General features: G+C 69.3%; 45 protein-coding genes and 1 pseudogene (2 of these 46 running past the window's edge). 25 read left to right on the top strand and 21 right to left on the bottom strand.

From position 1 onward, the window contains the following. Nucleotides 1-1,092 carry the 5' portion of an NtaA/DmoA family FMN-dependent monooxygenase gene (locus QFZ76_RS06705; RefSeq protein ID WP_307672834.1) on the bottom strand. It extends 228 nt beyond the left edge of the window, so the window shows 1,092 of its 1,320 coding nt (coding positions 1-1,092); its start codon is at nt 1,090-1,092; its stop codon lies off the left edge, out of view. A gap of 236 nt (nt 1,093-1,328) precedes the next feature. Here QFZ76_RS06705 and QFZ76_RS06700 point away from each other — a divergent pair, with 236 nt between their 5' ends. Continuing rightward, nucleotides 1,329-2,528, top strand: coding sequence for an MFS transporter (locus tag QFZ76_RS06700; RefSeq protein ID WP_307672833.1), 1,200 nt, complete (start codon nt 1,329-1,331; stop codon nt 2,526-2,528). Between the two features lie 875 nt (nt 2,529-3,403). Here the strand turns inward: QFZ76_RS06700 and QFZ76_RS06695 are convergent. Both QFZ76_RS06695 and QFZ76_RS06690 read right to left on the bottom strand, forming a co-directional pair. Then, a complete protein-coding gene (locus QFZ76_RS06695; RefSeq protein ID WP_307672832.1) occupies nt 3,404-3,904 on the bottom strand; it encodes a flavin reductase family protein in 501 nt (166 codons plus the stop codon). Continuing rightward, nucleotides 3,901-4,389 (bottom strand): NADPH-dependent FMN reductase, encoded by a 489-nt coding sequence (locus QFZ76_RS06690; RefSeq protein WP_307672831.1) that lies wholly within the window; start codon nt 4,387-4,389, stop codon nt 3,901-3,903. The genes QFZ76_RS06695 and QFZ76_RS06690 overlap by 4 nt, the downstream gene beginning before the upstream one ends. A 247-nt stretch (nt 4,390-4,636) precedes the next feature. Between QFZ76_RS06690 and QFZ76_RS06685 the strand changes: the two genes are divergently transcribed. The 13 genes from QFZ76_RS06685 (at nt 4,637) to QFZ76_RS06625 (ending at nt 25,332) form a co-directional block, all read left to right on the top strand. Next, entirely contained in the window at nt 4,637-5,962 is a 1,326-nt protein-coding gene (locus tag QFZ76_RS06685; RefSeq protein WP_307672830.1) for an NtaA/DmoA family FMN-dependent monooxygenase, read from the top strand. 1 nt (nt 5,963) lies between these two features. Then, nucleotides 5,964-7,238 carry an MFS transporter gene (locus QFZ76_RS06680; RefSeq protein ID WP_307672829.1) on the top strand — a complete coding sequence of 425 codons (1,275 nt, stop codon included), beginning with the start codon at nt 5,964-5,966 and terminating at the stop codon, nt 7,236-7,238. Continuing rightward, nucleotides 7,235-8,527, top strand: a complete 1,293-nt coding sequence (locus QFZ76_RS06675) for an MFS transporter (protein ID WP_307672828.1) — start codon at nt 7,235-7,237, stop codon at nt 8,525-8,527. Before QFZ76_RS06680 ends, QFZ76_RS06675 begins: the two co-directional genes overlap by 4 nt. Nucleotides 8,528-8,828: 301 nt before the next feature. Continuing rightward, nucleotides 8,829-10,457, top strand: coding sequence for an ABC transporter substrate-binding protein (locus tag QFZ76_RS06670; RefSeq protein WP_307672827.1), 1,629 nt, complete (start codon nt 8,829-8,831; stop codon nt 10,455-10,457). 12 nt (nt 10,458-10,469) lie between these two features. Then, nucleotides 10,470-12,599, top strand: coding sequence for an ABC transporter ATP-binding protein (locus QFZ76_RS06665; protein WP_307672826.1), 2,130 nt, complete (start codon nt 10,470-10,472; stop codon nt 12,597-12,599). 204 nt (nt 12,600-12,803) lie between these two features. Further along, the gene (locus tag QFZ76_RS06660; protein WP_307672825.1) at nt 12,804-14,111 is read left to right on the top strand and encodes an NtaA/DmoA family FMN-dependent monooxygenase; all 1,308 of its coding nucleotides are present in this window, start codon (nt 12,804-12,806) and stop codon (nt 14,109-14,111) included. Between the two features lie 13 nt (nt 14,112-14,124). Next, a complete protein-coding gene (locus QFZ76_RS06655) occupies nt 14,125-15,438 on the top strand; it encodes an NtaA/DmoA family FMN-dependent monooxygenase (protein ID WP_307672824.1) in 1,314 nt (437 codons plus the stop codon). A gap of 11 nt (nt 15,439-15,449) precedes the next feature. Continuing rightward, nucleotides 15,450-16,766: an NtaA/DmoA family FMN-dependent monooxygenase gene (locus QFZ76_RS06650; RefSeq protein WP_307672823.1), complete on the top strand. Its 1,317-nt coding sequence runs from the start codon at nt 15,450-15,452 to the stop codon at nt 16,764-16,766. 62 nt (nt 16,767-16,828) lie between these two features. After that, nucleotides 16,829-18,145, top strand: a complete 1,317-nt coding sequence (locus QFZ76_RS06645; protein ID WP_307672822.1) for an NtaA/DmoA family FMN-dependent monooxygenase — start codon at nt 16,829-16,831, stop codon at nt 18,143-18,145. Nucleotides 18,146-18,157: 12 nt separating this feature from the next. Next, the gene (locus QFZ76_RS06640; RefSeq protein ID WP_307672821.1) at nt 18,158-19,360 is read left to right on the top strand and encodes an MFS transporter; all 1,203 of its coding nucleotides are present in this window, start codon (nt 18,158-18,160) and stop codon (nt 19,358-19,360) included. A gap of 125 nt (nt 19,361-19,485) precedes the next feature. After that, nucleotides 19,486-20,364 carry an ABC transporter permease gene (locus QFZ76_RS06635; protein ID WP_307672820.1) on the top strand — a complete coding sequence of 293 codons (879 nt, stop codon included), beginning with the start codon at nt 19,486-19,488 and terminating at the stop codon, nt 20,362-20,364. Nucleotides 20,365-20,393: 29 nt separating this feature from the next. Then, nucleotides 20,394-21,389, top strand: a complete 996-nt coding sequence (locus QFZ76_RS06630; RefSeq protein WP_307672819.1) for an ABC transporter permease — start codon at nt 20,394-20,396, stop codon at nt 21,387-21,389. Nucleotides 21,390-21,489: 100 nt separating this feature from the next. Continuing rightward, complete coding sequence (locus QFZ76_RS06625) at nt 21,490-25,332, top strand: ABC transporter ATP-binding protein (RefSeq protein ID WP_307672818.1); 3,843 nt, start codon at nt 21,490-21,492, stop codon at nt 25,330-25,332. 91 nt (nt 25,333-25,423) lie between these two features. Here the strand turns inward: QFZ76_RS06625 and QFZ76_RS06620 are convergent, their stop codons facing one another. Both QFZ76_RS06620 and QFZ76_RS06615 read right to left on the bottom strand, forming a co-directional pair. Further along, a complete protein-coding gene (locus tag QFZ76_RS06620; RefSeq protein WP_307672817.1) occupies nt 25,424-26,197 on the bottom strand; it encodes a GntR family transcriptional regulator in 774 nt (257 codons plus the stop codon). 176 nt (nt 26,198-26,373) lie between these two features. Further along, on the bottom strand, nt 26,374-26,880 hold the full coding sequence (locus QFZ76_RS06615; RefSeq protein WP_307672816.1) for a riboflavin kinase: 507 nt from the start codon (nt 26,878-26,880) through the stop codon (nt 26,374-26,376). Nucleotides 26,881-27,150: 270 nt separating this feature from the next. Between QFZ76_RS06615 and QFZ76_RS06610 the strand changes: the two genes are divergently transcribed. The 4 genes from QFZ76_RS06610 to QFZ76_RS06595 all read left to right on the top strand — a co-directional run bounded on the left by QFZ76_RS06610 (nt 27,151) and on the right by QFZ76_RS06595 (nt 32,430). Beyond that, nucleotides 27,151-27,402 carry a hypothetical protein gene (locus QFZ76_RS06610; RefSeq protein ID WP_307672815.1) on the top strand — a complete coding sequence of 84 codons (252 nt, stop codon included), beginning with the start codon at nt 27,151-27,153 and terminating at the stop codon, nt 27,400-27,402. Between the two features lie 271 nt (nt 27,403-27,673). Beyond that, nucleotides 27,674-28,987, top strand: a complete 1,314-nt coding sequence (locus QFZ76_RS06605) for an NtaA/DmoA family FMN-dependent monooxygenase (RefSeq protein WP_307672814.1) — start codon at nt 27,674-27,676, stop codon at nt 28,985-28,987. A 200-nt stretch (nt 28,988-29,187) separates the two neighbouring features. Beyond that, nucleotides 29,188-30,753 carry an ABC transporter substrate-binding protein gene (locus QFZ76_RS06600; RefSeq protein WP_307672813.1) on the top strand — a complete coding sequence of 522 codons (1,566 nt, stop codon included), beginning with the start codon at nt 29,188-29,190 and terminating at the stop codon, nt 30,751-30,753. 414 nt (nt 30,754-31,167) lie between these two features. Continuing rightward, nucleotides 31,168-32,430, top strand: a complete 1,263-nt coding sequence (locus tag QFZ76_RS06595) for an MFS transporter (protein WP_307672812.1) — start codon at nt 31,168-31,170, stop codon at nt 32,428-32,430. A 320-nt stretch (nt 32,431-32,750) separates the two neighbouring features. On the opposite strand, the gene QFZ76_RS06590 is transcribed toward QFZ76_RS06595, so the two are convergent. From QFZ76_RS06590 to QFZ76_RS06575, 4 genes and pseudogenes are all read right to left on the bottom strand, one after another. Next, nucleotides 32,751-33,164, bottom strand: coding sequence for a VOC family protein (locus tag QFZ76_RS06590; protein WP_307672811.1), 414 nt, complete (start codon nt 33,162-33,164; stop codon nt 32,751-32,753). Between the two features lie 201 nt (nt 33,165-33,365). After that, complete coding sequence (locus tag QFZ76_RS06585) at nt 33,366-36,563, bottom strand: glycoside hydrolase (protein WP_307672810.1); 3,198 nt, start codon at nt 36,561-36,563, stop codon at nt 33,366-33,368. 241 nt (nt 36,564-36,804) lie between these two features. Then, nucleotides 36,805-37,124, bottom strand: a pseudogene (locus QFZ76_RS06580) (antibiotic biosynthesis monooxygenase). Between the two features lie 139 nt (nt 37,125-37,263). Continuing rightward, nucleotides 37,264-38,385, bottom strand: coding sequence for a glycosyl hydrolase 53 family protein (locus tag QFZ76_RS06575; protein WP_266445033.1), 1,122 nt, complete (start codon nt 38,383-38,385; stop codon nt 37,264-37,266). A gap of 311 nt (nt 38,386-38,696) precedes the next feature. Here QFZ76_RS06575 and QFZ76_RS06570 point away from each other — a divergent pair, with 311 nt between their 5' ends. The 5 genes from QFZ76_RS06570 to QFZ76_RS06550 all read left to right on the top strand — a co-directional run bounded on the left by QFZ76_RS06570 (nt 38,697) and on the right by QFZ76_RS06550 (nt 45,018). Beyond that, nucleotides 38,697-40,292 carry an alpha/beta hydrolase gene (locus QFZ76_RS06570; protein ID WP_307672809.1) on the top strand — a complete coding sequence of 532 codons (1,596 nt, stop codon included), beginning with the start codon at nt 38,697-38,699 and terminating at the stop codon, nt 40,290-40,292. Nucleotides 40,293-40,507: 215 nt separating this feature from the next. Next, nucleotides 40,508-42,181, top strand: a complete 1,674-nt coding sequence (locus QFZ76_RS06565; protein WP_307672808.1) for a cellulase family glycosylhydrolase — start codon at nt 40,508-40,510, stop codon at nt 42,179-42,181. A 213-nt stretch (nt 42,182-42,394) separates the two neighbouring features. Then, on the top strand, nt 42,395-43,906 hold the full coding sequence (locus QFZ76_RS06560) for a cytosine permease (protein WP_307672807.1): 1,512 nt from the start codon (nt 42,395-42,397) through the stop codon (nt 43,904-43,906). 11 nt (nt 43,907-43,917) lie between these two features. Continuing rightward, nucleotides 43,918-44,460, top strand: coding sequence for a cysteine hydrolase family protein (locus QFZ76_RS06555; RefSeq protein WP_307679947.1), 543 nt, complete (start codon nt 43,918-43,920; stop codon nt 44,458-44,460). A 156-nt stretch (nt 44,461-44,616) separates the two neighbouring features. Continuing rightward, a complete protein-coding gene (locus QFZ76_RS06550; RefSeq protein ID WP_307672806.1) occupies nt 44,617-45,018 on the top strand; it encodes an SseB family protein in 402 nt (133 codons plus the stop codon). 58 nt (nt 45,019-45,076) lie between these two features. On the opposite strand, the gene QFZ76_RS06545 is transcribed toward QFZ76_RS06550, so the two are convergent. From QFZ76_RS06545 to QFZ76_RS06505, 9 genes are all read right to left on the bottom strand, one after another. Continuing rightward, on the bottom strand, nt 45,077-46,453 hold the full coding sequence (locus tag QFZ76_RS06545) for an FAD-binding oxidoreductase (protein WP_307672805.1): 1,377 nt from the start codon (nt 46,451-46,453) through the stop codon (nt 45,077-45,079). 66 nt (nt 46,454-46,519) lie between these two features. Then, a complete protein-coding gene (locus QFZ76_RS06540) occupies nt 46,520-47,719 on the bottom strand; it encodes an acyl-CoA dehydrogenase family protein (protein ID WP_307672804.1) in 1,200 nt (399 codons plus the stop codon). After that, nucleotides 47,716-48,714: an ABC transporter substrate-binding protein gene (locus tag QFZ76_RS06535; protein ID WP_307672803.1), complete on the bottom strand. Its 999-nt coding sequence runs from the start codon at nt 48,712-48,714 to the stop codon at nt 47,716-47,718. Before QFZ76_RS06535 ends, QFZ76_RS06540 begins: the two co-directional genes overlap by 4 nt. Before the next feature lie 10 nt (nt 48,715-48,724). Beyond that, nucleotides 48,725-49,822: an LLM class flavin-dependent oxidoreductase gene (locus QFZ76_RS06530; protein ID WP_307672802.1), complete on the bottom strand. Its 1,098-nt coding sequence runs from the start codon at nt 49,820-49,822 to the stop codon at nt 48,725-48,727. 22 nt (nt 49,823-49,844) lie between these two features. After that, nucleotides 49,845-50,810: an ABC transporter substrate-binding protein gene (locus QFZ76_RS06525; RefSeq protein WP_307672801.1), complete on the bottom strand. Its 966-nt coding sequence runs from the start codon at nt 50,808-50,810 to the stop codon at nt 49,845-49,847. Next, nucleotides 50,807-51,523: an ABC transporter ATP-binding protein gene (locus QFZ76_RS06520; RefSeq protein WP_307672800.1), complete on the bottom strand. Its 717-nt coding sequence runs from the start codon at nt 51,521-51,523 to the stop codon at nt 50,807-50,809. The genes QFZ76_RS06525 and QFZ76_RS06520 overlap by 4 nt, the downstream gene beginning before the upstream one ends. Before the next feature lie 5 nt (nt 51,524-51,528). Beyond that, the gene (locus QFZ76_RS06515; RefSeq protein WP_307672799.1) at nt 51,529-52,410 is read right to left on the bottom strand and encodes an ABC transporter permease; all 882 of its coding nucleotides are present in this window, start codon (nt 52,408-52,410) and stop codon (nt 51,529-51,531) included. Beyond that, nucleotides 52,407-53,246 carry a sulfurtransferase gene (locus tag QFZ76_RS06510; RefSeq protein WP_307672798.1) on the bottom strand — a complete coding sequence of 280 codons (840 nt, stop codon included), beginning with the start codon at nt 53,244-53,246 and terminating at the stop codon, nt 52,407-52,409. Before QFZ76_RS06510 ends, QFZ76_RS06515 begins: the two co-directional genes overlap by 4 nt. After that, the gene (locus QFZ76_RS06505) at nt 53,243-53,977 is read right to left on the bottom strand and encodes an alpha/beta hydrolase (protein WP_307672797.1); all 735 of its coding nucleotides are present in this window, start codon (nt 53,975-53,977) and stop codon (nt 53,243-53,245) included. Before QFZ76_RS06505 ends, QFZ76_RS06510 begins: the two co-directional genes overlap by 4 nt. A 339-nt stretch (nt 53,978-54,316) precedes the next feature. Here QFZ76_RS06505 and QFZ76_RS06500 point away from each other — a divergent pair, with 339 nt between their 5' ends. Next, a complete protein-coding gene (locus QFZ76_RS06500; RefSeq protein WP_307672796.1) occupies nt 54,317-55,165 on the top strand; it encodes a LysR family transcriptional regulator in 849 nt (282 codons plus the stop codon). A 19-nt stretch (nt 55,166-55,184) separates the two neighbouring features. Here QFZ76_RS06500 and QFZ76_RS06495 read toward each other — a convergent pair whose 3' ends face one another. The 3 genes from QFZ76_RS06495 to QFZ76_RS06485 form a co-directional block, all read right to left on the bottom strand. Continuing rightward, entirely contained in the window at nt 55,185-55,571 is a 387-nt protein-coding gene (locus QFZ76_RS06495) for a MarR family winged helix-turn-helix transcriptional regulator (RefSeq protein WP_266445070.1), read from the bottom strand. A 49-nt stretch (nt 55,572-55,620) separates the two neighbouring features. Continuing rightward, entirely contained in the window at nt 55,621-55,965 is a 345-nt protein-coding gene (locus QFZ76_RS06490; protein WP_307672795.1) for a VOC family protein, read from the bottom strand. Nucleotides 55,966-56,121: 156 nt separating this feature from the next. Then, nucleotides 56,122-57,153, bottom strand: a complete 1,032-nt coding sequence (locus tag QFZ76_RS06485; RefSeq protein ID WP_307672794.1) for a LacI family DNA-binding transcriptional regulator — start codon at nt 57,151-57,153, stop codon at nt 56,122-56,124. Nucleotides 57,154-57,351: 198 nt separating this feature from the next. Here QFZ76_RS06485 and QFZ76_RS06480 point away from each other — a divergent pair, with 198 nt between their 5' ends. Beyond that, nucleotides 57,352-57,671: the start of a beta-galactosidase gene (locus QFZ76_RS06480; protein ID WP_307672793.1), read on the top strand. It continues 1,702 nt past the right edge of the window; 320 of the gene's 2,022 nt are visible here — the first part of the coding sequence; its start codon is at nt 57,352-57,354; its stop codon lies off the right edge, out of view.

The following is a 57,671-nucleotide window of genomic DNA, read 5'->3' as shown; positions in this document are numbered from 1 at the left end:
GGCCGCGACCTCACGCAACGTCGCCCGCTCGCCCTTGCCGAGTCGCAGCGCCAGAGAGCTCTGGTGGCCGTTGGTGCTGAACGAGGTCTCGAGCTGCCCGAGCGGCGTGTCGACGTCGTAGCCGGAGAAGTCGATGTCGGTGATGAACCCCATGCCGGCCAGCCCACGCTCCGGGTGCTGCCACGCCTCGTCGTCGTGCCGCGCCTTGCGGTCGCGTGCCTCGGCCGTGGTCTCGCCGAGGTAAGGGGTGATGAGGAACAGGACTTTGATCTCGTCCGGGTCGCGTCCGGCGGTCGCCGCGCGGGCCCGCACGTCGTCGCGGTACTCCTTCATCATTTCCGGCGAATTGGCCGAGGCGATGACGCTGTCGGCGTTGCGCGCGGCGAACTCGCGTCCGCGCGCCGACCCACCGGCCTGGATCAGGGCCGGCCGGCCCTGCGGGGAGGGGGCTGTGTTCAGTGGACCACGGGACTTGAAGTACGTGCCGCTGAAGTCGACCGGGTTGACCTTGGTGTGTTCGGCGAAGACCCCGGCGGTGATGTCGGCCGGGATCGAGTCCGGCTCCCACGACCCCCACAGCTGCTTCACCAGGTCCGTCATCTCCTGCGCCATGTCATAGCGCAGGTCGTGCGGCGGCTGGGCATCCTTGCCGTAGTTCTGGGCCGCCCGGTCGGAGCTGCCGGTAACGATGTTCCACCCCGCGCGACCGGCGGAGAGACCGTCCAGTGTGGCGACGAGGCGGGCGAGCAGGAACGGCGGGTATTCCGTCACGGTCAGCGTCGGGACGATGCCGATGCGCCGCGTCGCCAGCAGCATGACCGAGGCGAGCACCGCCGGATCGTGCTTGGGCACCGTCATCGCGTTGCTCAGGTAGATCTCCGACGACTGGCCGTAGGCGTCGCAGACGAAGCTGCTGTCCTCGATGATCAGGTAGTCGAAGCAGGCCCGCTCCAGGGAACGTGCGAAGTCCTGGTGGAAGTCGGGGCGCATCCAGTCATGCCCGCCCGTGCCGTGCCACGGACTGCGCCAGTCGCTGACCCCGAAGCCGTGCCCGAGGAACCATGCGAGATGGATGCGCTTGTCGCGGGTCATGACGTACCTCCTTGGTTTTACGCCATCGAAGCGGGAGATCGTTTTCGCCGCGTGTCGGGAGTCGGCGCTGGTGATTGCGCCGGTGTCCGGCTGACGCCTGTGCCGACGTGGCCGCGCAATGCATCCAGAACCGTAAGGAATCGCCGGGGTCATGTCGGCGGGGTCTCCTGGCGCAGGCGGATCTCTGGGGCGTCGAACCGTCGGTGCTCCCACTGCCCAGCGTCGGGAGGTGGCCGGTGGGACTGTCGATCGAGTACGCCGAACGTGGTGCGGTATGGACGCGTCGGGTGCGGTGGTTCCTGCCCTTGATGGCGGCGGCCGGAGTGACGATGAGCTTCACCGCTCCGCTGGAGGTGCTGTTCGGCCGTGAGCTCTCGCGAAGCAGCGTGTACATCGGCATCTTCATGCTGACCTCGGCAGTGGGCGTCATCCTCATCGACGTGTTCGGCACCAGGCTCGTCCCCGGCCTGGACGCCAGGGTCGCCCTCACCGTCGGGCTGTCCCTGTTCGGCGCTTCGTCCATCGGGATGGGACTGGCGCAAGACAACGTGCTGTTGATGGCGTCCCGGGTCGTGCAGGGATTCGGCGGCGGGATGATGCTCGGCGCCGGCCTGCAGGCGGCCGTGCGGGTGCGCCCGGCAGCCGGGGACACCGCCCGCGCCCTGGGGCGGTTCAACGCCGCCTTCCTCTTCGGCGGTGCGGTCGGGTCGCCCGGCGGGTTGCTGCTCGCCGGGGTGATCAGCGGCGAGGCGGGCTATCGGATCGCGCTCGTCGTCACCGGTGTCTGCGCGCTGGTGGTCGCCGCCGCGCTCGCCGCCGCGCTGCCGAACCTGGCGCCGCCGCCCGGCTTGTCGCGACCGCGGCTCGGCCTGCCTCGATTCGGCAAGTCGACCGGCGGCGGCGCCGCTCTCGTGCTGGCGATGTGCGGCGAATTCCTCCGCGGTGGCGTGCTGTTCACCGCTCTTCCGCTCGCGGGCGCGGCACGCCAGTACCCCACCGTCACGATCGCCCTCGCGATCGCCCTCATGTCCGCTTTCGAGATCGCCGTCCTCACCGTGGCGTACCGCCTCATCCGGCGCGTCGGAGTCGTCGCCGTGCTCCTCACCGCGTTCGCGCTGGGAACGGTATGCGCGACCGTCCTCGCCCTCACCTCCGACCTGACGGTCTACCTGGCGATGTCGGTGCTGTTCGGCGTCAGCCTCGCCGGGGCGACCGCGAGCCTCCCCGTGCTGGTGGTCGCGCAGGTCGGCGACTCCTCGGCCGGCCTGGCGAAATTCCGCATCTCCGCCGGCATCGGCGTCCTCGCCGGGACCGTCGGCTGCGCTGTGCTGGGCACGCAGATCGGGATGGCCGCGCTCTTCGGGCTCATCGCCATCGTCCTGCTGGGCAGCGTACAGCTCACTCACTTCGTCGGGCGTCGCATGGCAATCACGTAGCCGCCGGCCCGCGAGGGGCTGGTCACCCGCGGACCCGAGACCGGAATCCGCGCGGCGGGCGCGTGGCTGCTGTGCATCGACGAGCTCAGCCGGGTGGCCCGGTTCGGCGACGAGTCGTCCCGCCGGATCGAGGCGCGCGCCCGCTGGACAGTCCTTCGGATGCCCGCCGATGGTCCGCGACCGGCTGCGGCTGCCGCCCCGACCCTCGGTGCTGATGATCGAGGCTCTGCTGAGGCGGGACGACACCCCTGGCCAAGGCTCAACGTCAACTAGGCGGCGCCCAGTGACGAGCAGTCCGCCTGCTTCAACGTGCAGGGTGGACGGCGAGGGCCGGGGAGTCAGAGGCGCCCCGGCCCTCGCCGTCCACTGTTTCTCCGCCCGTGACGACCCCCGTCGGCAGGGTTTTCCAGGTCTCCGGCACCCTCGGCCGGGACCTCGCGGAATATCACTGGCCGTAACTCGCCCTGGCAGCAGTTGACTTGGCGCCGATGAGCACGAAGGCGATGGTCACCGGGCGGTCACCGCGATTGCGCCGGCCGTGGCGGGCCGGGGGACCGCTCGGTCTGTTCGGCGGCCGCACCAGCCGAACGGGTGCGTCGCTCTGCTCGACGAACGAGCCGAGCAGGTTCGCGAAGGAGCAGAGTTACCCGAACAGGTATGAGGCTCCGCCGACACCTGGCCTACGAGGTCGTCCAGCAGGCCGTCGCCGCGTTGAGGTGTTCGGTGAGCGCCCCTTTGGTGGCGACCACGCGCGGGTGATCGGCGGGAACCCGAGTGCCGGCGTTGCCGGGAGACTCAGGGGTGGCGAGCCATCCGGCGCGGACGTGAGCACGAGACCGACCGCCGACCCGAGAGTTCGAATCGGCGGCCCGCTCTCATGCGCTCGATGCGAGCTCGTGGAAGCCGCTGCGGTGGAAGACCATCGGGGGAACGTCGGGATAGATGTCGAGCGCCTCGATCTTCAGCAGCACGATCGCGTGATCGCCTGCCACGACGACCTCGTAGATGGAGCACTCGAGCCACAGCGTGGCGCCGTGCACGAGGACCGCCCCGGTCTCGGTGGCGACCCAGTCGACGCCGGCGAAGCGTTGACCGTTCTTCGACGCGAGCGAACGCGCCACCGAACCGTGCTCGCCGGCCAGCACACTCACCCCCAGGCGACTCGCCTCAGCCAGCCGCGGCCAGGTGGAGGACGTGTTCGCCACGCAGACGGACACCAGGGCCGGATCCAGCGAGACGGAGGTGAACGAGCTGGCGGCCATCCCCTCCGGGACGCCGTCCACCATCGCGCAGAAGGCGGTCACGCCACTGGGGAAGCAGCCGAACGCCTGCCGGAGCAGGCCGTCGTCGAACCGCATGTCGGATGCCCGGATCATGGCGTCACCACCGCCGGGACGTACTTCCTGGCCGACTCGAGCCAGATGGCCAGGTCCGGCGAGGTCTCGTACTCCGAGTCGATCAGGTACAGGCTCGGCGCGGGGCAGCTGGCTCCGATCTCGACCAGCACCGGACGCAGGGTCAGTTCGGGTGCGAGCGCGTGCTGGAGTCCGGCCCCGAGCATCACGGGGAACGTCGGGATCCCGCCCAGCTCGCCCTGTCCGAACTGGTCGAGAAACAGCTTGAGGAGACCTGTGTACGTGGCCTTGAACGTCGGTGACGCCACCACGAGCGAGCCGGCGCCCAGCACCGTGGCCTTTGCCTCAGCCACCTTCGGGTCACCCCAGCCGAGCAGGCCGGCCCCCAGATCCACCACGTCGACCACCGCGGACGGCGCGCTCCCGCTGAGTTCCCGAGCGATCAGCTCGGCGGCAGCCCGGGTACGCGACATCGGCTTGGGGTTACCAACGACAACGACCGTCATATGAGTCCTCCGTAGCAGCGGACGAATGCTGACCCCGTCAGTGAAGGAGCGGCGGATTTCCCGGTCAGGTGTGGGCAGTAAACCTTCCATTGCGCCGCTGCCACCTCGCCGGCCCAAGCGCCTGGTCGGCGCAATCGCCTCGGAACGGTTGTGGTCTGCCGGTGTCACGCCGCCTGGCTAGCTTCCAGCACGAAGGCCGGCGGCAGGACCGTACGCCGTCGTCGCAGGAAGAGAGCGGGAGGCCGGGTTGCAAGCCAAAAAGTTCCACCTGGGCTGGTTCATGAACGGCTACCGCGTGCACGGCTGGCGGGACCAGTGGATCGGCACGCACAAGTCCGAGGGGATGCTGCCGGACTTCTACGTCGACATGGCGCGTTCCCTGGAACGCGCGTGCTTCGACTACTTCATCCTCGAGGACTCGTCGTTCGTGCCCGACGCCTGGCAGGGCAAGCACGACTTCTACCTGGAGAACGCGTACGCGGTCCCCAAGTTCGACCCGTCGGTCCTGGCCTCGATCCTCACCCAGAACACCTCGCGCCTGGGGATCGTCGCGACGCTGGCGATCACGGAGTACCCCCCGTATCTGCTCGCACGGCTCGTCTCGACGATGGACCACGTCTCCCGGGGCCGGGCCGGGTGGAACATGGTCACCGCGAGCTCGGACCGAGCGGCACAGAACTACGGCCACGACGCCCAGCCGGATCACGACGTCCGCTACGACATGGCCGAGGAGTTCGCCGAGCTGGTCGTCAAGCTCTGGGAGTCCTGGGAGCCCGGTTCCATGGTGGTCGACCAGGACGGCATCTTCGCCGACCCGTCCAAGGTCCACCCGGTGGACTTCGAGGGGACGTTCTACAAGTCGCGGGGCCCCATCAACTCGGCCCGCTCCCCGCAGGGCAGGTCGGTCATCGTCCAGGCGGGCGGATCGCCCAAGGGCCGTGCCTTCGCCTCGAAGTACGCCGACTCGATCATCGCCTCGGCGACCACGGTCGAGCAGATGAAGGAGTACCGCGACGATGTCCGGGCCCGTGCCGAGGCGCACGGTCGCGACCCGGACTCCGTGAAGGTGCTGTTCCTGGTCTCACCGGTCCTGGGCGAGACCCATCAGGCGGCCGTGGACCGCCGGCAGCAGGCCCAACAGGAGGCGGCCGCCAACCCGGTGACCCGCCTCGCCGGGATGGGCTACGCCACGGACATCGACTTCTCCGTGTTCGACCTGGACACCCCGATCAAGGATCTGGCGTCCCAGCTGGTGACCAACGGCCACCAGAGCTCGCTGCAGCAGTTCGTCGCCCACAACGGGGACCGCACGCTGCGCGAGGTCGCCGCCCAGTCGTCCACCAGCGCCGGACAGCGCGTCGAGCTGCTGGGGACGCCGTCCGAAGTCGCCGACCAGATGGGTGACGTCATGGCCACGGTGGGCGGCGACGGGTTCCTGCTCACCCAGGACGTTCTGACGCGGCGCTCCATCAGCGAGGTCTGCGACGGGCTGGTGCCCGAGTTGCAGAAGCGCGGGCTGACACGGACCTCGTACTCCTATGAGATGTTCCGCGACAACCTGCTCGAGTTCTGACGTGGCTTCCCCGTCCTGGGGGATGTCCCGAACTCCGGTCGAGCGCGCGGAGATCCAACGCAGGAGCCTGCGCGTGCTCACCCTGGGCCAGGTGGTGGGCGCCGGTGCGCTCGGTGCGGCCGTCACGATCGGCGGCTTCGTGGTCGAGGACATCGTCGGCGTCGCCACACCGTGGGTGGGTCTGTCGACCGCTGCCGTCACCGCGGGCTCGGGAGTCATGGCGCAGGTGCTCGCCCGGGTCATGGCGCTACGCGGACGGCGGGTCGGCATGCAGCTGGGCTACGCACTCGCCGCCTCGGGAGGTCTTGTCGCGTGTGCCGGCGTGCAGATCTCGTCCCTCACGCTCTTCGTGTGCGGCCTCCTGCTGTACGGCGCCGGTTCCGCCACCAACCTCCTCGCCCGGTACGCGGCGACCGACTTGGCCGAGCCGGACCAGCGAAGCCGGGCGATGGGCCGGATCCTGTTCGCGGCCACCTTCGGAGCGATCTTCGGCCCGACTCTCGTCGGACCCGCCGAGGCGCTCGGCCAATCCGCGTTCGGGCTCGAGAAGTACGCCGGTCCCTGGCTCCTGAGCTCGTTCTTCTTCGTCTGCGCGATGGTCAACGTGGGCGTGCGACTACGCCCCGACCCCTTGGCGGTCTGGGCGGAGGGCAATGTCGCGACCGTCGCCGCCCGGTCGATCCGCGTCACCGGCTCACTGCGGGTGATCGCCACCACACCCGCGGCCCGGCTGGCTCTGCTCTCCATGGTTGTCGCCCAAGCCGTGATGGTCGGCGTGATGGCCATGTCACCGATCGAGATGAAGACGCACCACCACGAGGCGATCATCCCTTTCGTGGTCTCGGCCCACATGGCGGGCATGTTCGCCTTCAGCCCGCTCGTCGGTCGCTTCGCGGACCGCTTCGGGCGGCTCGTGACGATGCGGAACGGTGCGTTCGTGCTCGTTCTCGCCGGCTGCGCAGGGACGGTGGCGGACAACGTCACCATGATGTTCGTCTCGATGTTCACCGTGGGGCTCGGCTGGGCGCTCGTCTTCATCGGCGCCTCGACGCTTCTGGTGGACACCGTCACCTCCGGTGATCGAGTGCAGGTCCAGGGCGCGGCGGACTTCGTCACCGCTGTCTCCGGCGGAGTCGCCGGAATCCTGTGCGGGTTCCTGCTCAGCTGGATCGGGTTCTCCGCGCTCGCCCTGGGCTCCGCGTGCCTGAGCCTGCTGATCCTCCTCGGGGTGTCCGGTCTGCGGCGACGGGAGAAGGCAGCGGTGAACACCGGATGACCACCGACGAAGCACGATCCCCGGCACACCCGGCCGCCCCGGCGCCGTCGTACTCGTTGCGGGCGCTGTTCCAGGTCCCCGGCTACCGCTACCTCTGCGTGAGCTCCTTCGTCTGGCACACCACGCGGTGGGGCGGCCTGTTCACCACGAGCTACCTGCTGGCCCAGATGTCCGGGTCGCCCATCCTCAACCAGGTGGTCGGCGCGCTCGTCTTCCTCCCGATGCTCATCGGTGGCTTCGTGGCGGGGGTGATCAGCGACCGACTTGACCGCCGCAAGCTCGTCCGTCGCGTCCAGTTGGTGCTGATCCCCGTCCAGTTCGCGATGTTCGGACTCGTCCAGTCCGGACAGGTCGAGGTCTGGATGACCCTTCCCTTCATGTTCGCCCTGGGAATCGGGGGGCTGGTGAACATGACCGCGCAGCGCCCCCTCATCTACGAGACCGTCGGTCCGCGTTTCGCCGGGCAGGCGATGACGATCGAGGCCACCGCACAGGCGGGGTCGGCCATGTTCGGCACGCTCGCCGGTGGTGCGCTCATCGACCACGTGGGCATGGGAGCGGGATTCGCCGGGATGGGCGTGCTGCTGTGCGTTTCGGCGGCCTTGCTGCGGCTGGTCCCCAGTCCTCGCTACGCCACCCCGCGCGACCGCGGTGTGCGCGTGTCGATCGTCACGCAGGCCGCCGCCAGCATCAGGCTCGCCCGGCGCAGCAGGCGCCTGATGGCCACTTTGGGTGTGACCGTGGCGATGAACCTGTTCATGTTCGGCTACATTCCGCTGGTACCTCTCGTGGCCGCTGAGTTCTCCGCCGACGCCGTGCTCGCCGGTGCCCTGGGCGCCGCCGCGGGCGGCGGCCAGATCCTCTGCGGAATCGTCCTGAGCACCCGGCCCCTCCTGAGGCGCGGACTGGTCTTCGCGGTCGGCTCGATGGTCGCTCTGCTCGGCCTGTTCTGCTTCTCCATCGCCCCTGTGTTCCAACTCGCGTTCATCGCGTTGTTCGTGGCCGGGATGGGACAGGCCGCGTTCGGGTCCATGCAGAGTCTCCTCGCGATCGAGTCCGCACACGACACCGAACGCGGCGTCGCCCTGGGGGTGCTCAGTACGGCGATCGGCGCGATGCCGATAGGAATGGTGCTGATCGGAGCGGGTGCCGAACTGCTCGGCACCAGGAACGCCCTGATGCTGTCGTCCCTGGTCGGGATGGCCGCGGTACTGACGGTCGTCCTGCGCCTGCGCGACCTGCTGTTGGCCGCCCCGGAGACCGCTCTCCGCCCCGCTCCCGGGACCTGAGTACGCCTCCCTCCGCGCCGGCACAGAGGGCCTGCCAGAGCCCGCGTCGTGACGCGCGCCCCTGGCCCTTTGTGCCGCGCACCTCTGGCCTTCCGAGTGCCCCGCATGGCTTCGGCCGCTCCGTGACTAAAACACTGTCTGTTACGAACCAGGCGCAATAGGAAAGCCACGATGACGACGCTGCGGTGTCACACACCGCCGCTTTGATCTGGCGAACAGCGTGGAGACGAGCCGAACGCCTCGCCTCATCCCTCACCGCACTGTCCAAGTTGCTTCGTGAGTCCCGCCGTAGGAGGCGTCCGTGCCCACCAAGATCGAAGCCCAGCACAGACCGGAACCGCGCACCCAACTGAGCCGTCGCAGCCTGCTCAAGGCAGCCGGCATCACGCTCGGCAGCGTCAGCCTGATGAGCCTGCTCGAGGCCTGTGGCACCGATGGGGCCAGCGAGGACGGCGCGGGCAACCTCACCCTGCGCATGCCGTTCCTGCAGGACATGCAGGTCCCCGACCCGGACATCATGTACGAGGGCGAGGGCGTGCAGGTCATGCACGCGTGCTACGACGGCCTCGTCACCTACAAGTCCGGCACGTCCGAGATAATCCCGCAGCTGGCGGACTCCTGGACGGTCTCCGACGACCAGCTGACCTACACCTTCAAGCTGAAGCCGGACGTCACGTTCCACGACGGGACACCCGCCGACGCCGAGGCGTGGTTGAAGAGCTTCAAGCGTCGGGCCGGGGTCAAACAGGGACCTGCCTACATGGTGGAGGGGATCGAGAAGGCCACGGCGAAGGACGCGACCACCCTCGTCATCAAGCTCAAGGAGCCCAACAACGCCTTCCTCCACTATGCGGCCTGCCCGTGGAAGATGCTGGTGACCAGCCCGACGGCGGTCACCAAGAACGCGGTGGGCGGCGACCTGGCCCAGACGTGGCTCAAGACCCACGACGCGGGCACCGGCCCTTATGTCATGAAGGAGTTCGTGCCGGGGAGCCACTACGTCCTGGAGCGATTCGACGGCTACTGGGGCGCGCAGCCCTATTTCAAGACGATCCGGATCCAGATCACCCCCGAGATCGCTACCCAGAAGCTCCAGCTGGACCAGGGCGCGTTCAATCTGGTCAGCCACGGGTTCGCCATCGCCGACGTGCTCAGCTACCGGAAGAACAAGAAGTTCGCGGTCGCCACGAACCTCGGCGCGTCGATGATGTCGCTCTACATGAACCCTGGCGCGGGCATGTTCAAGGACAAGTCCCTGCGGCAGGCGATGATGACCGCCATCGACCGCGCCACTGCGGTCGAGACGTCCTTCAAGGGGCTCACCACGGTCCAGGAGAACTTCTGGCCGGAGAACATGTTCCCCAAGGGGCTCGCACCCTTCGACCCGAAGGTCGACCTCGCGCCGCTGACCAAGAAGATCGCCTCGCTGTCGAACAAGAAGATCGACTTCGCCTGGGTGTCGTCCAACGGCGCGCCGGCCCAGCAGATGGCCGAGCTGATCCAGACCCAGCTCGCCCCGACCGGGCTGGAGATCACCATCCGGGCGATGCCCTCGGCGGAGTGGTTCGACCTGTGCAACCAGCCGGCCGAGAAGCGGCCGGACCTGCTCCTGGGGTCGATGGGCGGTGACGCACTGCACCTGGACACCGCGCTGCGGATCTTCCTGCGCACCGGCGCGAAGCCGCTGAACGCGTTCCAGTACGGCAACCCCAAGGTGGACGCGCTCATGGACGAGGCGATCACCAAGGGCACCGAGGACAAGACCAACGACGTCTACCTGAAGATCACCGACATCATCGCGGACGAAGCACTCTGGGTCCCGTTGTGCCGTATCCCGCAGAACTTCGTCACCCACTCCGACCTCGCGGGGATCGAGCTCGATTCGTACCTCCCCTACGTCTTCAACCCGGCCAAGATCAAACGAGTGTGAGCCGGCGGCGGCGTGAGCGAGGTCCTGCCCGACGAAGCGCCGGATCCCGTTCCGCCCCGCCACCGGTACCTCACCTCGCGCACGTACCTGGAGGGGCTGGAGCAGAACTCCTACCTCACCGACATCGTCACCACCACCAGGCTGAGGAGGGCATCAACCATGACCAGCACCAGCACTCCCGGGAACAGCGCCGCGGCACTCGCCGAACCACCGACCGCGTCACGCGCTCGGGTGGAGGACCTCACGGTCACGTTCAGGCGTCGAGGAGTGCCCGTCCACTCCCTGCGCGGCGTCACCCTGGACATCGCCCCCGGCGAGATCCTCGCCGTCGTCGGTGAGTCCGGCTCGGGCAAGAGCGTGATGGCGCTGGCCCTCCTCGGGCTGCTCGCCGGGGACCCGATGCCCGTCGTCACCGGAAAGGCCGAGGTGTGCGGCGTCGACATGGTGTCCGCGTCGGACGAGGAGCGGCGCCGCATGCGAAAGCTGCACCTCGGCGCGGTGTTCCAGGACCCCATGACCTCGCTCAACCCCACGATGCGCATCGGTCGCCAGGTGGTGGAGGCGGCCGGGTCCGAGGAGGAGGCGCTGCGGCTTCTCGACCTCGTCGGCGTCCCGGACCCCAAGCGGCGGATGAAGGCGTTCCCCCACGAACTGTCGGGTGGGCTCAGGCAGCGCGTGATGATCGCCATGGCAGTCGCCGGCAAGCCCGACCTGGTGATCGCCGACGAGCCGACCACGGCACTCGACGTGACGGTGCAGGCACAGGTCCTCGCCCTCATCCGCGACCTCTGCGACAAGCTCGGCACCTCCTTCATCCTGGTCACGCACGACATCGGCGTGGCCTCGCAGGTGGCGGACCGGATCGCGGTCATGTACGGCGGTCGGGTGGCCGAGATCGGGAAGACGGAGGAGGTCCTGCGAGCACCGTCACATCCCTACACCGTGGGCCTGCTGAACGCCCGGCTGGATCTCGACCTGCCGACCGGCCGACCGATCCCCGCGCTCCCTGGTGAACCGCCGGACCCTCGGGCACATCCACAGGGCTGCGCCTTCGCGCCGAGGTGCTCGGCGGCGGTCCATGACTGCGCCGAGGTTCTGCCGGTGCCGACCCCCGCGGCCACGCACTCGGGGGTGGCGGCCTGCATCATCCCCGGAGTGACGAGCCAAGAGGCGATACTCGCCGCCGCACCGTCGTTCCGGCCCATGGCCGAGGTCGACGACACCGCTCCCGCACTGCGGATCAACGGCGTCGACAAGCACTTCACGGTCAGACGCGGGATGCTCAAGAAGGACGAGCTCCACGCGTTGCGCAACGTGATTCTCGAGATCGCTCCCGGCGAGTCGATGGCCGTCGTGGGCGAGTCCGGGTCGGGGAAGTCGACGCTGCTCCGCGTCGTCGCGGGGCTGATGGCGCCCGACGGCGGGGATGTCGAGCGACCCGGCGGCCGGCCTCAAATGGTGTTCCAGGACGCCGGTGCCTCGCTCACGCCCTGGCTGACCGTGGGCGAGATCGTGGGCGAGCGGCTGCTCAAGGAGAACAACAGGGCAGACCGCCGGGAGCTGGTCGACCGGGCACTGCGCCAGGTGGGGCTTCCCCCTGACGTGGCCGGCATCAAGGCGGGCCTGCTCTCGGGCGGTCAGCGCCAGCGGGTGGCGTTCGCCAGGGCCGTCATCGTCCCTCCGAAGCTGCTGCTGTGCGACGAGCCCACCTCCGCTCTGGACGCCTCCTTGGCCGCCTCCGTGCTCAACCTGCTTCAGGACCTGCGGCGCGAGCTCGGGATGGCCGTCATGTTCGTCACCCATGATCTGGCCGCCGCGCGCTTCATCTCCGACCGCACCGCGGTGATGTACCTCGGGCAGATCGTCGAGCTGGGGCCGACCGAGGAAGTCATCAGCTCCCCCAAACACCCCTACACCAAAGCCCTGCTGGCCGCGATCCCCACCCCTGGGGCCGCTCCCGTGCGACTGCCGGGCGAGCCGGCGAGCCCGCTCTCCGTGCCGTCGGGTTGCTCGTTCCACCCGCGCTGCCGCGAGCGGATCGACCGATGCTCCACCGAGGCGCCGTTCCTCTACTCCATTGACGGCGTCGGGGGCCGGGAGGCCTCGTGTCATCTCATCAGGGTTCCCGCGAACCAGGGATGACCAGGCGTGGTTCACCCCGTCCACCGAGAGGCGGACCACGGTCGCAGCGGCGCAATGCGAGTGCCATGACGGCGCATTCGTCGTGACACCGGCGCTGGATGTCATGGGTTCACCACGGACCAAGGCACGCAATGGAGCGGTGCCGACCTGCCCGGCGATCTCGTTCGAGGCAGCGGAGGCAGCAGGAGAGGCAGGACAAGGCACATGACGATGTTCCACCTGGGTTGGTTCATGAACTTCACGCCTCCGGACTGGCAGTCCGAGTGGGCTTCCCCGGACGTGAAGAACTGGGCCAACGGCAAGTTCCACGTCGACATGGCCCGGTCGATGGAGCGGGCCTGCTTCGACTTCATGATGATCGAGGACACCGTCATGGTCGCCGACGCGTACGGCGGCACCATGGAAGGCTCCCTCAAGAACGCCGTCTTCGCGCCCAAGCAGGACCCGATCCCGCTGGCCGTCATGGTCGCCGCCAACACCACCAAAATGGGCGTGGTGGCGACCATGTCCACCTCGTTCTACCCGCCGTATCTGCTGGCCCGTGCCTGTTCCACTGTCGACTCGATCGCCGAGGGCCGGTTCGGCTGGAACATCGTCTCGTCGGCCGAGGACCGTGCTGCCCAGAACTTCGGCCTTGAGGGTCTTCCCGAGCATGACGAGCGCTACAACGTCGCCGAGGAGTACTTCGACGTCGTCAACCAGTTGTGGGACTCCTGGGATGCCGACGCGGTTGTCATGGACCGTGAGACCAACACCTTCGCCGACTTCCGCAAGGTCCGCACCATCGACTTCGAAGGCAAGTACTTCAAGTCCCGCGGCCCGCTCAACACCGTGCCCTCGCCCCAGCACCGGCCCGCATTCTTCCAGGCCGGAGCCTCCCCCCGGGGCCGCGCCTTCGCCGCCGGCGCGGCCGACGCGATCATCGCGGTCGGCACCGGCACCGCAGGCATGAAGGAGTACCGCGACGACATCCGCGCCCGCGCCGAAGCAGCCGGCCGTGACCCCGACGAGATCAAGCTCCTCTTCGTCGTTTCCCCCACCATCGCCGCCACCGAATCCGAAGCGACCGCCGCTCATCAACGCTTCGGCCAGTCGGAGCTGTTCGTGGAGAAGGCGCTCGTGGGCATCTCGTCGAACACCGAGATCGACTTCAAGCAGTTCGACCTGGACGAACCGCTCCCCGAAGGCCTGACCACCAACGGCGAACGCGGATCCCTCGAACACTTCAAGCGCGGCGACGGCACCCCCGGCCCCAAGACCCTGCGCCAACTCGCGATCGCGGCAAGCTCGTTCGGCCTGGAGTTCATCGGCACTCCCGAACAGGTCGCCGACCAGATGCAGGAAGTGATGGAGCAGGTCGGCGGCGACGGCTTTCTCATCCACCGCAGGGGCCTGACACGCAAATACATCAACGACATCTGCGACGGCCTCGTCCCCGAACTCCAACGACGTGGGCTGACCCGCACCGAGTACACCGGGTCCACCTTGCGCGAGACCCTCGGCGAGTTCTGAAAGGCAGACGCACATGACGATGTTCCACCTGGGTTGGTTCATGAACTTCACGCCTCCGGACTGGCAGTCCGAGTGGGCTTCCCCGGACGTGAAGAACTGGGCCAACGGCAAGTTCCACGTCGACATGGCCCGATCGATGGAGCGGGCCTGCTTCGACTTCATGATGATCGAGGACACCGTGATGGTGGCCGACGCGTACGGCGGCACCATGGAGGGGTCGCTGAAGAACGCCGTCTTCGCGCCCAAGCAGGACCCGATCCCGCTGGCCGTCATGGTCGCCGCCAACACCACCAAAATGGGCGTGGTGGCGACCATGTCCACCTCGTTCTACCCGCCCTACCTCCTGGCCCGCGCCTGCTCCACTGTCGACTCGATCGCCGAGGGCCGGTTCGGCTGGAACATCGTCTCGTCGGCCGAGGACCGTGCCGCCCAGAACTTCGGCCTTGAGGGTCTTCCCGAGCATGACGAGCGCTACAACGTCGCCGAGGAGTACTTCGACGTCGTCAACCAGTTGTGGGACTCCTGGGATGCCGACGCGGTTGTCATGGACCGTGAGACCAACACCTTCGCCGACTTCCGCAAGGTCCGCACCATCGACTTCGAAGGCAAGTACTTCAAGTCCCGCGGCCCGCTCAACACCGTGCCCTCGCCCCAGCACCGGCCCGCATTCTTCCAGGCCGGAGCCTCCCCCCGGGGCCGCGCCTTCGCCGCCGGCGCGGCCGACGCGATCATCGCGGTCGGCACCGGCACCGCAGGCATGAAGGAGTACCGCGACGACATCCGCGCCCGCGCCGAAGCAGCCGGCCGCGACCCCGACGAGATCAAGCTCCTCTTCGTCGTTTCCCCCACCATCGCCGCCACCGAAGCCGAAGCCCGGGAGCAAGAGGCGCGGATCATCGCGACCGACTCCTTCATCGAGAAGGCACTCGTGGGCATCTCGTCGAACACCGAGATCGACTTCAAGCAGTTCGACCTGGACGAGCCGCTCCCCGAGGGTCTGACCACCAACGGCGAACGCGGATCCCTCGAGCACTTCATGCGGGGCGACGGCACCCCAGGCCCCAAGACCCTGCGTCAGATGGTCATGGCTCGCAACAAGCGGGGCCTGGAACTGGTGGGCACCGCGGAGCAGGTCGCCCAGCAGATGGGCGAGGCGATGGAGGAGATCGGCGGCGACGGCTTCCTGATCAACAAGGGCGGTCGCGACCTCTCCCGGCAGTACATCACCGACATCTGCGACGGCCTGGTCCCCGCGCTGCAGCGCCTGGGCCTCACCCGCACCGAGTACACCAAGTCCACCCTGCGCGACACACTCCGCGAGTTCTGAGGATCGACACGATGACGAAGAAGTTCCACCTGGGTTGGTTCATGAACTTCATCCCGCCGGAGTGGGACAGCGAGTGGGCTTCCCCGGACGTGAAGAACTGGACCAACGGCGACTTCTACGTCGACATGGCCCGGTCGATGGAGCGGGCCTGCTTCGACTTCATGATGATCGAGGACACCGTGATGGTGGCCGACGCGTACGGCGGCACCATGGAAGGCGCGTTGAAGAACTCCATCTTCGCGCCCAAGCACGACCCCGTGCCACTGGCGGTCAAGGTAGCCGCGAACACCGCCCACCTGGGTGTGGTGGCGACGATGTCGACGTCGTTCTACCCGCCGTACCTGCTGGCCCGCACTTGTTCCACTGTCGACTCGATCGCCGAGGGCCGGTTCGGCTGGAATATCGTCTCCTCCGCCGAGGACCGTGCTGCCCAGAACTTCGGCCTTGAGGGTCTTCCCGAGCATGACGAGCGCTACAACGTCGCCGAGGAGTACTTCGACGTCGTCAACCAGTTGTGGGACTCCTGGGATGCCGACGCGGTTGTCATGGACCGCGAGACCAACACCTTCGCCGACTTCCGCAAGGTCCGCACCATCGACTTCGAAGGCAAGTACTTCAAGTCCCGCGGCCCGCTCAACACCGTGCCGTCGCCCCAGCACCGCCCCACGTTCCTCCAGGCCGGAGCCTCTCCCCGTGGTCGCGCGTTCGCCGCAGGCGCCGCCGACGCCATTGTCGCGGTCGGTACCGGCACCGCGGGCATGAAGGAGTACCGCGACGACATCCGCGCCCGCGCCGAAGCGGCCGGCCGCGACCCCGACCACATCAAACTCCTCTTCTGCGTTTCCCCCACCATCGCCGCCACCGAAGCCGAAGCCCGCGCCGAGGTGGAACGGCTGACCTCGTCCGACGCCTACGTCGAGAAGACCCTGGTCAGCATCTCGGCCAACACCGAGATCGACTTCAAGCAGTTCGACCTGGACAAGCCACTCCCGGAGGGCCTGACCACCAACGGCGAACGCGGATCCCTCGAGCACTTCATGCGGGGCGACGGGACCCCCGGCCCCAAGACCCTGCGTCAACTCGCGATCGACTGGGCCAAGACAGGCGTCGAGTTCGTCGGGACCGCGGAGCAGGTCGCCCAGCAGATGGGCGAGGCGATGGAGGAGATCGGGGGCGACGGCTTCCTCATCATGAAGCCCGGCTGGGATCTGAACCGGAAGTACATCCATTCGATCACCGACGGCCTGGTCCCCGAGCTCCAGCGTCTGGGCCTCACCCGCACCGAGTACACCAAGTCCACCCTGCGCGAGACGCTCCGCGAGTTCTGAGCCCACCGCAGACATCCCCGCACTTTTCAAGAGAACCGCGTCGCGACCGAGTAGGAGACATCATGCCGAAGAAGTTCCATATGGGCTGGTTCATGAACTTCATCCCGCCGGAGTGGGACAGTGAGTGGGCTTCCCCGGACGTGAAGAACTGGGCCAACGGCAGGTTCTACGTCGACATGGCCCGGTCGATGGAGCGGGCCTGCTTCGACCTGATCATGATCGAGGACACCGTCATGGTGGCCGATGCCTACGGCGGCACCATGGAAGGCGCGCTGAAGCACTCGGCGTTCGCGCCCAAGCAGGACCCGATCCCGCTGGCCGTTCTGATCGCCGCCAACACGGCCAGGATGGGCGTGGTGGCGACGATGTCGACGTCGTTCTACCCGCCGTACCTGCTGGCCCGTGCCTGTTCCACTGTCGACTCGATCGCCGAGGGGCGGTTCGGCTGGAACATCGTCTCCTCGGCCGAGGACCGTGCTGCCCAGAACTTCGGCCTTGAGGGTCTTCCCGAGCATGACGAGCGCTACAACGTCGCCGAGGAGTACTTCGACGTCGTCAACCAGCTGTGGGACTCCTGGGAGCCCGACGCGGTCGTCATGGACCGCGACACCAACACCTTCGCCGACTATCGCAAGGTCCGCACCATCGACTTCGAGGGCAAGTACTTCAAGTCCCGCGGGCCGCTCAACACCGTGCCCTCGCCCCAGCACCGCCCCGCGTTTCTCCAGGCCGGGGCCTCCCCTCGGGGCCGCGCGTTCGCCGCCGGCGCGGCCGACGCGATCATCGCGGTCGGTACCGGCATCGAAGGCATGAAGGAGTACCGCGACGACATCCGGGCCCGCGCCGAAGCGGCCGGCCGTGACCCCGACGAGATCAAGCTGCTCTTCGTCGTCTCTCCCACCGTCGCCGCCACTGAAGCCGAAGCCCGCGCCGAGGTCGAGCGGCTTCACAACCACCCGTCGTACATCGAGAAGTCGCTGGTGAACATCTCCTCCAACACCGAGATCGACTTCAAGCAGTTCGACCTGGACGAGCCGCTCCCCGAGGACCTGACCACCAACGGCGAACGAGGATCCCTCGAGTACTTCATGCGGGGCGACGGGAGCCCCGGCCGCAAGACTCTGCGCGAGTTGGTGCTGCACCGCGCCAAGCGAGGACTTGAACTGGTGGGCACCGCGGAGCAGGTCGCCAAGAAGATGGGCGAGGCGATGGAGGAGGTCGGCGGCGACGGCTTCCTGATCAGCAAGCCCGGCTGGGACCTGTCCCGCAACTACATCAGCTCCATCTGCGACGGACTGATGCCCGCGCTCCAGCGCCAGGGCCTCACCCGCACCGAGTACACCAGGTCAACTCTGCGCGAGACGCTTCGTGAGTTCTGATCGTGTGCGGGCGTGACGGCACCGCACGCCTACCACGGCAGCCCGCTGGCCCGGTTCCGGCAGTCGGCCGGGCATCAGCTGACGATGGTCCTGGTCGGATTCGTGATGGCCATGACCGCCCCGATCGAGCTGCTCTACGCGATCAAGCTGGGACTCAGCCCGGTCCTCGTCACCGTCTTCATCGTGAGCTCCGCGGCCGGACTCATGCTGGTCGACGTCCTGGGTACGCGGGTCGTCACCCGGATCGACGCCCGCTCGACGACCGTCGTCGGGATGGCGCTCTTCGCGGCCAGCGAGGCCTGTTACGGGCTGGCCGATCGCGCGCCGGAGCTGATCGCCGCCCGGGTCCTCCAGGGGCTGGCCAGCGCGGTGGTCGCCGGCGCGGCGTTGCAGGTGACGGTGCGGATGCGCGCTCGCCCGCACCGCGCTCTCGGCTCGAACGCGAGCCTGCAGATGCTCGGCGGCTCCGTCGGAGCTCCGGTCGGCGGCCTCCTGGCCACTCAGTCCGCGGGGGTCGACGGCTACCGGCTCGCCTTCGCGGTCTGCTGCGGCGCGGGGCTGGTGGCGGGCGCGCTGGTGGTCCTGCTGCTACCGCGCCTTCCCGCCCCGTACGAACTCGGCCGCCCCCGGGTCGGTCTGCCCCGACTCGCGGTCGGCCGGGCCGTCCGCGTCGCGCTCGCGCTGGGGCTCATCGGCAACTACCTGCGCAGTGGGATCGAGAACACCGCTTTCCCGCTGATCGGGGACGCGGCGGGTCTCACTCCCGCGGGCATCGGAATCTCCCTGGGCGTGCTCTCCATGGTGGAGATCGTGGTCCTCGGCACCTCGGGCACGCTGTTCGAGAAGGTCCGTCCCGCTCGAGCGCTCGTGTGGGCGCTCGCGCTCGGTGTGGTCGCCTTGGCCGCCCTTCTGGCCGCACATTCGCTCAGTGGCTTCCTCACCGCGGCTGTGCTGTTCGGCCTCGTCGACGGAGTCGCTCTGGCGGCACCACCGGTGCTGGTCGTCGCCACCAGCCCGGACCCGTCGATCGCCGTGGCCAACTACCGGATCGCCTGCGGCGTGGGCTCGTTCAGCGGCTCGGGCAGCGTCAATCTGCTCTTCGGGGCGCTGGGAACCACGGGGTGCGTGGTCGGCGGGGGACTCGTCCTGCTGTCCGCGGCTGCGCTGGCCGGGTCGAGACCCCTGCGGGAAACGCGCGCCACCCGCGCGCAATGAACCAGCAACTTGAGTGAACTTTCAATGATACCACCGGGAGATGGACTTGCCTCCCGACGGATCCCATCAGAAGCCCGTGAACCGCAGGGTCGAGGACGAGCGGGCCGTTCAGTCACGGAGGAGCCATGGCCATTGCTGAGCCCTACGTCGCCAAGGATCTGGTCCCGGTCGGGACCAGATTCGGTCAAGGCCTCAGACAGTATTTCCAGGGCACGCCGGTAGCCGGCTGGGTCGCCTTCACCGCGCTGGCAGCGATGTTCCTCATCGCGGTCTTCGCCGAGGCCATCGCGCCCTACGACCCCCTGGTGCCGGCCGGGACACCGATGTCCGCGCCCGGATCCGGTTATCTCCTGGGGACCGACACGGTGGGACGTGACGTACTCAGTCGCGTTCTCGTCGGCATGGCCACCAGCTGGTGGGGCGCCCTGGCGGTCGTCGCCTCCGGTGTCTTCTTCGGCGGGCTGGTCGGTCTCGTCGCCGGGGCTGCCGGCGGCATCGTCGACAGCGTCCTGATGCGGATCACCGACGTGTTCCTGGCCCTGCCCGGACCGATCCTGGCGGTCGCGGTGGTGGCGGCCCTCGGCCCGTCCTACTTCCACACGCTCGTCGGCGTCTCGCTCGTGTGGTGGCCGTTGTACACGCGCATCATCCGCGCCGAAGTACGCAAGCTGCGGGCCTCTCCGCACATGGAGGCGGCCAAAATCTCGGGGGCCGGACCGGTGCGCCGGCTCACCAGGCACCTGCTGCCCGGAGCCGTCCCCACCACCATCATCACCGCGAGCCTGGACGTGTCGGCGCTGGTGCTGATGCTCTCGAGCCTGTCGTTCCTCGGTCTGGGGGCACCGCAGCCCGCGCCCGAGCTGGGAGCGATGAGCGCACAAGGCATGACCAACATCTTCAGCGCGTGGTGGATCCCCGTGTTCCCCGCCGCGGCCGTCGCACTGATCGCCATCGTGAGCAACTTCGCCGGCGACGCACTCAGGGACCGCATCCGTGACCGCTGACCGGTACAGACGAACGTGGAGGTGACATCATGCTGCTGATCTTGGGTCGTCGGCTCCTCGGAGCACTGCCTGTCCTGATCGCCCTGGTCCTGGTGGTCTTCGTCCTGCAACAGGTGGCGCCGGTCGACCCCGTCGTCGCCCTGGTCGGGGAGAAGGCACCGCCGGAGGTGTACGAGGCCGCCCGCCAACAACTGGGACTCGACAAGCCGTTGCCGGTGCAGTTCTTCCACTACCTGGCGAGTGCGGTCCAGGGTGACCTCGGGACCTCCTCGGTGACGCGCACGCTGGTCGCGTCGGACATCGTGAAGTTCCTGCCGGTCACGCTGGAGCTCGTGTTCATGTCTCTCGTGCTGATCGCCGTGATCGGGTTCTTCCTGGGGCTGGCCACGGCGCAGCGGTGGCCCGGATCGGGGGCGCTGCGGGTGGTGATGATCTCCGGCGCGTCGGTGCCCGTGTTCCTGGCCTGCCCGATCGCGATGCTGGTCTTCTACCGCTGGCTCGACATCCTGCCCGTCACCGGCCAGACATCGTCGTACGACGCACCATCGGGCCCGACCGGCTTCCTTCTGGTCGACAGCCTGGTGGCGGGCCGGCCGAGCCTGTTCTTCGACGACCTGAAACATCTCATCCTCCCGGCGTTGTGCATCGCGATCGGACCCGCGGTGGCCGTCGGCCGCGTTCTGAGAAGCAGCCTGGAGGGCACCCTCCGAGCGGAGTACGCCCGTACTGCCAGGGCCAAGGGCCTGAGCGGGACCGAGGTCCTCGTCAAGCACGCACTCCGCAACGCCCTCGGCCCCGTGCTCGCGCTGATGGGACTGCAACTCGCCGGAATGATCGGGAACAGCATCCTGGTCGAGGCGATCTTCGCCAGACCCGGGATCGGCCTGTACATCTCCCAGTCGATCAGCAAGGGAGACTTCAACACCATCGCCGGAATCACGCTGGTCGTCGGCCTTCTCTACGTCGTGGCCAACATCGTCGTCGACGTCCTCCAAGCCGCGGCCGATCCGCGGATCGCCGTCTAGAGGGGGCCAGGGGCGCAATCGGCCGGCAACGCATGGGAAGGGGCGCGGAAATCCGCGCCCCTTCTCCTGTGCCCATGACCACGATCACTCTCATACGCCCATGACCGCTCCACTCGACATGCGCGAAGCAGACTCGCCCGAGCCCGAGCCCGAGCCCGAGCCCGACGTTGAGGTGGAGGCGGAGGCGGAGGTGGAGAACCAGCGTCGTCCGGTGTACGCGCGCGGGACCCTCCAACTGCTGGCACCCGTGCTCGGCCGGCGGGTGCGCTTCCGCATATGGCTCGGTGTCGGATTCGCCGTCGCCGCGATGGGCCTGATGGGCCTCATACCGTTGATCCAGCAGGTCATCCTCGACGACACGATCCTCTCCGAGAAGCGTTCCCGAACCGTCTGGATCGTGCTCCTGCTCGTCACCGGACTCGTCAGCTTCGTGGCGAACTACCTGCGCCGCACGATCGGCGGCAGAGCCGCCGTGCACGTCCAGCGGGACCTCCAGATCAAGCTGCACCGGCACATGCAGTACCTGGACGCCTCGCGGCGCGACGAGATGCGTGCCGGGGACGTGATGTCCCGCGCGACATCGGACCTCACCCTGATCCAGATGTTTCTCCAGCAACTGGGCCTGGCCTACGGCAACGTCACCCTGCTCGTCGTGTCGCTGGCCGTGATGGTCGCCCTCTCCCCGCTGCTGGCAGCGGTGATGGTGGTGGCCGTACCCGTGTTCCTCGCCGTGGCCATGAGGTTCCGCAGCCGGTCGTTCCCCGCGAGCTGGATGGACCAGCGGTTCCAGGGCGGCGTGGCCGGGGTCGTGGAGGAGGCGGTCACCGGAGTCCGGGTCGTCAAGGCGTTCGGGCAGGAGGAGCAGGAGCAGGCATCGCTCAACGGCGAGGCGCGCAAGCTTTTCCAGTCCCGGCTCCGCACCGCGAGGATCACCGCGGTGTTCGGCGCCGGCATGGACGCCATCCCCGGTCTCACCCAGCTGGCCATCCTCGGCTTCGGGGGCTGGCTCGTCATGGAGGGCCAGGTCTCACTCGGCGTGTTCCTCGCCTTCTCCAGCTACGTCCTCCAGCTGGTCGCCCCGGTGCGCTTCCTGTCCGGTCTGATGGCCACCAGCCAGCAGGCGCGCGCCGGCGCTCAGCGGGTCGTCGAACTGCTGTCGACGCAGGCCCGCGTGCGGGAGCGTCCCCACGCCGTCCCGCTGGAGGACCCCGCAGGCCTGGTCGAGCTCCAGCATGTCGACTTCCATTACCCCGGCGGCGAACGCGTGTTGCACGACATCTCGCTGCGGGTGAACCCGGGAGAGCGGATCGCCATCGTGGGCGCCTCGGGTTCGGGGAAGTCCACTCTGGCCCACCTCATCGCCCGGTTCCACGACCCCACGTCGGGCGTGGTGCGCATCGACGGCCGCGACATCCGCGAGTACACCCTGACCTCGCTGCGCGCCGCGGTCGGGATCGTGTTCGAGGAGGGCTTTCTCTTCTCGACGACGATCCGCGACAACATCGCGTTCGGCAGACCGACGGCCACCATCGACGAGGTGGAGCACGCGGCGGTCGCGGCAGGCGCGCACGGCTTCGTCTCGGGACTCCCCGACGGCTACGACACCGCCGTGGGCGAACGCGGCTTCACCCTGTCCGGTGGGCAGCGGCAGCGACTCGCACTCGCCCGGGCGGCGCTGACCAACCCCCAGGTGCTGATTCTCGACGACGCCACGTCCGCCATCGACGCACGGACGGAACACGCCATCCACCGCTCGCTGGGGGAGGTCCTCGCCCGCCGGACGACCGTGCTGATCGCCCACCGGCACTCGACCCTGCGTCTGGCGGACCGGATCATCGTGCTCGACCGCGGCCGGATCGTCGACGTCGGAACCACCGAAGAGCTGCTCGCGAGTTCCCCGCTCTTCCGTGAGCTGCTGACCGGACCCGACGCGGACTTCGAGGCGGGCCCTGAGGAACCGGTCACCGAGCTGGACCCCACCACCTGGCCCGAGGGCGTGTCACGGCTGGGCGCGCCGAAGATCAGCAGTCACACCAGCGAGGCCGCCACGCGGGCGGCGTCCGGCTCGCACGGCCCCGGTATGAGTGGCGACACCTCGACCCTCGCCGGCCTGGCCACCGTGTCGCCCACGCTGCTCAAGGCCGTGGAACGCCTTCCCGAGCTGCGCGGCGAGCCCGACATCGACCTCGCGGAGGCAGTCGCGCCGCACGACCGGTTCACCATGGGGAGCGTCTTCCGGTCCTTCACCAAGCCGCTGTTGCTGGCCTCGGTCATGGTGGTCGTCGACGCCGTCTCGTGGATCTCGACGCCGGTGCTGATCAGGCTCGGCATCGACCACGGCGTCCTCCAGCACTCCCATCGGACGCTGGCCTGGATCTGTGTGGCCCTCCTGGCCATCCAGGGCGTCATCTGGGTCAACAGCAGGGTGATGATCTACTTCGCCCAGCTCATCGCCGAACGCATGCTGTTCGGGCTGCGGGTGCGCACGTTCGCGCACCTGCAACGACTCTCGCTCAACTACTACGAGCAGCACATGGCCGGCAAGATCATGACCCGGATGACCTCCGACGTCGAGGCCTTCGCCCAGCTGTTGCAGCAGGGACTGCTGACCGCGATGGTGAGTCTGCTGGCGTGTGCCGGCATCGCGGTCGGACTCGTCGTCTTCGACGCCCAACTCGCCCTCGCCGTCTCGGCGGTGCTGCCGGTCCTGCTGGTCTCCACGCTGTGGTTCCGCTCCGCGTCGGGGAGGACGTACCTGATCGCACGCGACCGGGTGTCGGTGCTCTACGCCGACATGCAGGAGAGCCTCGCCGGCGTCGCGGTCAGTCAGGCCTACTCCCAGCAGCAGGCGAACGAACAGCGGTTCGAGGTGCTGGCCGACTCCTACTGCGAGGCCCGGATTCGCTCGGCCGAGCTGATGGCCCGGTTCTTTCCGCTGCTCCAGTTGCTGAGCACCGTCGCCAAGGCCATCGCGCTCGTGGTCGCCGCTCCGCGGGTCATGGCGGGTGACCTGTCCTACGGGCTGCTGATCGCCTTCCTGCTCTACCTCGACCAGTTCTTCACGCCGATCCAGCAACTGTCCTTCGTCTTCGACCAATGGCTGCAGGCGAAGGTCGCGGTCGTCCAGCTGCGAGAGCTCCTGCAGACGCCGACGGGTACCCCGCTCGCCGAGGACGCCGTCGCCCCGAAGCGTCTGTCCGGCCGGATCTCCCTGGACCACGCGACGTTCGCCTACGAGAGCACCGGCCTGGTCGCGATGGACGATGTGAGCCTCGAGATCCCGCCCGGGCAGGTCGTCGCCCTGGTCGGCACCACGGGTGCGGGCAAGTCGACTCTGGTCAAGCTGGTGGCCCGGTTCTACGACACGTCCGCGGGCACGGTGAGCGTCGACGGCATCCCGATCAAGCAGCTCGACCTGGCGGCGTACCGCCACCAGCTCGGGTTCGTCCCCCAGGAACCCTTCCTGTTCTCGGGGACGATCCGTTCCAACATCGCCTACGGGAACCCCGAGGCGCCGGACCTCCTCGTGGAACAGGCCGCCCGCGCGGTGGGGGCGCACGCCTTCATCGCCGAACTGCCGCTCGGCTACCACACCCCGGTGAGCGAGCAGGGCCGGTCGCTGTCGGCCGGCCAGCGCCAGCTGCTGAGCCTGGCCCGGGCACTCCTCGTCGACCCCGCGATCCTGCTGCTCGACGAGGCGACGGCCAACCTGGACCTCGCCACGGAGGCACGCGTGCAGCGAGCGATGGGACTGGTCGCGAGGGGGCGTACGACGCTGCTGATCGCGCATCGGCTCCAGACGGCACGAGCCTCCCAGCGCATCCTGGTCGTGGACAACGGGCTGATCGTCGAGGACGGCTCCCACGACGAACTCCTCAAGCTCGGGGGCCAGTACGCGGCGCTGTGGGCGGCGATGGTGACGAGTGCCGCCCACAGCGAGTGACGACAGCCCACGACCCCACCCGCCCTGCCGCTACGGTCGGCGGCAGGGCGGGTGGGGTCGTGGGCGTCCTCGGCAGGCTGATCGGCGTGGGTCAGGCCGATCGGACGGCGTGGGTCTGGAAGGCGATCAGGTCGCTCCGCAGCCGGAACTGCGACAGCGCCCTGGGCTGGCCCTGCTCGTCCTCCAGGACGTCTTCCAGGAAGAGCATGGGCGCTCCGACCTCCACACCCACCAACCGCGCGGACTGCTCGTCGGCCGCCGTCGCACCGATCGTCGTCGACTTGGTTCCGCGGATCCTGACGTCGAAGTGCTTCTCCAGGAACAAGATCGCGTCCGGTTCGTCGACGACGATGTCCCGAGACTGCTCGGGGCTCAGCGCGACGTAGCTCACCAGGATGCCCAGCACCAGTTCGTGCCGGAGGACGAGCGACTCCATCATGAGCACGGTCCAGTCGCCCACGAGCTGCAGTCTCTCGCGCACCAGGCCCGGACAGCCCAGGATCTGGTAATCCAGGGCACGGAGCTGGGTGTGGACGGCCCTCTCGCCGCCGAACGCCTCGACGGGGGCGATCTGGTTGATCCGCAAGGTGGTCACGTGGGCAGAGCGCGTCCCGCGCTTCGGGCTGCGCGTAACCAGACCGTCCTTGGCCAGGAGTTGCAGGACCGCACGCACGGTGTTGCGGCTCGCCGACAAGGACTCGGTCAGCTCACTCTCGACCAGGTACAGGCTTTCGGGACTGCTTTGCAGGGAGGAACGCAGGAGGTCGTAGGCCCTGCGCATGGAGTTGTTCAGCCGGTCCGGAGTCTGTCGATGCCGTTGGTACACCGTCTCGGGGCGCACCGGCCCGGCAGGGTGGTTCGACACCGCCGGCAGCCTCGGTTGTGCGGCCTGACGGGGCAACAGGTCATCTGCCACGAGGAAACCCCCTTCGAAGAGGCGTTCACCAGTTTGAGCATGGAAGCAGCGGAGTGTTGCCTGAATCGTCCTCGAATGCGACGTACGTATTGCGCTCTGGTGACTCTCGGGCAGCAGAGCGCCACTCAGGGCTGGTCGGCGATGCCGTCGGACACCTGCGGGCGCGCGTTCGCGTGCAGCCAGAGGCGGGCGGCGGCGATGTCCTGGTGCATCTGCTGCACCAGCGCCTTGACGTCGGTGAAGCGGCGCTGCGGTCGGATCCGGTGATCGAGCCGGACGAGCAGCCACTGGCCGTAGAGATCACCGGAGAAGTCCAACAGGTGTGCTTCGAGGAGGCGGATCCCGTCACGGCCGTAGAAGGTGGCCCTCCGGCCGACCGACACGGCTGCGCCGTGTGTGGCGCCGTCGGGCAGTCGCACCAGACCGGCCCACACTCCGTCGCTCACGCTCTCGTCGCCCAGTACGAGGTTGGCGGTGGGGAAGCCGAGTTCGCGGCCCCGCCGGTCGCCATGCTCGACCCGTCCCTCGATGACCCCCACCTGCTTGGGCACTGACCTGTCCGAGTCCTGGCGAGGTCTCATGCGCGCGCCGAACGGCACGCGCAGGAAAATGCTGTCCAAGGTCGAGTCCATCGTGGCTGCTCCTTCGGCACGGGGGGACAGTCGGGGCAAGTACCAGTGCGACGGATCCCCATTGCGGGCGAACGTGCCGACGGTGACGTCTGGATTGCGCCGATTGCGGTGCCGCGATGCGCATCCCCACCGGCGCGCCTCCGGACGTCGGCAAAGGGTCGCGGCGCGCCTTCCCCTCCCTCTGATCTCTCCGAAGCGCAACGGCCAGCGCAAAGGACCCGCAACCGGAGGGTGACCCTCGGGCAACAGCGGCGCGCTTGACTCCGCGGCATGAAGGCTCAAGGCACCAGGTACGGGCGCTGGCACGGCGCTAGCCGCAAGAGGCCGCGCGACCATCGCGTCATCGCGTCCGAGCGGGCCACTCGCCGCATCCGGCTGCTGATCGATGCCGCCCGGCAGGCCGGCCCCAGCGAGCTCGACCACGAGTGGCTGGCCGACCGAACAGGGGTCCCCCTCGGCTACCTCGTCTGGCGGTATCCCACCACCGCCGACCTGTCCGCACTCCGATCGCTTTCCACCTGACCCGCGCTCCGGTCCGGAGGCACGCCCACCGGCCGGCACCCCGCGGGCACCGGACCGGTGGCCGGAGCGGTGAGGGCAGTCGCCCCGCCGAGGGATGCCACTCCTCCGTCAACGGTCAGGCCTCGCCCACGAGGTCGAGGTCTCCACAAGTCGTCTTCGGAGCGATCTCCGGTACGGGCCACTTGCCTGGTGACGGGACACGCCGGCAGCGCAATGCGGGCGCAACTGCGTGACTCGGTGCGCGGAAACATCGGAAAGTCAGGTTGGGGTCATGTTTCATTTGGGCTGGTTCATGGGCAGCGGCTTCAGCGTTCAGACCTGGGCGATGGACCCGTGGGCGGGTAATACCGGACACGACTGGATGAAGGGCGACCTGTTCGTCGACCTGGCAGCGGCGCTGGAGCGGGCTCGCTTCGACTACCTGCTGGTCGAGGACACGAGCATGGTCGAGGACGCCTACGGCCGCTCGATGGAGACGACGCTCAAGTACGGCCTGCTGGCCCCGAAGAGCGATCCCGTCCCGCTGATCCCGTTGCTGGCACAGCGGACCAAGCACCTCGGCATCGCGGTGACCTTGTCGACGAGCTTCTACCACCCGTTCATGGCGGCCCGGACGATGACCACCCTCGACCACCTCACCGAGGGGCGGGTCGGGTTGAACGTGGTCACCGGGAGCTCGTCGCGCGCGGCGCAGCAGTACGGGTACGACACGCTGATGAAGCACAGCGAGCGGTACGAGATGGCCAAGGAGTGGATGGAGGCCGTCGGGGCGTTGTGGGACTCGTGGGAGGAGGGTGCCGTCCTCGTCGACCAGGAGACGCCGCGCTACGCCGACCACACGAAGGTGCACCCGGTCGATTTCGAGGGGAAGTACTTCAGGACCCGCGGGCCGCTCAACACCATTCCCGGGCCACAGCGCCGTCCGGTCATCGTGCAGGCCGGGGCCTCGCCAGCGGGCCGTGACCTGGCCGCAAAGTACGCCGAGTCGATGCTCGCGCACGGCACAAGCATCGAGCAGATGAAGGCGTTCCGGCAGGACATGCACCGCCGCATGAAGGAGTACGGTCGCGACCCGAGCACGCTGAAGATCCTCTTCCTCATCGACCCGGTACTCGGTGACACCGATCGCGTCGCGCAGGCGCGCGTGGAGGACATGCAGGCCGCCCGCTGGAGCGACCAGGCGATCGAGCGGAAGCTGTGGGGGCTGAGCTACACCTCCGGCGGAGAATTCGATTTCTCCACGTTCGATCTCGACAAGGAGGTCCCCGACGTCTGGGGCAACGGCGAGACGAGCACCCTGCGTACGTTCATCGAAGGCGCCCGCGGCAAGACGCTGCGCGAGGCCGTCGCCACCGTCGACACCCACGCCGGCCTCGCGTTCGTCGGCTCGCCCGACACCGTGGCGTCGAAGATGGGCGAGGCGATGGAGGAGATCGGCGGCGACGGTTTCCTGTTGTCGCCGACCGTCACGCGGCGCAACATCGCCGAGATCGCGGACGGTCTGGCACCGGCCCTGCGCAAGCGCGGACTCATCAGGGACGGCTACAACCACAGCACGTTCCGCGAGAACCTCCTCGAGTTCTGACGGCGCAATAGGAGAGGTACTGATGCGACGCGACTGCGTCACCTGACGCGGTTCTACTGCTCGGAAAAGTGGAGGCACGCCAGCGCATGCCGTGCTTTCAGCCGACGGTGGAAGCAGAGCAGGAGTCAGTGGTGGATAAAACGGCAGACCAACAGCGGAGATCGCCGGACTTTCCGGCTGGATTGGACCGCCGCGGATTCTTGAAGGCCGGCGGTCTCGCTATCGGCGGTGTCAGCCTCGCGTCGCTGATCGCCGCGTGCGGCCCCGACGGCAGCGGCGGCGGGGCGGGCGGTTCGAAGCTCACCCTGCGGATTCCGTTCCTGGCCGATATGCAGGTTCCCGACCCGGACATCATGTACGAGGGCGAAGGCGTCCAGGTCATGGAATCCGCCTACGAGGGACTTGTCCGCTACAAGCCAGGCAGCTCGGAGTTCCTCCCGGGGCTGGCGAAGTCATGGACGCTCTCGCCGGACCAGCTGACGTACACGTTCAAGCTTCAGCCGAACGTGAAGTTCCACGACGGTACCCCCGCGGACGCGGAGTCGTGGCGGAAGACCTTCGAGCGGCGCGGCAAGATCGCCCAGGGCCCCGCCTACATGGTCGCGGAAGTGGCCAGGACCGCGGCGCCCGACCCCACCACGTTCGTCGTGACGCTCAAGTCGCCGAACAACGCGTTCCTGCACTACATGGCCTGCCCATGGCAACCGCTGGCGACGAGTCCCGCCGCAGTGGCGAAGCACGCCGTCGGCGGCGATCTCGCGCAGGGGTGGCTGAAGACGCATGACGCGGGCACCGGGCCGTACATCTTCAAGGAGTTCGTGCCGGGCAGCCACTACACGCTTGAGGCATTCCCGGACTACTGGGGCGAGAAGCCCGCGTTCAAGACCATCCAGATAAAAATCACGCCGAGTATCGCGACGCAGAAGCTACAGCTCGACGCGGGCGCGTTCGACATGGTGACCAAGGGCTTCGCGATCCGGGACGTGCTGCAATACCAGAAGAACTCGCAGTTCAGGGTCGTCAATTCCTACGGCGGCGTGGGCGAGGCGATCTGGCTGAACCCGACGGCCGGCGTCTTCGCCGACAAGGCGCTGCGCAGGGCCATGCTCACCGCCCTGGACCGCGCATCGATCGTCGACACGGCGTGGGGCGGCCTCACCAAGGTCCAGAAGGGACTGTTTCCGGAGCGGACGCTCTCCTCGACGCTGGCGCCGTTCCCGGCCCAGGTGGACACCGCCGCGCTCAAGGCGCTGGTGCCGGGCCTGAAGGGGAAGAAGATCGATCTGGCCTGGGGCTCCGACGGCGGCGCGCCGCGGCAGCAGATGGCCGAGCTGGTCCAGACCCAGCTGGCTGCGCTGGGCCTCGACGTCACCGTCCGCGAGATGCCGGCGTCACAGATGTTCGACCTGCCCAACCAGCCGCCCGACAAGCGCCCGGACATCCTGGTCACCTTCCTCGGCGGGGACGCGCTGCACCTCGACACCACACTGCGGATCCTGTTGCGCACCGGTGCCAAGCCGCTGAACTTCTTCCAGTACTCGAATCCGACGCTCGACAAGCTGATGGACCGGGCGATCAAGCAGCCGACGGCCGCGGCGACGGAAGCGGTGTACGCGACCTGCAGCAAGATCATCCTCGACGACGCCGTCTGGATCCCGCTGTGTATCACGCCGAACTCCACGATCGCGCACAGCTACGTGAGCGGAATCGAGAACAACTCCTTCTACCCGGCGATCTTCTGGCCGCAGGCCTTGAAGAGGACCTGATCAAGCCCTGGTCAGGCCCGGGGCACTGCCTGACCAGGAGCGCTGGCGCCGGGTCCCGGCTGAAGGGGACCCGGCACGCATTGTTGAAGGCGGTCGACGCTCACCCTGCGGGCGCCTGGGCGGGGAGCGGACCCTGATCGTGCATGTGCTCGTGGAGCCGACCTTCGCCCGTCAGGCATCGGTCTGTTCGCCGCGCAGCGATCGACGGCGGGGACTTCAGCGGGATCGCCGGTGGTGACGCTCGTGATGGGTGTGTTCCATATGGTTACGGACATCACCGTCGACGCCGTGCCATCGGTCGCCGCCCCGCGCGTCGCCGTCTGAGTGAAAGCCCCCCGAACACCAGCGCAATCGGCCGGGCATCGGGCGGACTCTCCCAGGTGACGGCAGTGTCCTTGGGTGAGCCGTGTGGACATGGCTATGCGTGGAGACCGGCGTGGATCCCTCCCGAAGGTGCTGATCAGCTCGTGGCTGTGGCATCTGACGCGCTGGGACGGGCTTTTCCTCGGGACATACCTGGTGACTCACCTGGGCGGGCGTCCGATCGACAACCAGCTCGCCGGGTTCGCCATGTTCTCGCCCATGCTGCTGGGTGCCTACGTCGCCTCCAGGACGCGACGCGACGTGGAGCCGCGCCGGCTGGTGCTCTTCACCGAACTCGCGTTGCTGCCGATCTCGGCGGTGATGATCGCGGTCGTGAGCACCGGTGCCGTCCAGACCTGGATGGTGTACCTGTTCGAGCTCGCGTACGGGTTCGGCGGTCTGGTGAACATGACCGCGCAGCGCGAGCTGCTGTTCCGCATCGCCGGGCCTGAGCACTCGCATCGTGCAGTCAGCGCCGAGATGGCGGGCCTGGCGAGCGCGACGATGCTCGGCCCGCTGATCGGCGGCGTCACCATCGGAGTGTTCGGCCTCGGCGCCGCGTTCGCTGTTCCCACCGTGCTGCTCGCCGGCTCCACCGCGCTGCTGTGGCACGCGACCCGCGGGATGCCGGCCGACGCGCCCGCGACCGCCGGGCCGGACACCATGTCCACGGCCGCGCCGGGCCCGACGGGTTGGCAGTTGCTGCGGCGCTCGCCGGCGCTCAGGGTGGTCCTCTTGGTGACGGTGATCTGCAACCTCTCCTACTTCGCGTTCATGCCCCTTGTCCCGGTCATCGCGAACGGCCTGGGCGCCGGGGCGGCGATGGCCGGGGTGATCGGCTCCGCCGCCGGCACGGTGCAACTGGTGACGGCGGCGGCGCTGGTCATCTGGCCGGCCCGGCGGCCGGGCGCTTCGTACGCGTTCGCGGTAGCGCTCTGCCTGTGCTGCCTGGGCGTGTTGTCCTACGCCCCGGCAGTGGCGGTGGCTCTGCTCGCACTCGGCGCGGCAGGAATCGGTCAGGCCTACTTCGGCACGATGCAGGCGACCCTGTCGGTGGACGCCGTCGCCCCCCACGAACGCACTGCCGCGCTCGGCCTGCTGAGCACCACGATCGGCCTCGCGCTGCCGTCCGGCATGGTGATCCTTGGCGTTACGGCCGGCCTGCTCGGTACCCGGCTGGCGATGCTCGTGTCGGCCGTGGTGGGGCTGGTCGCGCTGACGGCAACGCTGCTGGGCAGCCCACAGCTGATGCGGTCACCCACGACGGCAAGGCCCACGGCGGTAAGCCCGCACACGGTAAGTCCGGACGCTTGACGGGTTGCTCCCGCAGCTCGGTATCACTGATGGCGACGATCCGGTCCTTCGACCACTCATAGCCCTTGCCCTCTCACATGCTGTGCGGCAGCTCCATCGGTACGGCCCAGTGGACCGACGTCGACGAGTGGTACACCCTGACCGCCCCGCCGCCGGCAGCGCACCCTTCGCGCGTTGATCGACTGGAGCTACGAGCCGTGCACGCCCCGCCCGCTCACAGCAGGGACCCCGAACCGACGGCACCCCGGCACCCACCGCGCGGCGCCCGTCGGGAACGAGGGCGTGCGGTGGATGCCGGGGTGATCCGAGTGTGAGTGCGATCAGCTCTGCTGCTCGGTGATGTTGACCATCCAGGGGATGCCGAAGCGGTCGGTGCACATGCCGAACACGTCGCCCCACATCTGCTTCTCCAGCGGGACGGACACGGAGCCGTCGGCGGACAGCTTCTCCCAGTAGCCGCGCAGTTCCTTGTCGTCGTCGCCGCTGAGGCTCACCGAGAAGTTGGTGCCCGCCGTCTGCTCCATGCCCGGTGGGTTGTCGGCGCCCATCAGGGTGAAGCCGCTCGGGGTCTCCAGCATGCCGTGCATGATCTTGTCGGCCTCGGGGACGTCGGGCTGGCCGAATTCCCCGTAGGTGTTGAGCCTCAGCGTGCCGCCGAAGACATCCTTGTAGAACTCCATCGCCTGCCGGGCGTCACCGCTGAAGCTGATGTAGGGGTTGAGGCGCGAAGCCATGAAAACCTCCTCATTGAGGCTGGAAGGCCGGATGTGCGCACACTAACGCGGGGCACTGACAATGGCCTGTCCTGCGCGGGCCCGGCCGCCCGCACACGCGTTTGTCCCACGGTGAGAAGGCCGTAGAAGCCGAGGTGACGGCGGGCCGCCGAGCCGGATCGTCGGCCGTGAGGGCGTGCTCGCGTTCTGGGGCCAGGGGCATCAGCGCCGTACGAGTTCGATCCGGTACTGCCTCGTCCGTGACCCGTCCTCGCTGGTCACGGAGACGACGGCCAGGGTCCGGCGGGGTTCGTGGGTCCTCTCGACCGTGACGGTCGCATAGGGGTCGCAGGCCGTCGCGGTGACCACGGCCCGGTGGGGATCGGCGGTGACGACACGGTGGTCGGCGGTGTCGGGATCGAACGCGGCGACGGGGACCCCGGCCACCTCGACCGACGCGGCGGCGGCGTCCGAGGAGACCCCGGGGGTCCTGGCGTACAGCTCGATCTCGCTCATGGTGATGTAGCCGCCGGGCCGTGCGGTCATGACCACGCGTACCCCGGTCGTGGGTCCCGCTGCGAGCGGCACGTCGACCACCGGAGTGCCCTCGGTCTCGACCGCGATGTCGTCACTCGCGTCGATCCACGTTCCGTCGGCGGCGCTGCGCACCTGCGCCTTCAGGCTCGTGGGGAAGGAGGCGTTGTTCCCGTCGCGGTGGAAGTGCGCGACGACCCGATCGAGGTCGCGGGCGGTCGGCAGGGTGAAGGTGAGGGTGTCGGACGGGTTCTTGGTGCCCGGTTTCCAGTTGGACCAGGCCTTCTCGGCGGTGTCGCCGTTGCGCAGGCGGTCGGCCGAGTAGCCGCTCTCGGTGAAGGTGGCCGCGAGCGAGACGCCGGCGTCGGGAGCGATGTTGGTCTTCGTCGGTTCGGTGACCTGCACACGCACCGTCGCGTCGACCGTGCTGCCGTCGACCACCCGGGCGGAGCCTCGGAGCGTCACGACCGCGGTCCTGTCGAACGCCCCCTCGGGCGCCGGGTCCCAGGTCACCGGAAGATCGGCCCTGCCGCCGTTCCTGCCGACGCCGACCACGGTCTTGGGAAGCTCCGGACGTCCACCCACGTAGGTCTTGGCGCGGCCGGGGAGTGTCGAGGCGATGGTGTCGACGGTGACGACCGCCTTCGCCGGGATCTCCCGCCCGAGCGGGTCGGTCGCCCGTCCCGTGACGCGTACCGTTCCGGGATCGCGCCACGCCCGGTCCGGCGGGACGTTCCAGACGACGGGGAGGGAGCCGCGCGCGCCGTCCCGGTACACCGGCGTCACCGTCTCCGGGAGCACCGGCGGCAGACCGGGCACGGTGAACACCTCGGGCCGCTCGGTGCGCAGCACGGTCTCGTCGGTCACGGTCCAGCGCTGGTTCGCCGCCGAGGTCGGGGTGTACGTCGACACCCTGGCGCCCTCGGCGGAGGACTGCCCGGTGACGTCGAGCAGGCGGCCCGTGGCGGCGTTGACGAACGTCCAGGTGCCGTCGCCGGTCGTCGACAGGATCCACTGGGCGGCCTCACCGGGCTCGCTGTCTGCCGGGTCTTCCAGGACGGCCTGGTTGTCGTGCACCGCGAGGCGCTTGCCGGTGGTGGGGCTGGTGAGGGCATAGCGCTCGCGGTGGTCGGTGCCGGGCGTCAACTGTCGTACGGACCACAGCTGTTCCGCGCTGCTCGCGTCGGTCGTGCGGATGGCGACGCCGGTGCCGTCGGCCGACGGGGCGAGCGACTTCCCGCTCTGTGCGCCCTGCAGCCGGTACACATGGCCGGGCTGCACGAGCGCGGCGTCCTTCGCCACACCGCCGACGCCCTCAACCAGGAAGGTGGTGACCGACTTCGCGGGGACGACGAGGGTGGCCGACCGGTCGGTGACCCGGACCGGGGTGCCCTTCACCAGCGCACCGTCCGCGCTGGTCACCACCGGAGTGACCGAGGCACCGGGCATGACCTTGCCGAAGCGGGAGAGATCGAGGGTCACGGAGCGCGCGGACGTACCGCCGTTCACGTGCACGACGGTCGCGGCGCGGCCGGACTGCTTCACCGCGGCCACGCTGGACGGGTCGTCGGTCTTCACGAAGTGGTCGCCGGGGCGGATGTAGTGGGTGAAGTTCCGGATGGTGTGGAACTTCGAGTTGGCGCGGACTGGACAGGTCTCCAGGGTGTCCTCGGCCGTGCAGTTGAACGGGACGTGGATGCTGCCCCAGTTCTTGCCCGCCGCGGCCTGCGGGATCGAGTCCTCGACCGGCTGCCAGAACACCCAGGCGGAGGGCTCCAGTTCGCGCATGTCGTCGACCATCCGGGTGGCGATGCCGAGTCCGGGTTCCATGCTGGTGAAGTCGGTGCCCGTCCCCCAGGTGCCCTCGACCTCGCTCATCCACAGCTTCTTGTCCGCGCCCTTGGCGATGTCCCGGGCGCTGGTGCGCATGCCCGTGCCGTAGGTGTGCACGTTGAGCTGGTCGACGGCGGTGCGGGCGGCGGTCTCGTAGGCGTTCCAGTTCTGAGTGAAGATGCCGGGGTTGGTCTCGTCCATCGCCGAGATACCGGCGCCGGTCCGCGCGCCGTCGAGCGCCTCGTCGAGGGCGAGGAGCACCTTCTGCTGGAGTGCGGGACCGGCGTGCGCGCCCTCCTGGCGCCCGCCCGTGGGCTGACCGTCGGCCCCCAACTGGGTTCCCCAGTAAGGCGTGTTGGGCTCGTTGAGCGGGTCGATGGTGTCGAAGGTGATGCCGTGCGCCTTCTCCAACTGCTCGGTCACGCGCACGAGATAGGCGGCGAAGTCGTCCACGCGGTCGGCCCGGATCTGGTCCGCGCTCGCGTCGAAGCCGCCGGAGACATATCCGCTGACCGTCTGGAACCAGGGCGGCGAGTTGCTGAACGCCTCCCAGCGGGTGACCTTCTCCTTGATCTGGTCCAGCCACCAGCGCTGGCCCTCGTCGGCGTTCCAGTCCCAGTGGTCCGGGTTGTTCGGATCCCACCAGTCCATGTCCTTCTGGGTGGTCCCCTCGGGAGCCTTCCAGAAGCCGTCCATGGTCGCGCCCGGCTTCATGTAGTCCTTGCGGATGTCGGGGGCGTTGCCACCGCCGATGTTGTAGCGCGCGATGTTGAGGGCGAGCCCGTCCGCGCCGAACAGCATGTCGACGAGCCGTCTTCGGATCGGCTCCGGGTAGCCGCCCGTGGCGTTGGCGAACCAGACGAGGCTCGTCCCCCAGCCCTCGAACTCCTGCTGCTGGTACGACGGATCCACCCGCACCGTGACCGCGCCCGGCGGCGGGGTGTCCGCGACGGCGGCGGGGGCGGTGACGAGGCTCGCGCCGAGGACCAGGGGGACTGCCGGCGCCAACGCCCGGGCGATGCGATGTCGACTGGACACGGAACTTCCTTCCATGACAGCGGAGATGCACAGAACACAGAACACAGAACACAGAACACAGAGGCACAGAGGCACAGAGGCACAGAGGCACAGAATCGACCAGAAGCAATCGAGCTCACCGCATGCTTGACGACAGAAATGAACACGTCAAGACATTGCGCAGGCGGCGCGGCAGGAAACGAAAAAGCACGCCCCGGGGCCGACGGAGGGCACTGCCTCTCCGCTCGCCGGCCCCAGGGCGTGCCCCGGGTCTGCCTCAGCCCTGCTTGGGCGCCGCCTGCTGCACCACCTCGAAGGACCACAGCGTCGCCCCGCTCGCCGCGGGCTTGGGCCGCTCGCCGCCCGCCTCGCCACCACCGCTGTGCGCCGCCTGGCCCCGTCCGGACATCCAGTTCTGGAAGTCCTCCTCGGTGCGCCAGCGCGTGTAGACGAGGTAGGTGTCGGTGCCCTCCACCGGGCGCAGCAGCTCGAACCGTCCGAGCTCTCCACGGCACCCGCGCGAGCCGCGAACCGCTTCTCCAGCGTTTCGCGCTGGTCCTCGGGAACCGTGAGTACGTTGATCTTGACGATGCTCATGTCCTCCATTCTGTAACAGAGGCCGGGGTCGGAGGACGGTGGCACCTTCCCGCGCGGCGAACACACGAACGGCACCGTCCGAAGACGGTGCCGTTCGTCACCGGGCGACAAGCACCCGGGCACCAAGAACTACCAAGTACTACGGGGTCCACTTGACGTTCGGGTTTACCTGACCGGTCCAGTTGAAGATGGCCATGTTGTCCCAGCCGTTGCCGCTGTTGTTGATGTCGGCCGGGTCCCAGCCGTTGCCGTTGACCGCGTACCAGGTCGGCTCCCAGTAGAAGACACCGATCGCGCCCGCGTTGCGGGCCGTGTTCTGCACGGCGGTGAAGTTGTCGGCCTGGCCCTGCCAGGTGAGCGGGTAGCCCGAACAGCCCGTGGTGATCGAGTTGCTCGTGCTGTCCGCGTTCCCCGAGGTGAACGGGTACGCCGTCTCGGCGATGACCACGTCCTTGCCGTAACGGGACTTCATGTCGGACACGACACTGCCCATGTTGGCCAGTGTGCCGTGCCACGGGCAGTAGTACGACAGCCCGGTGATGTCCCAGTTGACGCCCTTGGCCTTGATGCCGTCGTAGAACCAGCGCGCGTGCTCGTCGCTGTCCGCGTTGGCCGTGTGGATGATCACCTGGGTACCGCTGTTGCACGCCTTGGTCGCGTTGTAACCCGACTTGAGCAGCAGGCTGAGGTTGGTGAAGTCGTTGTTCACCACCTTGCCCTCGTTCCACAGCATGCCGACGTTGATCTCGTTGCCGATCTGCACGCTGTCCGGGGTGGTGCCCTGGGACTTGAGGCTGTTGCAGACGTCGGACGTGTAGTTGTAGACGTCCGTCTGCAGCTGGCTGATGTTGTGGCTGGACCAGGCCGCCGGCTTGTACTGCTTGCCCGGGTCGGCCCAGGTGTCGGAATAGTGGAAGTCGACCAGCAGCTTGAGGCCCTTGGCCTTCACCTGCTTCGCGTACGACAGCACCTTGGCCTTGTTGTTGTAGCCGCTGGCCGGGTTGTTCCACACGCGCAGGCGGACGTAGTTGACGCCGGCACCCTTGAGGATGTCGAGCGGATCCCTGGCGGTGCCGCTCGCGTCGTAGTACTTGGCACCGAGGTCGATCGCACGTTGCGCGGTCGACACATCGGCGCCGCGCATGGTGAGCGTGCCCGCGGCGGAGGCGGTCGTGGGGGTGGTGAGCAGGGACGCGGGCAGGGCGACGGCTGCCATGAGCAGGGCGGCCTTCACTGTGCGACCTGGACCGATCACGGTCATCCCGAACTCCTTTGATCGAGACGTGGCGAAGCCAAGCTGTCGGGCTTGACATGCGCATGTAGCGGGTTCCGTGAACGTTCACAGTAAGGGAGGTAACAAGGGCTGTAAATATGTGTGTCGCGGGGATTTCGGCCAGGTGGTGGGCTTGGCCGTCACGTCAGTGGGTTGGGTACGTGCACAGTCAGTGGATCACCAGGTCGGCGAGGCGCCGTCGGCCCGCTCGCTGACCGATCATCAGTTTCCTTGTCCTGCAAGGAGGTTCGGGTCATGCTGTGATCCGTCTGTGTACTCCTGACCCATAAGGAACATCTGTGCTGTCCAACCCCCCACTGTCCCCGCGTCGCAGAGGCCGCCGAAGACTGGCCGTCGGAGCCCTGGTCACCGCGCTGTTCGGCCAGTTGCTCGCCGGGACCGCCGTCGCGGCCCCCGCGGCCAAGACGCCGGCACCCGGGCGAATAGCCTGGGAACCCTGTGAATCGCCCTCCGGCGAGGGCACCTTCGAGTGCGCCACCATCAAGGTCCCCGTGGACTGGAAGCGGCCGCGGGGTGCCACCATCGACCTGGCCCTCAATCGCCACCTGGCCACCGACCCCGAGCACCGGATCGGCTCGCTGCTGATCAACCCCGGTGGCCCGGGCGGCTCCGGTGTGGGCTTCGCGTTCAGTGCCCCCGACTCCTTCTCGCCCGCGCTGCTGGAGCGTTTCGACATCGTGGGCTTCGACCCGCGCGGCGTCGGCCTCAGCAACCCGGTGAAGTGCGACGGGGACCGGGTGGCCGCGCAGGGTGCGCTGCTCTACCCGGACAGCGCCGCCTCCTTCGCCGCACTCCGTGAGGCCAACCAGGCGCTCGGCGAGAACTGCCGCGAGCTCACCGGTCCGCTCGTCGACCACATGGACACCGCGAGCGTCATCCGCGACATGGACGCGATCCGCGCCGGCCTCGGCGAGAAGCGGATCAGCTACTACGGCGTCTCCTACGGCACCGGCATCGGCCAGCAGTACGCCGAGCGCTACCCCCACCGCGTCCGCGCGATGACACTCGACTCCAACATGGACCACAGCCTCGACCCGTGGACCTACCAGAAGACCGAGACCGTCGCGATGGAGGAGTCCTACGGCCAGTTCGCCGACTGGTGCGCTCGTACGGCGTCCTGCGTGCTCCACGACCAGGACGCCCGCGCCCTGTTCGACTCGCTCTACAAGCGGGCCGACGCGGGTGAGCTGGTCCTGCCGGGCGACCCGCCCTACACCTTCACCACCCAGGACCTCCAGGGCCTCGCCTTCGGCTACATGTACGACCCGGCCACCTGGTTCCAGTTCGCGGAGGACCTCGCCTACCTGGACGCCCCCGAGCCCGCGGCGGACCGGTCCCTCGGCAAGCGCGGCGAGCCGACGGAATTCGCGTACCTCCCGGTGATGTGCCAGGACTACGACTTCGACCTGCCCTCGTACGGCACGCTGGCCCGCTTCGAACGCGCGCTGACCCGCCTCGCCCCCCTCACCCGGCTCAACTCCCTCGCCTGGACGGACCTGACCGGCTGCCAGAACTGGCCGACCGAGGTGACCAACCCGCCGCACCGGCTCCGGGTCGACGGCACCCCACCGATCCTGGTCACCAACAGCCGTTACGACGTGGCCACCCCGCACTCCTGGGGCTCCAACGCGGCCCGCCAGATCGGCCGCGAGGCCGTGTTCCTCACGTACGACGGTGCCGGCCACGGCGACTACTGGCTGAGCCCGTGCGCGCGGGACGCCATCGACACCTATCTCGTCACCCTGAAGACTCCGCGCAAGGGCACCCACTGCCCCGCGGTCTGGCCGACCGGGCCCTCGGCCCAGCGCCAGTCGCCGAGCGGCGGTCTCGTCAACCCGCTGCCCGATCTGCTGGGCACGGGAACGCGCCGTTGAGTCGCGTGACGCAGCCTGATTCGACGCGGTTGTGAGCGAGGGGTCGTGGTCCCGGTCGGCGGGGCCACGACCCCCTCGGGCGTCTGCCCGCCTACGACGCCACGTGACGATGCGTGCGCGATGTCTTGACGTGTACTTGGCATGGTGGCTTCATGGGAGCGCTCCCACGACACTACTCATGCCAGAGTTCCTCGGCGCTCACCCCTGGAGTCGCAGTGAGAACAGCAAGAAGTACGACACGAAAGGACCCACTGGCCCGTCTGCTGACCGGCCTCGCCGCACTGCTCGGACTCGTCGTCCTCGGCGTCCTCTGTCCGACCGCCGCCCTGGCTCAGGCCGAGCCCCGGGCGCCCGGCGCCCGGGCCACCGGCCTCCACATCAGCGACGGCCGACTGCTCGAAGGCAACGGCAACGACTTCGTCATGCGCGGCGTCAACCACGCCCACACCTGGTACCCGGGCGAGACCCAGTCCCTGGCCGACATCAAGGCGCTGGGCGCCAACAGCGTCCGGGGCGTCCTCTCCGACGGCCATCGCTGGACCGAGAACAGCCCGGCCGACGTGGCGAACGTCGTCGCCCAGTGCAAGGCCAACCGGCTGATCTGCGTCCTGGAGGTGCACGACACCACCGGTTACGGCGAGGACACCGCGGCCGGCACCCTCGACCACGCCGCCGACTACTGGATCGGCCTCAAGGACGTGCTCGCCGGCGAAGAGAACTACGTCATCGTCAACATCGGCAACGAGCCCTGGGGCAACACCGACCCCGCGGGCTGGACCGACCCCACGATCGCCGCGATCAAGAAACTGCGCACCGCCGGGTTCGAGCACACGATCATGGTGGACGCACCCAACTGGGGCCAGGACTGGCAGGGCGTCATGCGCGCCAACGCCCAGTCCGTCTACGACGCCGACACCACCGGCAACCTGATCTTCTCGATCCACATGTACAGCGTCTACGACACCGCCCAGGAGATCACCGACTACCTGAACGCCTTCGTCGACGCCGGACTGCCCATCCTCATCGGCGAGTTCGGCGGCCCCGCCGACCAGTGGGGCGACCCCGACGAGGACACCATGATGGCCACCGCCGAGCAGCTCGACCTCGGCTATCTGGCCTGGTCCTGGAGCGGAAACACCGACCCGATCCTCGACCTGTCGATCGGCTTCGACCCCGACAACCTCAGCTCGTGGGGTCAGCGCATCTTCCATGGCGCGAACGGCATCGCCCAGACCGCAGAGGAAGCCACCGTCTTCGGCGGCGGAAACCCGGGGGACACCCAGGCCCCGACCGCGCCCGGCACCCCGACCGCCTCCGCGGTGACGGCCACGTCCGCCGCCCTCTCCTGGACCGCGTCCACCGACAACGTTGGCATCGCCGGCTATGACGTCGTCCGCGTCAGCGGCAGCACCGAGACCAAGGCCGCCGCCTCCGCCACCAACTCGGTGACGGTGACCGGCCTCACCGCCGACACCGCGTACACCTTCGCCGTCTACGCCCGGGACGCGGCCGGGAACCGCTCGGCCCGCTCGGCCACGGTGAACGTCACCACCGGCAGCGCCCCGGCCGGAGCCTGCTCCGTCGCGTACCGCGCCACCAACGAGTGGTCCGGCGGCTTCCAGGGCGAGATCGTCATCCGCAACACCGGCACCACCGCGATCAGCGGCTGGACCCTCGCCTTCGCCTTCGCCAACGGGCAGACCATCACCAACATGTGGGGCGGGACCCCCACCCAGACCGGCGCCACGGTGAGCGTCGCCCCCGCCTCCTACACCTCCACCATCCCCGCCGCCGGATCGGTCACCCTCGGCTTCATCGCCGGCAAGGGCACCACGAACACCGCTCCGACCGCGTTCACGCTCAACGGTTCGGCCTGCACCACCGCTTGATCCAGTGCCGGACCCGTTTTCTCGTCCGCAGTCGTCATGGACGTGCGCACGCTGCGCCCATGACGACTGCCGGACGACTGTCATGGCTCCCAGAGGGCCGGCGCGTGCAGGCATGATCCTTGGTCTCGAACGGTATGCATGCGACGAGCGTTCGAGTCACTCTCGACCTCCCACCCCGCCTCCGCCCGACAGGTACAGACAGGCAGGTCGACGATGGCAGAGTCTCCGAAGGCCGAGGTTTCCACCGGAGGAAGAGCACCGAGCCGACAACTCCAGGTGGAGACACACGGGCTCGACGTGATCGGCGACGCCGAGCGCAAGGGCACTCCGCGGACGCTGTTCTGGCCCTGGTTCGGGGCCAACGTCTCCATCCTCGGGCTCAGTTACGGCGCCTTCGCGCTCGGCTTCGGGATCTCCTTCTGGCAGGCGCTCGTCGCCGGAGTGATCGGCATCGTCTTCTCGTTCCTGCTGTGCGGTTTCGTCGGCGTCGCCGGCAAGCGCGGCTCCGCACCGACGATGGTGCTGAGCCGCGCCGCGTACGGAGTGCGCGGCAACCGTCTGCCGTCGGTGGTCTCCTGGATGCTCACCGTCGGCTGGGAGACCGTGCTGTGCTCCCTCGCCACCATGGCGACCGCGACCGTCTTCGTCCGGCTGGGCTGGGGCGGCGGTACGGAGACCAAGCTCGTCGCGCTGATCGTGGTCGGCGCGCTCACCGTCGTCGGCGGCGTGATGGGCTTCGACCTGATCATGCGGCTGCAGACCGTCATCACCGTGGTCACCGGCGTCCTGACCCTCGTCTACATCGGGCTCGTCGCGGACCACATCCACTGGAGTACCGTCAGCGCCGTCCCGGCGGGCTCCGCGCAGGAGTTCATCGGCGCGCTGGTGTTCATGATGACCGGCTTCGGCCTCGGCTGGGTCAACGCCGCCGCCGACTACTCCCGCTATCTGCCCCGCACCTCGTCGAGCCGGGGGGTGGTCGGCTGGACCACCTTCGGCGCGTCGGTCGCGCCCCTGCTCCTGCTGGTGTTCGGGCTGCTGCTGGCCGGCTCCTCCACCGCGCTCAACGCGGCCGTCGCCGCCGACCCGATCGGCGCCCTGACCACCATCCTGCCGACCTGGTTCCTGGTGCCGTTCGCCGTGGTCGCGGTGCTCGGCCTGGTCGGAGGCGCGGTCCTCGACATCTACTCCTCCGGCCTCGCCCTGCTCTCCGCGGGTCTGCGGGTGCCCCGCTATCTGGCCGCCCTCGTCGACGGTGTCCTGATGATCGCGGGCTCGGTCTACATCGTGTTCGTCGCCGACGACTTCCTCGGCCAGTTCATGGGCTTCCTGACCACGCTGGGCGTTCCCATCGCCGCCTGGTGCGGCATCATGCTCGCCGATCTGCTCCTGCGCCGCCGCGACTACGACGAGGGCGACCTCTATCGCCCGCGGGGCCGCTACGGCGACGTCCCGCCCACTCCGCTGCTGCTCACCCTCGCCGCCACCGCCCTCGGCTGGGGCCTGGTCACCAACTCGGCCGCGGGCTGGCTGGAGTGGCAGGGTTATCTGCTCGACCCCCTGGGCCTCGGCGGCAAGTCCGGTTCATGGGCGTACGCCAACCTCGGCGTCCTCGCCGCCCTGGCGATCGGCTTCCTGGGCACCCTGGCACCGGGGCGCGGGCGGGTGCGTGAGCAGGAGGCGAAGGCGCCGAGTCCGACGGTGGAGGAGGGGGCGGTCGCGTGACCGCCGATCGCATGGTTACTGGCTCGCTCGCCGTCATCGACATGCAGCGCGTCTTCGCCGACCCCGACAGCCCGTGGGCGGCCCCGCGCTTCACGGAGGCGGCACAGGGCGTACGACGACTGCTGCCGGCGTTCGGGGACCGCGTCACGTTCACCCGCTTCCTGGCCCCCGAGAAGCCCACCGGCGCCTGGCGGAGGTACTACGAGCAGTGGCCCTTCGCCCTGCAGCCGCCCGACGCCCCGCTCTGGCAGCTGACGGACGAGTTCGCCGCCGGGGCACGGCACGTGCTGGACGCTCCCACCTTCGGCAAGTGGACCCCCGCACTCGCCGCCCGCCTCGGCCCCGAGGGCCGCCTGGTCCTGGCCGGGGTCAGTACCGACTGCTGCGTCCTGTCCACCGCCCTGGCCGCCGCCGACGCGGGAGTGGAGGTCCTGGTGGTGTCCGACGCGTGCGCGGGCGCGGACGACGCCTCGCACGAGAGGGCCCTTCAGGTGATGGAGCTGTACGCGCCGCTGATTCGTGTGGTCACCGTGAAGGATCTGACCGGAGACTGACGAACGGAGACACCCGGTGCCGCTGAGCCCTTCCGTGATCTGCGGAGAACCATAGGAATGCTCCGGCCGCGGTCGGGTACGCGAGCAGGACCGCACTTGGGGCGATCTTGCCCCGGGCGGGCCGCACGACCGCCGCTACCAGGGGAATCATCAGCCATGGAAACACCCGCGTACGACAACACCGCCACACCGGCCCGGCGGGCGCTGGACGCGCTGGCCGAGAACACCGAGGACACGGCGGCGCTGGCGGCCCTCGCGAGCAGCGAGGTGCTGGTGCCGGTGCCCGACGATGCCGCTCAGGAGGAGGCCGGTGATTCCAGCGTGGTGGCGCTGCCGGTCCTCGAGCAGCCGGACGGCGCTCCGGTGGTGCCCGTGTTCACCTCCGAGCCGGAGATGGCCGAGCTCCTCCCTTACGTCTCCCGCTACCGTCTGGTCCCGCTGGGCGCCCTCGCCGCGCAGTGGCCGGCCGACGACCTGTCCCTGACCATCGACGCGAACTCCGCGCATCCGCTGACGCTCACCTCGGAGGGCGTCCGCACCCTGCTGGCGAGGCCGTAGGGACGTACCCGAACGGGCCCGGCCACCGTGGAGCGGCAAGGGGAGCGGCCGGGCCCGCTCACAGGCACTTTCCGGGGTTCAGGATCCCCCGGGGATCGAACACCTCCTTGAGTCTGCGCTGCAAGGCGTGGGCCGCGGGGCCGAGCTCCTCGGCGACCCACTGACGCTTCAGCAAACCCACCCCGTGCTCGCCGGTCAGTGTCCCGCCCAGCCGCAGTGCCAGGGCGAAGATCTCGCCGGCCGCCTCCCACGCGGCCTCCGGCAGCCGGTCCAGGGACGGGTCCACGACCACGATCGGGTGCAGGTTGCCGTCCGCCGCGTGGGCGAGGGTGAACACGGGCACGTCGTGGCGGGCGGAGATCGCCCGTATCTCGCGGACCGCCTCGGCCAGCCGGGAGCGCGGGACCGCGATGTCCTCGATGAGCGGGCGGCCCAGCCGCTCCAGCGCGGGCAGGGCGAGGCGGCGGGCGGCCAGCAGAGCCTCGGCCTCGGCGGGGTCCTCCGTGGTCTGAACCGTCGTGGCCAGGGGAGCCATCAGCCGGGCCACCGCCGCGGCCTCGGCCGCCGCGCCCGCGCCGTCGCACTGCACCACCAGCAACGCGGCGCCCCGCTCCCGCAGCGCCGGGTCGATGGCGTGCAGCACGGGCCCGTCGACCAGCTCCGCCAGCGCGGGCTCGACCCCGGCCCGGGTGATCGCGTACGAGGCATCGGCGGCCTGCTCGAAGGAGGCGAAGTAGGCGGCGAGCGTGGCCGTCGCCACCGGGACCGGCCTGAGGCGCAGTGTCGCCGAGGTGATCACCGCGAGGGTGCCCTCCGAGCCGGTGAGCAGGGCGGTCAGGTCGTAGCCGGTGACGCCTTTGACGGTACGGCGGCCGGTCCTGACCACCGTCCCGTCGGCGAGGACCGCCTCCAGGCCCAGGACGCTGTCCCGGGTGACCCCGTACTTCGCGCACCGCAGGCCGCCCGCGTTGGTCGCGATGTTCCCGCCGATGGTGGACAGCGCCGCACTCGCCGGATCGGGCGCGTACCGCAGTCCGTGCGCGCCTGCCGCCCGGTCCAGGTCGGCCGTGATGACCCCGGGTTCGACGACGGCGAGCTGGTCGTCGGCGTCGAGTTCGAGGATGCGGTTCATCCCGGAGAGGTCCAGGACCAGGGAGCCCTCGCTCGCCGTGGCCCCGCCCGACAGTCCGGTCCCCGCGCCGCGCGGCACCACCGGCACGCGCAGCGCGTGCGCGTGCCGGAGGGCGACGGTCACGTCCTCCGTACGCCGGGCGTGCACCACGGCCAGCGCCTCGCCGGCGGGCCGGCTGCCGGACCGGTCGGTGGCGTGCGCGGCGAGCACCGCCGGGTCCGTGCTCAGCCGGTCGGGCGGCAGATCGCGGGCGAGGAGCCCGAGGAGCCTGGCGGAGGCGGTTCGTTCCGGTGCGGTCGTCATCGGTCCAGCACCTTCGTTCCGGGAGTGATGGTCATCGGTCCAACGCCTTCGTTCCGGGGCTGATGGTCATCGGTCCGACCCCTTCGTTTCCGGTGCGGCGGCCACTGGTTCGTCCAGCACCTTCGTGCCGATCGCGAGCAGTGAGATGTCCTCCTGGGGCGCGTGCACGGGCGCGCACTGGATGTCCCGGAAGTGCCGCTCCAGCGGGTTGCCGCGGGCCAGCGCCGGGTTGCCCAGCAGCCGTACGGCCAGCTCCACGGCCCGCACCCCGTGCCGGTCGGCCAGCACCCGTGCGCCCAAGGCCTGTTCCGGGCTGTACGAGCTGTCGCCGGCGCCGACCTTCGCGGCCCCGTCGAACACCAGTTGCTCGGCGGCGGCGAGCAGCACCTCGATCTCCCCGGCTGTGCGCCGGAAGCGCTCGGTACGGGCCACCGGACGGCCCAGGTTGGCGGGTACGCGGGTGCGGGCGAAGGTGTGGAAGAAGTCCTGTGCGGCGCGCGCGACGCCCAAGTAGAGCGCGGCGAGCGGCAGATGAATGGCGGCGCCCGCCCGGTTGTCCTGTTCGGCGGCCGGCCCGTGCGGGCCGATGCCGACGACGTGCTCGTACGGGACTGCCACGTCCCGGAACGTCACGTCGTGGCTGCCGCTGGCGCGCAGCCCCAACTGGTCCCAGCGACCCGTGATCTCGATTCCGGTCGAGCCGCCGGGCACGAGAAATGTCCCCACCCGCGGTTCCGGTTCGTCGGTGCTCGCCCACACCAGGAACCAGTCGAGCCCCTCGGCGCCGGTCACGAACCGCTTGGTGCCGCTGAGGGACCAGCCGTCGGCCGTGCGCCGCGCGAGCGTGGCGGGCAGCCCGCCCCGGGCGGGGGAGCCCAGGTCGGGCTCCACGCGCGCGTGGTTGATCAGAACGGGACGCTCGAACGACTCCTTGACCACCCGCGCGTACAGCTCCTCGGGCCAGTGCGGCGCGGCGGCCTGCCGGGCATGGGTGGTCAGCGTCATCGCGGTGATCAGGGCGACGGACGGGTCGGACCGCCCCAGCGTGTGCAGGATGCGGGCCGTCTCCTCGACACCCGCGCCCCGGCCGCCGTACCGCTCGCCGATCGTCGCGGTGAGCAGCCCCGCCTCGTGGGCGATCCGGAGGGACGCGGCAGGAAAGGCGGCCGAACGGTCGTACTCGGCGGCGAGTTCGGCGAGGTCTGGGAGGTCTGGGAGGTCTGGGAGGTCTGGGAGGTCTGGGAGATCGGCGATGCGGTCGGTCACAGGGCCTTCCTCAGGTCGGCGTTCAGCGCGGTGGACCAGAACGACTTCACGTCCAAGTGCTCCTTGAGTGCGCCGAGTCCGGTGAAGACGTCGGCGACCTTCTGCTGCGAGGCGATGGTGTCGGCGCCGACGGTCCGGGCCTGTGTCGGACGCTGGGCCTGGGCGTCGACGAGGTCCTTCTTCGCCTGGGCGAGGGGCTGGTGCGTGGCGTCGGCGGTGACCTGGGCGAAGCCGTCCTCGTGGCCGTCGCGGACATAGGCGTACGCCTTGGTGATCCGGGCGATCAGATCGGCCGCGGCTGCCTTCCGCTGTGGACTCTTGAGAACGCTGTCCCGCGCCGACCACAGGAAGTTGCCGGACAGGATGTCCTTGCCCGAGCCGACCGTCGTCGCGCCCTGCTGGTGGGCGGTGATGATCGAGGTGCCGTAGGAGGCGAAGGCGTCGATGCTGCCGCCGTTGAGGGCGGCGAGGCCGTCGTTGGGAAGGAGCGGCTTGGCGTCGACGTCGGACCACTGCAGGCCCGCCCGCTTCAGCAGCTCGTACAGGAAGTAGTGGGCGGTGGTGTTCTTGACGTAGCCGATCTTCTTGCCTTTGAGGCCGGCGATGCCGGTCACCTTGGAGCCCTTGGGGACGACGACCTCCTGGTTGAGGGTCGCCCCGCGCTGCACGGCGACGACCTTGAAGTTGGGGTCGCCGTCGGCGGCCGCGAAGACCGGTGGGATCTCGCTGGAGGAGGCGAGGTCGAGGGCGCCGGCGCGGATCGCCTGGAGCTGCTGGTCACCGCCCTGGAACTGGCTCCACTTCACCTGGTAAGGGGTGTCGTCGAGACCGGCGTACTTCAGGATCGCCTCTTCGAGCTTCCAGCCGGTGGCGCCGACCCGGAGGGTGACGGAGGACGAGGATCCGGCCTGTGCCTGGGTCCCGCACGCCGCCGCGAAGGGCAGGAGCAGGGCGAGGGTGGCGGCGGACGTGCGGAGGGTGCGGCGGAACAACACGGGATCTCCATCAGGCGGCTTGGGTCGTGGCGCGGTGGGCGAGTTCCTGACGCACCAGCGGCAGGACGTGACGGGAGTAGTCGATCGCGTCGTTGAGCGGGTCGTAGCCCCGGATGGACAGCAGGTCGCAGCCGATGTCGACGTAGTCGAGCAGGGCCTTCGCCACCGTCTCGGGCGTGCCCACCAGCGCGGTGGAGGCGCCGGCCGCGTTGGTGGCGACCGCCGGAGCGGTCCACAGGCAGCGGTCGTGGACCTCGCCGCGCTCGGCGATGTCCAGCAGCCGCTGCGAACCGACGTTGGCCGGACGGCCGGTGGTGCGGTAGTGGCGCAGCAGCTCGGTGTTGCGGGCCTGGTCCTTGAGCACGCCCAGGGTGCGGTGCGCCCTCTCCCAGGCCAGGTCGTCGGTGGGCGCGATGATCGGGCGGAACGACACCCAGATACGGGGGCGGGGGCGCCCGGCGGCGTCCGCGACCGCGTTGACGGCGGCGATCTGGTCGGCCGTCTCCTTCAGCGGCTCGCCCCACAGCCCGAAGATGTCGCCCTGCTGACCGCCGACCCGGTACGCGTCCTGGGACGAGCCGCCCACCGAGATGGGCACCAGCCCGTTCACCGGCTTCACGTCGGAGTAGTAGCCCTCGAACGTGAAGTGTTTGCCTTCGTGCGAGACGGGCCCGTCGGCCTGCCACACCTTCCGCAGGATCTGGATGTACTCGTCCGAACGCTCGTACCGCTCCGCCTTGCCCAGGTAGTCGCCCTCCCGGCGCTGCTCCTCGTCGCTGCCACCGGAGATGATGTGCACGGTCAGCCGGCCGTCGCTGATCTGATCGAGGGTGGCGAGGGCTCGGGCCGCGTGCGTGGGGAAGACGACGCCCGGCCGGTGCGCCAGGATCGGGCGGATCCGCTCGGTGTGGGTGGCGACGAACTGGGCGACCTGGAAGGCGTCCGGGGACGCCGAGTGGTAGGCGACGAGGGTGTGGTCGAAACCGCCGTCGTCGAGGGTGCGGGCGTACCTGCGCAGGTGGTCGGGGTCGAAGCCGGTGCGACTCGCGGCGGCCGGACCCGAGGCCGCGGAGTCCGTGTGGACGGCACTGATGAACTCGACAGGCATGAGAACTCCCTGATGAATGCGACTACTTGAGAAGGGACGTGTCGGCCGACTCGGCCACGTCGACGTTGGGCTCCAGCACACCGATCCCGTTCATGAGGTCGGCCACGCCCTGGACCGTCTTGTTGACGTCCGAAGAGACCGGCAGGACCTTGCTGTACGCGGCGGAGGCGAGCGTCTTGGCGACGGAGGCGTCGGCGCCGTTGCGGGTCTCGATGGCCTTGGCGTACGCGTCCTGGTGGGTGCTCGTCCACTGAAGGGCCGTACCGAGGCGCTTGAGGAAGTCGGCGAGCGCGGCCTTCTTGGGGGAGTCGGCAAGAGCCTCGTCGGAGGCGCCGATGAAGCCGTAGCCGCTGACCCGTCCGTCGGCACCGTCGACGAGCAGCTTGCCGCCCTGCTGCAGACCGACGGCCTGGTAGACGCCGAAGGTCGCCCAGGCCTTGATCTTCCCGGAGGCGAAGGCGGCCTGCGCGTCGGTCGGCAGCAGGTACTGCACCTTCACGTCCGAGTAGCTGAGGCCGTTCTGCTTGAGCACGTTGGCCAGCAGGTACTCGGAGATGCTGCCCTTCGCCGAGGACACCACGACCTTCTGGCCCTTGAGATCCTTGACGCTGTCGATGCCGGAGTTCTTGCCGACCACGATGCCGACATGCCGGCCGTCGTTCTTCAGCGCGGCCACGTTCTTGAATTTCACCCCGCCGCTCAGTGCCTGGAGCGCGGGCAGATCCGCGGAGTACGTGGTGTCGGCGGCGCCCGCCTGCACGGCCTGGTAGAGGGGCGCGGCACCCTCGAACTCGGCCCACTTCACCTTGTACGTGGCGCCCTTCAGGGCGTCCGACGCCGCGACGATGGTCTGGAGGGTCTTGGCCTGGTCGCCGATGGTGAGGGTGACCTGTTTCGACGAGGCGTCCGCCGAGGAGTCCGCGCCGCAGGCGGTCAGCGCCAGCAGGGCGGAGAAGCTCAGCGTGGCTGCTGCGAATCGGTGTGTCACGAGGGGGTTCCTTCCAGGGTGCGGGTCACGCCGAGCCAGTCCAGGAGGCGGGCGCGCAGGGTGACGAACTCGGGGGCGGTGAGGTCGCGGGGGCGGGGCAGGTCGACGGTCAGTTCGTGGGCGATGCGGCCCTCGTCCATCACCAGGACGCGGTCGGCGAGCAGCAGCGCCTCCTCCACGTCATGGGTGACCAGGAGGATCGCGCAGCCGTGGCGCTGCCACAGCTCGGCGACCAGCTGCTGCACCTTGCCCCGGGTGAGGGCGTCGAGGGCGCCGAACGGCTCGTCCAGGAGCAGCAGTTCGGGCTCGCGGACCAGGGCGCGGGCCAGGGAGACGCGCTGGGCCTGGCCGCCGGAGAGGGTCTTGGGCCAGACGGCCGCGCGCTCCGCGATGCCCACCTCGGCGAGGGCCTTGCCGGCCAGTTCCCGGTCGGGCCGCCCAGGCAGTCCGAGGACGACGTTGCGCCACACCTTCAGCCAGGGCAGCAGCCGCGGCGACTGGAAGGCGGCACTGCGGCGGGCGGGTACGGTCACCTCGCCGCCGATCTCGTCGTCGAGCCCGGCGAGGATGCGCAGCAGCGTCGACTTGCCGCAGCCGCTGTGGCCGAGCAGGGCCACGAACTCGCCCTCGCGGATGTCGAGATCCAGGTCGTGCAGGACGGTGTTGCCGTCGAAGGCCCGCGAAAGCCCTCGTGTTTCCACGCTGTTGGCCATGACGTTCACGCCTCGCCCTCGAAGTTGGCGCGCCAGGTCAGCAGGCGGCGCGAAAGGATCCGTACGGCGAAGTCGCAGGCCAGCCCGAGCAGCGCGTACACGACGAGGCACAGCACGATGACGTCCGTACGGAAGTACTGCTGGGCGTTGCTCATCAGGTAGCCGAGCCCCGCGTCCGCGTTGATCTGCTCGGCGAAGACCAGGGCCAGCCACGCGGTCGACAGCGCGTACCGGAGTCCCACGAGAGCCCCGGGCAGCGCGCTCGGCAGGATCACGTACTTGATCAACCCGAGCCGGCCGAGTCCCATCATCCGTGCCGCCTCGACGAGTTGGGAGTCGGTGGAACGGATGCCGCCGTAGATGTTGAAGTACAGCGGGTAGGTCACGCCGAGCGCGACCAGCGCGATCTTCGGGGTCTCCTCGATGCCGAACCAGACGATGAACAAGGGGATCAGGCCCACCCAGGGGATCGCCCGGAACATGCCCATCGAGGAGTCGATGACGTCCTCGCCGAGCCGGAACAGCCCGGCCACCAGGGACAGGCTCAGGGCGACGGTCGCGCCGATCAGGAAGCCGACGGCCGCCCGGCGGCCCGACGCGGCGATGGCGTCGGGCAGTTCGCCGCTCTTGGTGAGCTCCACGGCCTGGCGGACCACGTCCACGGGGGAGGCCAGCACGGTCTCGGGGAGGACGCCGGTGGCCGAGGTGAGGAACCACAGGAGGACGAGGCCGATCGGGCCCGCGGAGCGGCGTACGGAACGGGGGACGGTGAGGCGTCGACCGGTCTTGGCGGTGCCGCGGATGGTGACGCGGTTCGGCAGCGGGGCTCGGTCCGTGGGTTCTGCCTGGTGCGGCAGGACGGCCGGGTCCAGGGGTTTCGTCGTCATGGGTGGTTTCCCTTCGCGGTCGGGCGGGCCGGATCGGCGGACCAGGCGGACCAGGAGCCCGGGAACAGCACCGCCTCGAATCCGGCGAGCTCCAGCGCGGCGATCTGGTGGGCGGCGGTGACGCCGGAGCCGCAGTACACCCCGATGCGCGACGCCCCGGCGGCGCCCTTCTCCTCGAACCGTTCGCGCAGCTCCTCGGGCGGCAGGAAGGTGCCGTCCGCCGCGAGGTTCTCCCCGGTGGGAGCGGAGACCGCGCCCGGGATGTGTCCCGCCCGCGGGTCCACCGGCTCCACCTCGCCGCGATACCGCTCGGCGGCCCGCGCGTCCAACAGCAGCCCGGACACGGCCAGTTCGGCGGCACCGTCGGCGTCGGTCACCGGCAGGGCGCCCGGCTTCAGCACGACGTCGCCGGGCGGCGGGTCGGCCGGGATCCCGGACTCCAGCGGCAGCCCGGCCGCCCGCCAGGCGCCGAGCGCCCCGTCCAGGAGCGTGACCTGGGCCAGACCCGCGTAGCGCAGGAGCCACCAGGCACGGGCGGCGGCGGTGTTGCCCAGGTCGTCGTGGACGACGACCCGTCGGTCCTGCGTGATACCCCACCGGCGTGCCGCGTCCTGCAGATCCGCGATCCGGGGCAGTGGATGCCGGCCGCCCTCCGGGCTCGGTGGCGCGGCCAGTTCCGTGTCGAGGTCGACGTAGACCGCGCCCGGGATGTGGCCCTCGGCGTAGTGGTCGCGGCCGTGCGGATCGCCCAGCGCCCAGCGGACGTCGAGGACGACCGGGGGAGCGTCGGAGGCGAGCAGGTCGCGGAGTTCGGAGACGGTGGTCGTCACGGTCATGCCGGGCCCTCCGCGATCGCGGGCAGCTCGGGGGAGAGACGCAGCCGTTCCAGGAAGAGCACGACGGTGGCGGCGGCCGTGCGGTGCAGCGCGTCGTTGAGGACGTCGTGCCGGCCGCCGTTGAACGTCACCGTCCGCACGCCCGGATGCCCCGCGTACACGCCGGCCGCCTCGGCGAGCGGGCTCACGGTGTCCTCCCGGCCGTGCAGCGCCAGTACGGGAACGCGCACCAGGTCGAGACGTAGTTCGGGCAGGTCAGGGTGTTCGTCGAGGGCCCCGCGCCGGAAGGCGGTGTCGTTCGTGAGGCGGGACCGGTGGGTGGGGCAGGCGGTGCGGGCCTCGATCTCGGACTCCCAACTTCCCGAGTCCCAGGGCGTGGTGGGCAGGCCCCCCAGGATCAGCGCGTCGAGGCCCGGGGTCTGCTGGGCGGCCAGCTGGGCGGCGTAGCGGGCGCCCGTGTCCGAGCCGACCAGCACCTTCGGGCCGGGCAGCGACTCGTCGGCAAGCAGTTTCGCCGCCTGGTCCAGCACGGACGGATCGGCGGACGGGTCGCCGAGGGCCCGGACCCGATAGGCGTCGAAGGCGAGCCGGCGGCCGAACCGCTCGTACACACCGCCGTGTTCACCCCGTCCGGCCAGCACGATCAACGTGCCGCGCGCGGCGAGGCCTTCGGGTTCGTCCCAGGAGAAGGACTTCCCGGAGGAGGAGTCCGAGGAGAAGGATGAGGGCATGGGGCAGCTCCCGGTTTCGGGCAGGGGCATGGGTGTTCCGGGCAGGGGATGCGCGCGGAAAAGGGCAGCCGACAGCGACTGTCACGTGTCAGCGAGGAAGAGACGTGATCAAGTCGGCTTGCGGAGGGACGCCGGTGAGCGGCGGGAGGTCAGCGACAGCGCGCGCTGCACGCCACGCCGAAGTCGATGACTCGGCGCTGCGTCAGAAGGGCAGCAGAAGCGGTCGCGTGCAACATGCGCCCATCATGACCGGAGGCGGCGGACCGCGTCCAACGACGATTCCGCATCGAAACCGATCAGACATCGCGATCGGTCCTCCGGGGGCGCTACTGTCACGGCATGTCCCAACCCGTCCTCGACATCGTGGCCCTGCGCAGTCTGACCGCGATCGCCGACTGCGGCGGCTTCCACCGTGCCGCCCGGACCCTGTCCCTGAGCCAGTCGGCGGTCAGCCAGCACGTCCGCAAACTGGAGAAGATCCTGGGCGGGCCCGTCGTCGAACGCGAGGGACGCGGCACACGGTTCACCCCCGAGGGCCGCCGGCTGCTGGAACAGGCCCGCCGTGTCCTCGCCGTCCACGACGAGGCCGTACGGACCCTGCTCGAGTCCGACGGCGACACGGTCACCGTCGGCGCCACCGAGCACGCCGCCGACCAGTTCCTGCCCCGGCTCACCGCCGCCGTCCAGGAGGTGCGGCCCGGCTGCCGGGTCCGGTTCCGCATCGACCGTTCCGCCCGCCTCGTGGAGGCCGTGGAACGCGGCAGCGTCGACGTGGCGGTGTACGTCACGGAGGCCGCCGCCACCGAGGGCACGCCCGTCGGCGGTCTCCCGCTCACCTGGCACGCCGTCCCCGGCTGGGAGCCGCCGCCCGCACCGGCCGCCGTCCCCCTGGTCGCCATCGAGGACCCCTGCGCCATCCGCCGCCGGGCCATCGCCACCCTCGCCGCGCGGGGCGTCCCCGCCACGGTCGTCGGCGACGCCGGCTACCTCGCGGGTGTGCTCGACATCGCCCGCACCGGCCAGGGCGTGGCCCTGCTCGCCGCCGTGGGCCCCGCCCCCGACGGGCTGACCCCGTACGAGGGGCTTCCGGCGGTCACGCCGATCCCGATGAGCGCGCTGGCCCGTCCCGGGGCGGATCCGGCGACGGTGGAGGCGGCCTTCGCGGCCGTACGGGATCTGCTGCGCTGACGCGGGGTGCGGAGCGGGATCAGCCCAGCGTCCGGGCCAGTACCTCGCGCTGCAGCGGGAGCACCTCGGCGTGCAGGTCGCGGCCCTTGCGGGTGAGGGCGACCCACACGCCCCGCCGGTCCTCCATGCAGACCGAGCGCTCCACCAGACCGTCCTTCTCCAGGCGGCCGATGAGGCGGGACAGCGCGCTCTGGCTGAGATGCACCCGTCCGACGAGGTTCTGCACCCGGCACAGGTCGCCCTCCTCGGGCGCCTCGGAGGCGAGGACGTCGAGCACCTCGAAGTCGCTCGCGCCCAGCCCGTGAGGGTGCAGCACGCGGTCGATCTCGCACATCGTGCGCGCGTGCACCGACAGGATGTCCCGCCACTGTTCTTCGAGCCGGGTGCCGGCCGCGTTCACTGCCATACACCGAATGTTAATGCGTGTGCATCGACATGCGGACGGGGGAAGCGGCTCAGGCGTCCTGGACGAGCCCGACGAGGTTTCCGTCGGCATCCTTGACCGAGGCGATCATCCTGCCGCCGCCGACCTCCTGGACGTCCTGGAGCAGCTCGGCGCCCGCGTCGAGGAGGGCGGCGAGCCGGCCCCTGATGTCGGAGACGTGCCAGTAGGGAACGGGACCGGTCATGCCCTTGGCGTGTCCGTTCGGGTCCAGGCCGACATCCTGGCCGGCGTCCTTGAAGCCGACGTAGTAAGGCTCGTCGGCGTAGGGCTCGACCTCCAGCAGGGCGCTGAACAGGGCCTTCGCCCGCGCGATGTCCTTGACGGGGTAGACGATGGTGTTGAGTCCGGCGGTCATGGCGTGTGCTCCTCGGTGGTGCGCGGACCGACGGATCTCGCCGGTGATCTCACGCTAGGCCGGGGGAGCGGGAGCCGCTTCTTCGATCCTGACCGGTTGCCCCGCACCGCGCGAGCACCGCTGTCGCCGCCTATCCGGCGCAGCTGAACGTGCCCCTCAGGTGGACTCCCGCTTCACCAGCTCCGTGGGCAGAATCACGGCCGCCGCGTCCTCGCCGCCGATCTGCGCCAGCAGCACCCGGACCATCTCGGCGCTGATGCGGTCCCAGGGCTGCCGGATCGTCGTCAGTTCGGGCCGGGAGGCCAGCGCGGCGGGGGAGTCGTCGAAGCCGCCCACCGACACGTCGTCCGGCACCCGTCGCCCCGCCCGCTCCAGTGCCGTCAGTACGCCCTGCGCCATCAGGTCGGAGGCGACGAACACGGCGTCCAGGTCCGGGGTCCGGGCGAGCAGCCGCTCGGCGCCCGCCTCGCCGCTGGCCCGGCTGTAGTCGCCGGAGACGACGAGCCGCTCGTCGATCGCGACGCCCGCCTCGGTGAGCACCTCCTTGTACCCGGCGAGGCGCTCGACACCGCCAGGTGTGTCCAGCGGGCCGGTGACCACGCCGATGCGGCGGCGGCCCAGGGACAGCAGGTGGCGCACCATGTCCCGGGCGCCGTCGCGGTCGTCCGCGGCCACGTAGCTCACCCGGGACCGGAGCCCGATCGGCTTGCCGCACGCGACCAGCGGCACACCCGCCTCGCGCAGCTCCTCGGCGATCGGGTCCCCGGAGTGGCTGGAAACGAGCAGCACCCCGTCCACGTGCCCGGCGGTGATGTACCGCGTGATGCGCCGCCGCTCGTCCTCGGTCCCGGCCAGCATCAGCAGCAGCGGGATGTCGTGGGCGGCCAGGGCCTGGGTGCAGCCGCGCAGCAGGACGTTGAAGTTGGGGTCCTCGAAGAACCGCTCCTGCGGCTCGGTCAGCAGGAAGCCGACGGAGTCGGAACGTCCGGTGATCAGCGAACGGGCGTGCCGGTTGACGACGTAGCCCGTCTTGCGGATGGCGGCGTTCACGGCCTCCTGGGCGGCGGGGCTGACGTAGTGCCCGCCGTTGAGCACACGTGAGACCGTGCCGCGTGAGACCCCTGCCTCCCGCGCCACGTCGTGGATCGTCGGCGCTCTGCGTCGGCCCCCCGCGTTGTTCATGGTCATGACTTTAAGGCCCTCGCGGGCGGATGGCGGCCGCCCTGACCACGGTAGGTTCCCTAGGTCCGGCGACGGTGTGTGATCGTGCACAGCGCGCACGGCATTCGAATACTTGGCAAGGCTCACCCTCGTACGGTTATCTTGGGCCGCGCGCTGCTGACGCCGTGTGTGCACGTTCCCAACCATCAGAAACGGGAGAGACCCATGCCGGAGACCACCCCCAGGGGCCTCACCAGGCTCGCCTTCGGCGGGGACTACAACCCGGAGCAGTGGCCCGAGAGCGTCTGGGAGGAGGACGTACGGCTGATGCGGGAGGCCGGCGTCACCATGGTCAGCGTCGGGATCTTCTCCTGGGCGCTCCTGGAGCCCGCACCCGGCACGTACGACTTCGGCTGGCTCGACCGGCTCCTCGACCTGCTGCACGACAACGGCATCCGCGTCGACCTCGGCACCCCCACGGTCGTGCCCCCGGCCTGGTTCTACCGCGACCACCCCGACGCGCTGCCCGTCACGGCCGACGGCAT

This window comes from Streptomyces sp. V4I2, assembly GCF_030817655.1.
Classification (GTDB): Bacteria; Actinomycetota; Actinomycetes; order Streptomycetales; family Streptomycetaceae; genus Streptomyces; species Streptomyces plumbiresistens.
The sequence above is the reverse complement of the archived record's forward strand: the minus strand, read 5'-3'. Positions and strand labels throughout refer to the sequence as shown.

What these genes read in the sequence shown, in the direction of transcription:
- QFZ76_RS06695 (WP_307672832.1), bottom strand. Translation starts at nt 3,904, where the DNA reads ATGATCCGGGCATCCGACATGCGGTTCGACGACGGCCTGCTCCGGCAG.
- QFZ76_RS06690 (WP_307672831.1), bottom strand. Translation starts at nt 4,389, where the DNA reads ATGACGGTCGTTGTCGTTGGTAACCCCAAGCCGATGTCGCGTACCCGG.
- QFZ76_RS06675 (WP_307672828.1), top strand. Translation starts at nt 7,235, where the DNA reads ATGACCACCGACGAAGCACGATCCCCGGCACACCCGGCCGCCCCGGCG.
- QFZ76_RS06660 (WP_307672825.1), top strand. Translation starts at nt 12,804, where the DNA reads ATGACGATGTTCCACCTGGGTTGGTTCATGAACTTCACGCCTCCGGAC.
- QFZ76_RS06655 (WP_307672824.1), top strand. Translation starts at nt 14,125, where the DNA reads ATGACGATGTTCCACCTGGGTTGGTTCATGAACTTCACGCCTCCGGAC.
- QFZ76_RS06650 (WP_307672823.1), top strand. Translation starts at nt 15,450, where the DNA reads ATGACGAAGAAGTTCCACCTGGGTTGGTTCATGAACTTCATCCCGCCG.
- QFZ76_RS06645 (WP_307672822.1), top strand. Translation starts at nt 16,829, where the DNA reads ATGCCGAAGAAGTTCCATATGGGCTGGTTCATGAACTTCATCCCGCCG.
- QFZ76_RS06635 (WP_307672820.1), top strand. Translation starts at nt 19,486, where the DNA reads ATGGCCATTGCTGAGCCCTACGTCGCCAAGGATCTGGTCCCGGTCGGG.
- QFZ76_RS06630 (WP_307672819.1), top strand. Translation starts at nt 20,394, where the DNA reads ATGCTGCTGATCTTGGGTCGTCGGCTCCTCGGAGCACTGCCTGTCCTG.
- QFZ76_RS06625 (WP_307672818.1), top strand. Translation starts at nt 21,490, where the DNA reads ATGACCGCTCCACTCGACATGCGCGAAGCAGACTCGCCCGAGCCCGAG.
- QFZ76_RS06615 (WP_307672816.1), bottom strand. Translation starts at nt 26,880, where the DNA reads ATGGACTCGACCTTGGACAGCATTTTCCTGCGCGTGCCGTTCGGCGCG.
- QFZ76_RS06610 (WP_307672815.1), top strand. Translation starts at nt 27,151, where the DNA reads ATGAAGGCTCAAGGCACCAGGTACGGGCGCTGGCACGGCGCTAGCCGC.
- QFZ76_RS06605 (WP_307672814.1), top strand. Translation starts at nt 27,674, where the DNA reads ATGTTTCATTTGGGCTGGTTCATGGGCAGCGGCTTCAGCGTTCAGACC.
- QFZ76_RS06595 (WP_307672812.1), top strand. Translation starts at nt 31,168, where the DNA reads ATGGCTATGCGTGGAGACCGGCGTGGATCCCTCCCGAAGGTGCTGATC.
- QFZ76_RS06590 (WP_307672811.1), bottom strand. Translation starts at nt 33,164, where the DNA reads ATGGCTTCGCGCCTCAACCCCTACATCAGCTTCAGCGGTGACGCCCGG.
- QFZ76_RS06585 (WP_307672810.1), bottom strand. Translation starts at nt 36,563, where the DNA reads ATGGAAGGAAGTTCCGTGTCCAGTCGACATCGCATCGCCCGGGCGTTG.
- QFZ76_RS06575 (WP_266445033.1), bottom strand. Translation starts at nt 38,385, where the DNA reads ATGACCGTGATCGGTCCAGGTCGCACAGTGAAGGCCGCCCTGCTCATG.
- QFZ76_RS06560 (WP_307672807.1), top strand. Translation starts at nt 42,395, where the DNA reads ATGGCAGAGTCTCCGAAGGCCGAGGTTTCCACCGGAGGAAGAGCACCG.
- QFZ76_RS06555 (WP_307679947.1), top strand. Translation starts at nt 43,918, where the DNA reads ATGGTTACTGGCTCGCTCGCCGTCATCGACATGCAGCGCGTCTTCGCC.
- QFZ76_RS06550 (WP_307672806.1), top strand. Translation starts at nt 44,617, where the DNA reads ATGGAAACACCCGCGTACGACAACACCGCCACACCGGCCCGGCGGGCG.
- QFZ76_RS06545 (WP_307672805.1), bottom strand. Translation starts at nt 46,453, where the DNA reads ATGACGACCGCACCGGAACGAACCGCCTCCGCCAGGCTCCTCGGGCTC.
- QFZ76_RS06530 (WP_307672802.1), bottom strand. Translation starts at nt 49,822, where the DNA reads ATGCCTGTCGAGTTCATCAGTGCCGTCCACACGGACTCCGCGGCCTCG.
- QFZ76_RS06520 (WP_307672800.1), bottom strand. Translation starts at nt 51,523, where the DNA reads ATGGCCAACAGCGTGGAAACACGAGGGCTTTCGCGGGCCTTCGACGGC.
- QFZ76_RS06515 (WP_307672799.1), bottom strand. Translation starts at nt 52,410, where the DNA reads ATGACGACGAAACCCCTGGACCCGGCCGTCCTGCCGCACCAGGCAGAA.
- QFZ76_RS06510 (WP_307672798.1), bottom strand. Translation starts at nt 53,246, where the DNA reads ATGACCGTGACGACCACCGTCTCCGAACTCCGCGACCTGCTCGCCTCC.
- QFZ76_RS06505 (WP_307672797.1), bottom strand. Translation starts at nt 53,977, where the DNA reads ATGCCCTCATCCTTCTCCTCGGACTCCTCCTCCGGGAAGTCCTTCTCC.
- QFZ76_RS06500 (WP_307672796.1), top strand. Translation starts at nt 54,317, where the DNA reads ATGTCCCAACCCGTCCTCGACATCGTGGCCCTGCGCAGTCTGACCGCG.
- QFZ76_RS06495 (WP_266445070.1), bottom strand. Translation starts at nt 55,571, where the DNA reads ATGGCAGTGAACGCGGCCGGCACCCGGCTCGAAGAACAGTGGCGGGAC.
- QFZ76_RS06490 (WP_307672795.1), bottom strand. Translation starts at nt 55,965, where the DNA reads ATGACCGCCGGACTCAACACCATCGTCTACCCCGTCAAGGACATCGCG.
- QFZ76_RS06485 (WP_307672794.1), bottom strand. Translation starts at nt 57,153, where the DNA reads ATGACCATGAACAACGCGGGGGGCCGACGCAGAGCGCCGACGATCCAC.